At 69.4% G+C, this 40,850-nt stretch carries 43 protein-coding genes; 12 read left to right on the top strand and 31 right to left on the bottom strand.

All coding sequences use genetic code 11. From position 1 onward, the window contains the following. Positions 1-78: 78 nt before the first annotated feature. Positions 79-1,287, top strand: coding sequence for a cation diffusion facilitator family transporter (locus AB0M47_RS25665; protein WP_363418425.1), 1,209 nt, complete (start codon positions 79-81; stop codon positions 1,285-1,287). Between the two features lie 200 nt (positions 1,288-1,487). Here the strand turns inward: AB0M47_RS25665 and polX are convergent, their stop codons facing one another. The 5 genes from polX to AB0M47_RS25640 all read right to left on the bottom strand — a co-directional run bounded on the left by polX (position 1,488) and on the right by AB0M47_RS25640 (position 5,388). Further along, positions 1,488-3,209 carry a DNA polymerase/3'-5' exonuclease PolX gene (polX, locus tag AB0M47_RS25660; protein WP_363418423.1) on the bottom strand — a complete coding sequence of 574 codons (1,722 nt, stop codon included), beginning with the start codon at positions 3,207-3,209 and terminating at the stop codon, positions 1,488-1,490. A gap of 9 nt (positions 3,210-3,218) precedes the next feature. Continuing rightward, on the bottom strand, positions 3,219-3,566 hold the full coding sequence (locus tag AB0M47_RS25655; RefSeq protein ID WP_363418421.1) for an MmcQ/YjbR family DNA-binding protein: 348 nt from the start codon (positions 3,564-3,566) through the stop codon (positions 3,219-3,221). A gap of 3 nt (positions 3,567-3,569) precedes the next feature. Next, positions 3,570-4,463: an NlpC/P60 family protein gene (locus AB0M47_RS25650; protein ID WP_363418432.1), complete on the bottom strand. Its 894-nt coding sequence runs from the start codon at positions 4,461-4,463 to the stop codon at positions 3,570-3,572. A gap of 29 nt (positions 4,464-4,492) precedes the next feature. Next, positions 4,493-5,104: an alpha/beta family hydrolase gene (locus AB0M47_RS25645; protein ID WP_363418430.1), complete on the bottom strand. Its 612-nt coding sequence runs from the start codon at positions 5,102-5,104 to the stop codon at positions 4,493-4,495. An 83-nt stretch (positions 5,105-5,187) separates the two neighbouring features. Continuing rightward, positions 5,188-5,388: a PspC domain-containing protein gene (locus AB0M47_RS25640; protein WP_253757703.1), complete on the bottom strand. Its 201-nt coding sequence runs from the start codon at positions 5,386-5,388 to the stop codon at positions 5,188-5,190. A 138-nt stretch (positions 5,389-5,526) separates the two neighbouring features. On the opposite strand from AB0M47_RS25640, the gene AB0M47_RS25635 reads away from it, so the two are divergent. Next, positions 5,527-6,141: an NAD(P)H-dependent oxidoreductase gene (locus AB0M47_RS25635; protein WP_363418418.1), complete on the top strand. Its 615-nt coding sequence runs from the start codon at positions 5,527-5,529 to the stop codon at positions 6,139-6,141. 3 nt (positions 6,142-6,144) lie between these two features. On the opposite strand, the gene AB0M47_RS25630 is transcribed toward AB0M47_RS25635, so the two are convergent. The 6 genes from AB0M47_RS25630 to AB0M47_RS25605 form a co-directional block, all read right to left on the bottom strand. After that, positions 6,145-7,011, bottom strand: coding sequence for an alpha/beta fold hydrolase (locus AB0M47_RS25630; RefSeq protein WP_363418416.1), 867 nt, complete (start codon positions 7,009-7,011; stop codon positions 6,145-6,147). Beyond that, positions 7,008-8,213: an acyl-CoA dehydrogenase family protein gene (locus AB0M47_RS25625; protein ID WP_363418414.1), complete on the bottom strand. Its 1,206-nt coding sequence runs from the start codon at positions 8,211-8,213 to the stop codon at positions 7,008-7,010. Before AB0M47_RS25625 ends, AB0M47_RS25630 begins: the two co-directional genes overlap by 4 nt. Position 8,214: 1 nt before the next feature. Next, positions 8,215-9,228, bottom strand: coding sequence for a phosphotransferase family protein (locus tag AB0M47_RS25620; protein WP_363418412.1), 1,014 nt, complete (start codon positions 9,226-9,228; stop codon positions 8,215-8,217). Then, complete coding sequence (locus tag AB0M47_RS25615) at positions 9,225-10,205, bottom strand: NADPH:quinone oxidoreductase family protein (RefSeq protein ID WP_363418410.1); 981 nt, start codon at positions 10,203-10,205, stop codon at positions 9,225-9,227. Before AB0M47_RS25615 ends, AB0M47_RS25620 begins: the two co-directional genes overlap by 4 nt. Next, the gene (locus AB0M47_RS25610) at positions 10,202-10,645 is read right to left on the bottom strand and encodes a MaoC family dehydratase (RefSeq protein ID WP_363418408.1); all 444 of its coding nucleotides are present in this window, start codon (positions 10,643-10,645) and stop codon (positions 10,202-10,204) included. Before AB0M47_RS25610 ends, AB0M47_RS25615 begins: the two co-directional genes overlap by 4 nt. A 127-nt stretch (positions 10,646-10,772) precedes the next feature. Next, positions 10,773-11,543: an SDR family oxidoreductase gene (locus tag AB0M47_RS25605; protein ID WP_363418406.1), complete on the bottom strand. Its 771-nt coding sequence runs from the start codon at positions 11,541-11,543 to the stop codon at positions 10,773-10,775. Positions 11,544-11,629: 86 nt separating this feature from the next. On the opposite strand from AB0M47_RS25605, the gene AB0M47_RS25600 reads away from it, so the two are divergent. Beyond that, positions 11,630-13,435 carry an acyl-CoA dehydrogenase gene (locus tag AB0M47_RS25600; RefSeq protein WP_363418404.1) on the top strand — a complete coding sequence of 602 codons (1,806 nt, stop codon included), beginning with the start codon at positions 11,630-11,632 and terminating at the stop codon, positions 13,433-13,435. 40 nt (positions 13,436-13,475) lie between these two features. After that, positions 13,476-14,237, top strand: coding sequence for a hypothetical protein (locus tag AB0M47_RS25595; protein WP_363418402.1), 762 nt, complete (start codon positions 13,476-13,478; stop codon positions 14,235-14,237). Between the two features lie 83 nt (positions 14,238-14,320). Here the strand turns inward: AB0M47_RS25595 and AB0M47_RS25590 are convergent, their stop codons facing one another. The 12 genes from AB0M47_RS25590 to AB0M47_RS25535 all read right to left on the bottom strand — a co-directional run bounded on the left by AB0M47_RS25590 (position 14,321) and on the right by AB0M47_RS25535 (position 25,593). Next, the gene (locus AB0M47_RS25590; protein WP_363418400.1) at positions 14,321-14,806 is read right to left on the bottom strand and encodes a hypothetical protein; all 486 of its coding nucleotides are present in this window, start codon (positions 14,804-14,806) and stop codon (positions 14,321-14,323) included. Then, on the bottom strand, positions 14,803-15,516 hold the full coding sequence (locus AB0M47_RS25585; protein WP_363418398.1) for a hypothetical protein: 714 nt from the start codon (positions 15,514-15,516) through the stop codon (positions 14,803-14,805). Before AB0M47_RS25585 ends, AB0M47_RS25590 begins: the two co-directional genes overlap by 4 nt. Then, a complete protein-coding gene (locus AB0M47_RS25580) occupies positions 15,513-16,793 on the bottom strand; it encodes an MCE family protein (protein ID WP_363418396.1) in 1,281 nt (426 codons plus the stop codon). The genes AB0M47_RS25585 and AB0M47_RS25580 overlap by 4 nt, the downstream gene beginning before the upstream one ends. After that, positions 16,790-18,019, bottom strand: coding sequence for an MCE family protein (locus AB0M47_RS25575; RefSeq protein WP_363418394.1), 1,230 nt, complete (start codon positions 18,017-18,019; stop codon positions 16,790-16,792). Before AB0M47_RS25575 ends, AB0M47_RS25580 begins: the two co-directional genes overlap by 4 nt. Then, positions 18,016-19,107 carry an MCE family protein gene (locus tag AB0M47_RS25570; RefSeq protein ID WP_363418392.1) on the bottom strand — a complete coding sequence of 364 codons (1,092 nt, stop codon included), beginning with the start codon at positions 19,105-19,107 and terminating at the stop codon, positions 18,016-18,018. The genes AB0M47_RS25575 and AB0M47_RS25570 overlap by 4 nt, the downstream gene beginning before the upstream one ends. Beyond that, entirely contained in the window at positions 19,104-20,069 is a 966-nt protein-coding gene (locus tag AB0M47_RS25565) for an MlaD family protein (RefSeq protein ID WP_363418390.1), read from the bottom strand. The genes AB0M47_RS25570 and AB0M47_RS25565 overlap by 4 nt, the downstream gene beginning before the upstream one ends. Continuing rightward, the gene (locus AB0M47_RS25560) at positions 20,066-21,091 is read right to left on the bottom strand and encodes an MlaD family protein (protein WP_363418388.1); all 1,026 of its coding nucleotides are present in this window, start codon (positions 21,089-21,091) and stop codon (positions 20,066-20,068) included. Before AB0M47_RS25560 ends, AB0M47_RS25565 begins: the two co-directional genes overlap by 4 nt. After that, positions 21,088-22,377, bottom strand: coding sequence for an MCE family protein (locus tag AB0M47_RS25555; RefSeq protein WP_363418386.1), 1,290 nt, complete (start codon positions 22,375-22,377; stop codon positions 21,088-21,090). The genes AB0M47_RS25560 and AB0M47_RS25555 overlap by 4 nt, the downstream gene beginning before the upstream one ends. Before the next feature lie 5 nt (positions 22,378-22,382). After that, on the bottom strand, positions 22,383-23,162 hold the full coding sequence (locus AB0M47_RS25550) for an ABC transporter permease (RefSeq protein WP_275979126.1): 780 nt from the start codon (positions 23,160-23,162) through the stop codon (positions 22,383-22,385). A 22-nt stretch (positions 23,163-23,184) separates the two neighbouring features. Then, on the bottom strand, positions 23,185-23,934 hold the full coding sequence (locus AB0M47_RS25545; protein WP_363418384.1) for an ABC transporter permease: 750 nt from the start codon (positions 23,932-23,934) through the stop codon (positions 23,185-23,187). Further along, on the bottom strand, positions 23,931-24,872 hold the full coding sequence (locus AB0M47_RS25540) for an ABC transporter ATP-binding protein (RefSeq protein WP_363418382.1): 942 nt from the start codon (positions 24,870-24,872) through the stop codon (positions 23,931-23,933). Before AB0M47_RS25540 ends, AB0M47_RS25545 begins: the two co-directional genes overlap by 4 nt. Before the next feature lie 187 nt (positions 24,873-25,059). Further along, entirely contained in the window at positions 25,060-25,593 is a 534-nt protein-coding gene (locus AB0M47_RS25535; protein ID WP_253763683.1) for a hypothetical protein, read from the bottom strand. A gap of 133 nt (positions 25,594-25,726) precedes the next feature. Between AB0M47_RS25535 and shbA the strand changes: the two genes are divergently transcribed. Both shbA and AB0M47_RS25525 read left to right on the top strand, forming a co-directional pair. Beyond that, positions 25,727-26,302 (top strand): RNA polymerase sigma factor ShbA, encoded by a 576-nt coding sequence (gene shbA / locus AB0M47_RS25530; protein WP_253757743.1) that lies wholly within the window; start codon positions 25,727-25,729, stop codon positions 26,300-26,302. After that, positions 26,299-27,081, top strand: coding sequence for a hypothetical protein (locus AB0M47_RS25525; protein ID WP_363418380.1), 783 nt, complete (start codon positions 26,299-26,301; stop codon positions 27,079-27,081). The genes shbA and AB0M47_RS25525 overlap by 4 nt, the downstream gene beginning before the upstream one ends. Before the next feature lie 177 nt (positions 27,082-27,258). On the opposite strand, the gene crcB is transcribed toward AB0M47_RS25525, so the two are convergent. The 4 genes from crcB to AB0M47_RS25505 are packed head-to-tail and all read right to left on the bottom strand — an operon-like array spanning position 27,259 to position 29,036. Then, on the bottom strand, positions 27,259-27,603 hold the full coding sequence (gene crcB / locus AB0M47_RS25520) for a fluoride efflux transporter CrcB (RefSeq protein ID WP_363418378.1): 345 nt from the start codon (positions 27,601-27,603) through the stop codon (positions 27,259-27,261). Continuing rightward, entirely contained in the window at positions 27,600-27,914 is a 315-nt protein-coding gene (locus tag AB0M47_RS25515) for a DUF190 domain-containing protein (protein ID WP_363418376.1), read from the bottom strand. Before AB0M47_RS25515 ends, crcB begins: the two co-directional genes overlap by 4 nt. Next, positions 27,911-28,288, bottom strand: coding sequence for a CrcB family protein (locus AB0M47_RS25510; protein ID WP_363418374.1), 378 nt, complete (start codon positions 28,286-28,288; stop codon positions 27,911-27,913). The genes AB0M47_RS25515 and AB0M47_RS25510 overlap by 4 nt, the downstream gene beginning before the upstream one ends. Positions 28,289-28,301: 13 nt before the next feature. After that, positions 28,302-29,036, bottom strand: a complete 735-nt coding sequence (locus AB0M47_RS25505) for a TetR/AcrR family transcriptional regulator (protein WP_363418372.1) — start codon at positions 29,034-29,036, stop codon at positions 28,302-28,304. Between the two features lie 96 nt (positions 29,037-29,132). Between AB0M47_RS25505 and AB0M47_RS25500 the strand changes: the two genes are divergently transcribed. Beyond that, positions 29,133-30,539, top strand: a complete 1,407-nt coding sequence (locus AB0M47_RS25500; protein WP_363418370.1) for an MFS transporter — start codon at positions 29,133-29,135, stop codon at positions 30,537-30,539. Positions 30,540-30,591: 52 nt separating this feature from the next. On the opposite strand, the gene AB0M47_RS25495 is transcribed toward AB0M47_RS25500, so the two are convergent. The 4 genes from AB0M47_RS25495 to AB0M47_RS25480 form a co-directional block, all read right to left on the bottom strand. Then, positions 30,592-31,032, bottom strand: a complete 441-nt coding sequence (locus AB0M47_RS25495) for a hypothetical protein (RefSeq protein WP_363418368.1) — start codon at positions 31,030-31,032, stop codon at positions 30,592-30,594. Positions 31,033-31,209: 177 nt separating this feature from the next. Next, complete coding sequence (locus AB0M47_RS25490; RefSeq protein WP_363418367.1) at positions 31,210-32,028, bottom strand: carbohydrate ABC transporter permease; 819 nt, start codon at positions 32,026-32,028, stop codon at positions 31,210-31,212. Further along, on the bottom strand, positions 32,025-32,882 hold the full coding sequence (locus AB0M47_RS25485; RefSeq protein ID WP_363418365.1) for a sugar ABC transporter permease: 858 nt from the start codon (positions 32,880-32,882) through the stop codon (positions 32,025-32,027). Before AB0M47_RS25485 ends, AB0M47_RS25490 begins: the two co-directional genes overlap by 4 nt. A 23-nt stretch (positions 32,883-32,905) precedes the next feature. Beyond that, a complete protein-coding gene (locus tag AB0M47_RS25480; RefSeq protein ID WP_363418363.1) occupies positions 32,906-34,195 on the bottom strand; it encodes an extracellular solute-binding protein in 1,290 nt (429 codons plus the stop codon). Positions 34,196-34,357: 162 nt separating this feature from the next. Here AB0M47_RS25480 and AB0M47_RS25475 point away from each other — a divergent pair, with 162 nt between their 5' ends. From AB0M47_RS25475 to AB0M47_RS25455, 5 genes are all read left to right on the top strand, one after another. Beyond that, a complete protein-coding gene (locus AB0M47_RS25475; protein WP_363418361.1) occupies positions 34,358-34,738 on the top strand; it encodes a phage holin family protein in 381 nt (126 codons plus the stop codon). Between the two features lie 249 nt (positions 34,739-34,987). After that, complete coding sequence (locus AB0M47_RS25470) at positions 34,988-37,252, top strand: FdhF/YdeP family oxidoreductase (RefSeq protein WP_363418359.1); 2,265 nt, start codon at positions 34,988-34,990, stop codon at positions 37,250-37,252. Between the two features lie 80 nt (positions 37,253-37,332). Further along, entirely contained in the window at positions 37,333-38,115 is a 783-nt protein-coding gene (gene fdhD / locus AB0M47_RS25465; protein WP_363418427.1) for a formate dehydrogenase accessory sulfurtransferase FdhD, read from the top strand. A 1-nt stretch (position 38,116) separates the two neighbouring features. Then, positions 38,117-39,007: a chlorophyllase gene (locus AB0M47_RS25460; RefSeq protein WP_363418357.1), complete on the top strand. Its 891-nt coding sequence runs from the start codon at positions 38,117-38,119 to the stop codon at positions 39,005-39,007. A 151-nt stretch (positions 39,008-39,158) separates the two neighbouring features. Next, positions 39,159-40,739, top strand: a complete 1,581-nt coding sequence (locus AB0M47_RS25455; protein WP_363418355.1) for a CocE/NonD family hydrolase — start codon at positions 39,159-39,161, stop codon at positions 40,737-40,739. The last annotated feature ends 111 nt before the right edge of the window (positions 40,740-40,850 follow it).

The following is a 40,850-nucleotide window of genomic DNA, read 5'->3' as shown; positions in this document are numbered from 1 at the left end:
ATGGAGTTAACTGTGGTGTCGTCGGTGTGTCATGACCGGAAACTCCATGATCAACGGGACGCGCTTACGCTTACGCCCATGAGCGGGTCGCACGAACGGGACGGGCACGACCACTCGCATGAGCCGGACGGGCACGGCGGGCACAGCCATCCGCACGAGGACCAGGGGCACGACCATGCGCCCGGGCACGACGGGCAGGGCCACTCGCGCGAGCAGGGCGAGCGGGACGGGCATGGCGATCACGACCATGCGCATGACCATGAGCACGACCATGGTGGTGGCGGGCTGTGGCACCGGCTCACCCACTTCTTGACGCCGCACTCGCACGACACAGCCGCCAAGGTCGACTCGGCGATGGAGACCTCTCGCGAGGGCCTTCGCGCTCTGTGGATTTCGTTGGGCGTACTGGGGGTGACGGCGGTTCTTCAGGCGATCGTGGTCGTCTTGTCCGGCTCGGTCGCGCTCCTCGGCGACACGCTGCACAACGTGGCCGACGCACTGACCGCCGTGCCGCTCGGGATCGCGTTCGTCCTGGGCCGGCGACGTCCCACTCGCCGCTACACCTACGGCTACGGGCGCGCCGAAGACCTCGCCGGAATCGTGATCGTCGTGTTCATCGCGGCGTCTGCGGTGGTCGCCGGTTATGAAGCCGTACGCCGACTGCTGAACCCGGCCGAGGTCAGCCATCTCTGGGTGGTGGCCGTCGCGGCGCTCATCGGATTCGCCGGCAACGAACTCGTGGCCCGGTACCGGATAAGTGTCGGACGCCGGATCGGCTCGGCTGCTCTCGTCGCCGACGGCCTGCATGCGCGTACCGATGGCTTCACGTCTTTGGCGGTGTTGCTCGGAGCCGGCGGCGTGGCGATCGGCTGGTCATGGGCGGACCCGGTCGTGGGTTTGCTGATCACCGTCGCGATTCTGTTCGTGCTGAAGGACGCGGCGCGTGAGGTGTACCGGCGGCTGATGGACGCGGTGGACCCCGACCTCGTCGACAAGGTCTCCGCCGTGCTCGTCGAGACGCCTGGGGTGACCGGCGTCGGCGACGTCCACCTGCGGTGGATCGGCCACCAGTTGCGCGCCGAATGCGAGATCAGCGTCGACCCGTCGCTCACGATCGCGCGGGCGCACGCCATCTCGGTGGACGCCGAACATCGACTGATCCATGCCGTACCGCGATTGACCAGGGCTTTCGTGCACGCCGACCCGGATGGCGACGAGCACCAGCACGAGGAACTCGCCCATCATCGGGAAAACGGCCACGGCCGCCGCACCGCCTCGACCCACTGACCGCTACCCCTCGCCCTCACCCTCCTCGGCGCGTTGATCATGGGCTTTGCCCCCTCGACACACCGGCGAGACCACAGTTAACTCCATGATCAACGGGGAGAGGGGCGGGGGCGAGCGGGGCCGAGCGCGGAGCGCGACGGCCCGGCGAGGGGCGAGCGAGCGAGGGGCGAGCGAGGGCGAGCGAGCGAAGGCGAGCGAGGTCAGGGGCGTTTAGCGGAGACGAAGGCCCGAAGCCGCGAGAGCGGCCAAGCGTTGATGACGTCGTCCACGGTGAGCCAGCCCCGTTGGGCGGTCCCGATGCCGAACCGGATGTTGCGCATGTGCCGGGTGGAGTGCGCGTCGGTGTCGATGGCGAACTTCACGCCACGCCGTTTGGCGCGCAGGATGAGGTCGTCGGAGAGGTCCATCCGGTCGGGGAAGCTGTTGACTTCCAGCGCCGTACCCGTGGCGGCGGCTGCTTCGAAGACGGCGTCCCAGTCGGCGTCGATGGGCGGGCGTTTGCCGATCATCCGCGCCCGGGGGTGCCCGATGATGTTCACGTACGCGTTTTCGCAGGCCCGGATCAGTCGCTGGGTCTGCTCCGGGCTGGACAGGGTGAAGTGCGAGTGCACGGACGCCACGGTGATGTCGAACCCGGCGAGGAAGTCGCCGTCCCAATCCACTTGGCCGATGGGGTCGATGTTCAGCTCGGTGCCGTGCAGCAGTGTCATCGGGCCGGCGTCCAGCGACCGCAGTTCAGCGCGCTGGGCGAGCATCTTCTCGGTGGTCATCCGCTGCATGACCAGGTTCGGGGCGTGGTCGGTGACGGCGAAGTACTCCAGGCCGCGGTCGATCGCGGCGGCCACCATCTTGTCCAGCGGTGACACGCCGTCGGTGAGGTCGGTGTGCGTATGCAGGTCGCCGCGCAGGTCGGCCTCGGTGATCAGGGCGGGCAGTTCCCGGCGCAGTGCTGCTTCGATCTCGCCCCGGTCTTCGCGCAGGGTCGGCGGGATCCATGGCAGGCCGAGCCGCTCGTAGACCTCCTCCTCGGTCTGGGAGGCGAGGAGGTCGCCGGTCTCGGCGTCGAAGAGGCCGTATTCGGAGAGCTTGAGCTTGGCGTGGACGGCGATTTCGCGTACGCGGATGTTGTGTGCCTTGGAGCCGGTGAAGTATTGCAGCGCCGCACCCCAGGCAGCGGGCGGGACGACACGCAGGTCGACTTGGAGCCCTCGCCGGGTCCGGATGGACGTCTTGGTCGGCCCGCTGCCGATGACTTCGCTGGCGGCGGGCAGCGCCTTGAACGCCGCCATCAACGGCGCCGAGTCCTCGGCGGCGGCCAGGATGTCGACGTCGCCGATGCTGTCCCGGAACCGCCGCAGCGAGCCGGCGATGCTGATCGAGACACAGCCGGGCACCTGGGACAGCGCGCTGACGATCTCCTCGGCGACCGCGGTTGCGGTGTCGATGAGGACCCGGCCTTCGTTGCGGCGCAACAGTTCGATGCCGTGCAGGATGTTGTCGGCGGTCTTCGCCCCGAAACCGGGCAACCCGTCGAGCTTGCCCGCCTCGATCGCGGCGGCCAGCTCCTCGACCGTGGCGACGTCCAATTCCTTCGTCAGGGTCACGGCCTTCTTCGGCCCGAGTCCCGGGATCTCCATCAGCTGCAGCGCGCCCGGCGGAATCCGCGTACGCAGTTCCTCCAGCGCGCCGATGGCCCCGGTCTCCAGGTATTCCACGACCTTCGCCGTCATGGACTTGCCGACGTTGGGAATCTGCCCGATCCCGGCGGCATCCAATGTGGAGATGTCCTCGTGGTACGCGGCGACGGCCCGAGCGGCCTTGTCGTAAGCCCGGATCTTGAAGGAGTCGGCGCCACCGGTGACGGCCAGCAGATCGGCCAGCTCCTCCAGCAGCGCGGCGACGGTGTCATTGGCCCGCGGCATGACCCAAGTCTAGGTGGGAGGTGGGACAAGAGCGCTGATCTTCTTCGGCACGCACATCCGCCAGGCCTCGATGATCAGCTCGGTCATCTCGTCCTCGTCGAGCGCGGCCAGCCGGGCGCGTACCCAGTTGAACCGCATGTCCGAGGGGATCGGCAGGAGAAATTTGTCCGGTTCGGCGGCCACCAGAGCTTCCCGCTCCTCCTTCGGGAAGCCGAAGCCGAGCAGCGTCTCGTCCGGCGTGATCGCGGCGTACACGATCTGGCCGACCCGGAACTTCACGTGGTCGCGGATCAGGTGCTCGCTGGTCCGCGGCAGCTCGCGGGCGACCGCGCGGATCTGGTCGACGGTGACCGGCACGGCTCAGCCCAGCAGCCGCCGCGCGGCGAACAGGTGACCGTGCCGGACCTCTGAGATCGGTCCGTCCAATGTGTCCCAGTCGGTCTGCGAGCAGTGCAGCATCGACGGCCAGCCGTCCTCGACGCCGGCACAGATGCCCACGTGGTAGACGAAACCGGTGTCCGGCTTGCGGAAGAACATCAGGTCGCCGGCGGCGAGGTCGGCCAGCTCGACCGGCTCGCCGACCGCGTACTGGTCGGTCGCGTCGCGCGGGATCAGCTGCCCGAACCGCCGGTACAGCCCATAGGTCAACCCGGAACAGTCCAGACCGTGGGCGGTCACCCCGCCCGCTAGATACATCAGCCCGAGGAACTGCCGCCCCGTGCTCAACAGCTGCTCCGCGCTGGGCAGGTCGCTTTCCGACGGGTACGCGCAAAGGTGCGCCCGGGGCAGGTAACCCGCACCGCCGCCCGGCAGATTCACCCGAGCCCAGTCCTCGTCGCCGCCCTGGACGGGCAGGATCGTCGCGAACGAGACGCCGTCGATCAGCGGTTCGCCGCCGGGCTCCGCGCGTACGCACGTCGTGGGAACGACGACGACGGCCCGTTCGCCCGTCTCCTCGGCCGGGGTGGCAAGCTGACTCAGCGGCAGCCAGCCCGGGTAGCCGCGCGGATCCTTCCGGCACGACTGCGACGGGACGACGACCTGCGCCCAGCCCTCCTTGACGTCGTCCACGAGGACGGTGTCGCCGAGCAGCGCCTGGGTGTCGAGGCGGCCCCAGAGTTCGCGGCGCTCGTCGGGGCCCTGCGCCGCCACCCAGGCGGCGACGTCGGCCGGCGCGGCCAGCGCGGGCGCGTCGAGTTCACGGACGGCGTCGGGTGCGGTCCACAGTCCGGCGGCCGCGACGGCGACCTGCATCGTCTCCACTGTCGTCCTCCCCGTGGCGGTCAGCGAGCCCAGTCGTGTGAGCGTAGCCAGCCGACGACCGCCGCCGCCACGGCCGAAGGGTCCTTCCGCAGATCGTGCCGTTCACCGGGGAGCACCACGAGGTCGACCCCGGCCCGGGCGTCCGGTACGCCGAACGGGTCCCGATCGCCGTTGACCACCAGCGTCGGCACCCCGGTGGCGAGTTCGTCGTCGCGGGTCTTCTCCGGCTTGCCGGGCGGATGCAGCGGGAAGGCGAGGGCGACCACGCCGGCCGCGCCGCTGTCCGAGGCGGTCCGGCAGGCGACCCGGGCACCGCTGGACCGGCCGCCGACGAGCAGCGGAAGCTTTATCCGAGCTGTCCGCCGCAGGTGCGCCACCACGGCCAGCCAAGCCTCGTCGAGCTGCGGCGCCGGGGCGGGCGCCTTGCGTCCCGCGACCCGATAGGGCTGGGTGACGAGGGCGACCGCGACCCCGGCGGCGACCACCGCCTCGGTCACGGCGGCGAGATCGGCCGAACCGACGTCGCCGCCCGCACCGTGCCCCAGCAGGAGCCAGCTGCTGATCTTGCCTGTCGGCTTGACCGTCTCGGCGCGGGCCGGCCCGCGCGGCGTCTCGATCTCCACCGCCCCTATCCCCCCTCAGCTGCAGATCACGGTTATGCCTGCCATTCTGGGTCAGGATCGGCTGCGTATCCGTGATCTGCGGGGAAAGAGCGTCAGCGCTCGTTGGGCATGATGATCCACAGCGCCAGGTAGATCAGCACCTGCGGGCCCGGCAGCAGGCACGACAGGACGAAGATGAGGCGCATCACGTTCGGCGAGATGCCGAACCGGCGGCCCAGCCCGGAGCAGACTCCGGCGATCCAGCGGTTGTCGCGCGGTCGGTAGAGGCGGCGAGGTGAGGTCGTCGTTGTCATGCCTCAACGGTAGGTACGCCGATCTCCTCGGCCCTCCGCCGTCGGACGGATCTTGTGATTCGAATCCCGTAGGGGCGTCCCGGAGCGTACGGCGCGCTATATTTTCTTGCGTATGCATCTAAGACGGGAGTCCTGCCGATGAGTGCGCGCCGCTTCCTCTTCCTCCTCGCCAGCACCCGGGAGAACGGAAACACCGAGGTCATGGCGCGGCACGCGGCGGCGTACCTGCCGGTCGGCGTCGAGCAGCAGTGGCTGCGGCTGATCGACCATCCGCTGCCCGACTTCACCGACGTACGCCATGAGGGCGCCGGGGTCTACTCCGAGCCGGAGGGTCATGCCCGGACGCTGATGGACGCGACGCTCGCCGCGACCGACGTCGTGATCGCCTCGCCGCTCTACTGGTACAGCATCTCCACCCCGGCCAAGCGGTACATGGATCACTGGTCGGGCTGGATGCGCGTACCGGGCGTCGGGTTCAAGGAGCGCATGCGGAGCAAGACGTTCTGGGGCGTGACGGCGGTCAGCCATGAGGACTTCAGCCGGGCCGAACCGCTGATCGGGACCCTGCGGCTGTCGGCCGAGTACTTCGGAGCGCGCTTCGGCGGCGTCCTGCTCGGCTACGGCAACCGCCCCGGCGACGCGCTCGACGACGCTCCCGGCCTGGAGCGGGCGCGCACGTTCTTCGCCGGCGAACCGGCGACCGCCACGACCCGGCTCGCTTCACCGAAGCGTACGCAGGTCATCCACGCGTAGGGCTTAGAGCCGGGCGAGCCAGGGCCGGATCTCGTCGGCGACCTGCTCGGGCACCTCGATCTGCGGGGTGTGCCCGGCGTTCAGCTCGACGTAGTGCCACTGTGGATGGGCGGCCGAGGTCGCCCGCGCCGACTCGATGGGCACCAGCCGATCGTGTACGCCGTGGATGAGCAGCACCGGCTGGGTCAGCTCGGCCATCCGGCGGCGATGCTCGGATCGGCCGACGCCCCGCAGGATCGACCGAGCAGCCTCCAAATAGGACTCCGCCCGGCGTGGCTGCGTCGCGCGGCGCTCCTCCAACGCGATCCCGGCCGTGACGATCTCCGGCGGAATCCGGGACAGGTCGGAGAAGCACAGCGCCAGCACGTGGCCGACCCGATCCTTGACCGGCACCCGGGCCAGCCGACGGCGTAGGGACCATTCGCCGAGACCCGGGATGGCGTGGACGGTGAACTGCCTGCGTACCACGGGATCGACGCGCGCACCCTCGGCCAGCGGCAGCGTCGGGTCGACGAGCGCGAGTGCGCGTACCTTGGCCGGGTCATGGGCCGCGGCGAGGATGCTCACCATGCCGCCCATCGAGTTGCCGACGAGCACCACCGGCTCCCGGACGACCTCGTCGAGGAAACGCAGCAGCAGCTCCGCGTTGGCCCCCACACTCGTACGCCGTCCGTGCGGTTCGGTCAGCCCGAAGCCGGCCAGGTCGAGGGCGTACCCGCGGACCTGGTCGCCGAGCAGCGGGGCGAGCCGGGTCCAGTTGAGGTGGGAGCCGCCGAGGCCGTGCACGTAGACGACGACCGGGCCGGCGGCGGGACCGCCGAAGTCGACGTAGTGCACCGCGCCCGCGAGGTCGACCGTGTGGCTGTTCATCGCGGCGCTCCGTGCTTGCGGAGTTCCCGCTTGGCCAGCGAAGCCTTGTGCACCTCGTCCGGGCCGTCGGCCAGGCGCAGCGTACGCGCGGCCGCCCACATCTGGGCCAGCGGGAAGTCCTGGCTGACGCCTCCGCCGCCGTGCACCTGGATCGCCTTGTCCAGCACCCATTCCGTCATCTGCGGCACCGCGATCTTGATCGCCTGGATCTCCGTGTGCGCGCCCTTGTTGCCGACGGTGTCCATCAGCCACGCGGTCTTGAGAACCAGCAGCCGGGCCTGCTCGATGCGGACGCGAGCCTCGGCGATCCACTCGCCGACCACGCCCTGGGCCGCCAGCGGCTTGCCGAAGGCGACCCGGTCGACGGCGCGGCGGCACATCTCCTCCAGTGCCCGCTCGGCCATGCCGATCAGGCGCATGCAGTGATGGATCCGCCCCGGGCCCAGGCGCGCCTGCGCGATGGCGAATCCGTCGCCCTCACCGGCGATCAAGTTCTCCGCCGGTACGCGTACCCCGTGGAACTGGATCTCGGCGTGACCACCGTGCCAGCCGTCGTCGTAGCCGAAGACCCGCATGCCCCGCTTGATCTCGACCCCGGGCGTGGCCCGGGGGACGAGGATCATGCTCTGCTGGCGGTGCCGCTCGGCAGCCGGGTCGGTCTTGCCCATCACGATGAAGATCTCGCAGTTCGGATTCATCGCGCCGGACGACCACCATTTGTGCCCGGTGATGACGTACTCGTCGCCGTCGCGCTCGATCCGCGTGGCGATGTTGGTCGCGTCGGAGGACGCGACCTCGGGCTCGGTCATGCAGAACGCCGAGCGGATCTCGCCGTCGAGCAGCGGCCGCAGCCAGCGTTCCTGCTGGACCGGCGTGCCGAACATGCTGAGGACTTCCATGTTGCCGGTGTCGGGGGCGTTGCAGTTGCACGCCTCCGGGGCCAGGTGCGGGCTGCGCCCCATGATCTCGGCGAGCGGCGCGTATTGCAGGTTCGTCAGCCCCGCGCCGAACTTGTCGTCCGGCAGGAACAGATTCCACAGACCGCGCCGCCGGGCCTCGGCCTTCAGCTCCGCCATCACGGGCGGAGCCGACCAGCCGTCCTCTTCGGACACCGCTGCCTCGGCCGGATAGACGTACGCCGCCATGAAGTCGAGCAGTTCGGCGCGCAGCCGCTCGGTCGTCTCGTCGTAGCCGAACTCCATGTCAGGCCTCCCTCAGCTGCCGGAGCCCGGCATCCACCAGATGCGGAACCATCGCGCCCACCTGGTCGAACCCGGTGCCGACGGTCTGCCCGGCGAGGTGCCGGTAGTGGATGCCCTCCAGGATCACGGCGATCTTGAAGTACGCGAACGCGAGGTACCAGCCGAGACCCTCGGCGAAGGGGCGGCGCTCGGCGTACCGCCGAGTCAGGTCCGCACTGGTCGGCAGGGCGCCCTCCGGCGCAGCCTCACCGAAGAGGCCGGTCGGCCGCAGCCAGAGATCCCAGTACACAAGGGACAGCCCCAGGTCGGCGAGCGGATCGCCGAGGGTGGCCATCTCCCAGTCCAGCACGGCCACGATCTGGTCCTGGCCGTTGACGATGACGTTGTCGAGCCGGAAGTCACCGTGGACGATCCCCGCCCCGCTCTCGGCCGGAATCCGGGCAGTCAGCAGCTCGAAGAGGTCGTCGACGCCGGGCAGCTCCCGGCTGCGCGAGGCGTCCAGCTGCTGCTTCCAGCGGCGTACCTGGCGCTGGAGGTAGCCGTCGGGGCGGCCGAAGTCGCCGAGTCCGACCCCGGCGGGGTCGACGGTGTGCAGGTCGGCGAGCACGTCCACCAGCGAGAAGGCGAGCGCGTGCGCCCGGTCCCGGCCGAGGGCGGCGGCCTGCGCGGCGGTCCGGTAGATCGTCCCGGGGACGTCCTGCATGACGTAGAACGGAGCCTCGTCCGCCGTCTCCGCCTCGCAGAAGGCGATCGCCGCCGGCACCGGTACGCGGGTCGCCCCGAGCGCGCTGATCACTCGGTACTCCCGGCTCATGTCGTGGGCGGTCCGCAGCACGTGGCCCAGCGGCGGACGGCGGACGACCCAGGTGGTGTCGCCGTCGCCGACCCGATAGGTCAGGTTGGATTTGCCGCCCTGGATCAGCTCACCGCTCAGCGGGCCGTGAACGAGGCCAGGGCGTACGCGATCGAGGCACGCCTGGAGCCGATCGAGGTCCAGCCCTGTCGGCTCGGTCATGGGGTGATCACCACCCGGCCCACGGTGTCGCCCGCGCCCAACCGGGTCAGGCCGTCGACGGCGGCCTCCAACGGCAGGACCTCGCTGACGAGCGGCCGGATCACTCCCGTCGCCGCCAGGTCCAGCAGTGCCTGATGCGCCTCGGTGACCACGGCCGGGTCGAGCTGCCGATACAGTCCCCAGTGGACGCCGACGATCGAGTAGTTCTTGATCAGGGCGTGGTTCAGCGGCGGGGCGGGAACGGTGCCGCCCGCGAAGCCGATCACCAGAATCCGGCCCTCGAACGCGACACAGCGCGCCGAGCCGGCGTACGCGTCGCCGCCGACCGGGTCGTAGACGACGTCCGCGCCCCGGCCGCCGGTCGCCTCCTTCACCACCGCGACGAAGTCCTGCTCGCGGCGGTCGATCACGAGGTCGGCCCCGAGTCTCGTGGCGACCTCGGCCTTCGCGGGTCCGCCGACGACGGCGATGACCCGTGCCCCGGCTGCCTTGCCGAGTTGCACCGCGGCGCTGCCGACCCCACCGGCGGCGGCGTGCACGAGCAGCGTCTCTCCCGTTCGGAGCTGAGCACGCCGGTGCAGCGCCACGAACCCCGTCTGGTACGCGATGTGCAGCGCGGCGGCTTCGGCGTCAGTCAGCGACTCCGGGGCGGGGAAGGCGTCGACGGCGTCGAGGATCGCCACCTCGGCCAGCCCACCGGTGGGCAGCGACGGCGTACCGATGATCCGCTCGCCGACCTGCCGATCCACGCCCTCGCCGACGGCGATCACCTCGCCGCACAGTTCGACGCCCGGGGTGAACGGCAGCGGCGGGCGTACCTGGTAGTGGCCCCGGCACAGCAGCACGTCCGGGAAGTTCAGGGCGCTCGCGCGTACGCGGACGGCCAGCTGTCCCGGGCCGGGCTGCGGCTCCGGCACGTCCACGAGGTCGAGGGCGTCGGCCGGCTCGCCGAGCCGCGTCACCTGCCAGGCCTTCACAGGTACACCCGCGTCACGGTCTCGGCGACGCAGACCGGCTTGTCGCCGCCCTCCCGTTCGACGGTGACGACGCTGACGAGCTGCGCCCCACCGGCCACGTCGGTCACCTCGACGAGCCTGACCTCCGCCCGCACCCGCGAGTTCACCGGCAGCGGAGCGGGGAACCGCACCTTGTTCAGGCCGTAGTTGACCGCCATGCGTACGCCGTCGACCCGGACCAGCGGTCCGACCAGCACGGGCAGCAGCGACAGGGTGAGATAGCCGTGCGCGATGGTGGTGCCGAACGGACCGGCCGCCGCCCGGTCCGGGTCCACGTGGATCCACTGGCTGTCCCCGGTCGCCTCGGCGAACCGGTCGATCCGCTCCTGATCGACGGTCAGCCAGTCGCTGTGGCCCAGGACGGAGCCGGCCGCCTTCCGCAGATCGTCCAGAGTAGCCATGCGTTCCTCCCGATGTGCCGTTTGCAGGGCGCTGGATCAGGGTTCCCGGTCGAATCTTGGCCCAAGATTCGACCTAGATCCCTGATCCAGCGGGATAGCTGATCCAGCGGGGAAAGCAGAAAGTGGGTCAGGCAGTGAGGGTGGGGCGCACGAGGGCGCCGCCGTCGACGACGATCGTCTGCCCGGTCAGCCACGAGGACGCGTCCCCGGCGAGGAAGACCGCCGTCTTCGCGATGTCCTCGGGTTCGCCGATCCGGCCGAGCGGGATGTGCTTGTTGAGCGTCTCCTCGTGGTCTTCCCACAACGCCCGGGCCAGCTGCGTACGCACGATGCCCGGCGCGATCGCGTTGACGCGGACGCGTGGGGCGAGTTCGGCGGAGAACTGGCGGGTGAGGTGGATGACCGCGGCCTTCGTCGCGTTGTAGTACCCGATGCCCAGCTCGGTCACCAGACCGCCGACCGAGGCGATGTTCACGATCGAACCGCCGTGCCGGGCCATCGACCCGTGCCAGACGGCTTGCGTCCACAGCACGATGGAGAGCTGGTTGACCTGCACGGTCTTCTCCGCGCGGGCCACGTCGATGTCGACCATCGGCCCGTAGTACGGGTTCGTCCCGGCGTTGTTGACGAGCACGTCGACCTGACCGAACCGGTCCACCGCCGCCGCCACCGCGGCCTGCGCTTGGTCCGGCTCGCCGACGTGCGCGGCGAACGGCAGGAAGCCGACGGACGGGTGCGCCGCCGACAGTTCGGCCGCCACCGCGTCCAGGGATTCCTGCCGGCGAGACACCAGCACGACATTGCATCCTTCGGCCGCCAGCGCCGCCGCGGTGGCTTGACCGATTCCTCGGGAAGCCCCGGTGACCAGGGCGGTACGCCCATCGAGCCCGATCTGCATGGGGTCACCATAGCGGCCGGAGCCGTCCTTGCATACCGACCGGTCGGTATTGACAGCACGAACCTGGAACCGGTGTGATGTCGGGCATGAGCCACTACCGCAGCAACCTCCGCGACCTGCGATTCATGCTGTTCGAGGTGCTCGACCAGCGATTGGGCCGGGGGCGCTTCGCCGACCTGGACCGCGACACGGTCGAGCAGATGCTGGCGGAGGTGGAGCGACTGGCCACCGGCCCGATCGCCGCCTCGTACGCCGAGGTCGACCGCGATCCCCCGGTCTACGACCCGGCGACCTGCTCGGTGACCATGCCGGCGGCGTTCAAGCAGTCGTTCCAGTCCTACATGGACGCCGAGTGGTGGCGGCTGGACATCCCGGTCGAGGCGGGCGGCGTCGCCGCGCCCCGGTCCCTGTGGTGGGCGCTCGTCGAGCTGATCCAGGGCGCGCAGGCGCCGGTGTTCATGTTCGGCGGTGGCCCGCCGTTCGCCGGTCTGCTCCACCGTATCGGCACCCCGGAGCAGCAGCGGATCGCCGAGATCATGATCGAGCGCCGGTGGGCCGCGACGATGGTCCTCACCGAGCCGGACGCCGGATCGGACGTCGGCGCCGGGCGTACGCGGGCGGTCCCGCAACCGGACGGCTCGTGGCACATCGAGGGCGTCAAGCGCTTCATCACCTCGGGTGAGCACGACCTGAGCGACAACATCGTGCACTTCGTGCTGGCCCGGCCGGTGGGCACGGAAGGCGCGGGCGGCCCCGGGACCAAGGGGCTGTCGATGTTCGTCGTCCCGAAGGTCCACTTCGACGCGGCCACCGGCGAGCTGGGCGAGCGCAACGGCGTCTACGCCACGAACGTCGAGAAGAAGATGGGGATCAAGGTCTCCACCACCTGTGAACTGCGATTCGGTGAGCAGCAGCCGGCCGTCGGCTGGCTGGTCGGCGAGGTGCACGACGGGATCGCGCAGATGTTCAAGGTGATCGAGTCGGCCCGGATGCAGGTCGGGGTCAAGGCGATCGCGACGCTCTCCACCGGCTACCTCAACGCGTTGGCGTACGCCAAGGAGCGGGTGCAGGGCGCCGACCTGACGCGGATGCTCGACAAGACCGCGCCCCGGGTCACCATCGACCATCACCCGGACGTACGCCGCATGCTGATGCTGCAGAAGGCGTACGCCGAAGGGCTCCGGGCGACCTACCTGTACGCGGCGGACTGGCTCGACCGCGACCATCCGCAAGCCACGAACGTCAACGACCTGCTGCTCCCGATCGTCAAGGGCGTCGGCTCCGAGCGCAGTTACGAGATGCTCGCGTTGTCGCTGCAAACCCTCGGCGGCTCCGGCTTCCTCCAGGACTACCCGTTCGAGCAGTACCTGCGCGACACCAAGATCGACACCCTCTACGAAGGCACAACGGGTATCCAGGGTCAGGACTTCTTCTTCCGCAAGATCGTCCGGGACCGCCGGGTCGCCCTCGACCTCCTGCTCGCGGAGATGACCGACGACCTGGCGGCCATCGAGTCCACCGAAGCGCTCAAGGCCGCCGCCGAGGCGCTCCGCGACGCGATCGAGCAGGTACGCGCGATGGTCGACACGATGCTCGGCTGGCAGGCGGCGGCCAAGGACGACGTGGCCGAGGTCTACAAGATCGGGCAGAACACCACCCGGCTGCTGATGACGGTCGGCGACCTGATCGTGGGCTGGCTGCTGGCCAAGCAGGCGGCGGTCGCCGCGACGGCGCTGCCGGACGCGGAGGGGGCCGACGCCGACTTCTACACCGGCAAGATCGCCGTCGCCGGGTTCTTCGCCGCGACGGTGTTCCCCGAGTTCACCGCACGGCGGCGCGTCCTGGAGCAGACCGGCGACGCGCTCATGGAGATCCCCACGACGGCCTTCTGACCAGGTGCTGAAATCGGTGGTTTGCTCTACCGTGTTGGGCGTGAAGCCTCGCCCAGCTTTCGCCCTGTCCTTGGCCGCGCCCTTGCTCGCCGCCACCCTTCTGACCGGCTGTACGGGCAACGACGCCCAGCCGTCCTCGTCCGCCTCGGCGGCGGTCGGCGTGACTCCCAGCCTCGACACCGAAGCCGCCGCCGCGCTGGTGGCCGCCGGAGTGAAGTCCGGTTCGAGCAGCTCCAAGCTGCACGCCGACATCACGTACGCCGGAGCCCAAGGCGTCCAGCTGGACGTCCAGTCCGACCCGGCCACCAAGAAGATGAAGATGACCGTGGTGAACGGGACCTCGACCATCGAGGCTCGCGTCCTCGGCAGCGACTTCTATCTGACCGGCCTGCCGCAGCTCGGCAAGAAGTGGATGAAGGTCGACGGCACCCAGGTCGAAGGCTTCGGCGACATGTTCGCGATGAGCGAGCAGAACCTGGCGATGCTCGCCGGCGTCGTCGAGCTGAACACCGGGCCCAACGGGGTCTTCCAGGGGTGGATCGACCCGCAGAAGGCCATGGACAAGGCCGGCTCGACGCAGATCCGAGACGCGCTCGCCAAGGTGGTCAAGGCCGCCGGTGCGAACGCCCGCATCCCGTTCACCTCGAAGATCGCCGACGGCTACCTCGTCGGGCTGACCACCGAGTACCCGGCCGAGGTGAACAACGCGGTCACGCACATGAAGGTCGTGATGACGCTGAGCGACTTCGGCAAGCCGGTGACGGTCGCCGCGCCGGCCGCCAAGGACCTCGTCCAGCAATAGCCCGTGCCATCACCATGATCAGCGGAAGCTTCGTGGGGCTATGACACCGCGAAACTTCCGCTGATCAAAGAGGTCCTCACCGACTACAGCGCGGAGGCGGCCGAAACCTTCCATGAGTCGTCCACTTTCATCAGGGTGAGCACGACTCGGTTCTGGTCGACCTTCTCCCCCGAGATGTTGACGTTGCGCCGGTACTGGTTGACGAACAGCAGCACCTGCACCCGGTCCGGCGCGACGTCGATCACCCCAGACGCGCTGACCTGCGCCGTCACCACCGCCTGCTCCTTGACGACCGAGTCCTTCAGGGCGGTGGTCGTCTTGGCGTACTCGCTGGCGAAGGTGCCGGTGGCGAAGTTCTTGCCGTTGGCGACGGCGGCGTCGAACGTGCGGTAGTCGTAGGAGAAGATCGCCGCGGCGGCGGCCGGGGCGACCGCGAGCGCCTCCCGGGTCGCGTCCGCCCGCTGCCGGTTCTGCCAGCTGTCCCACCAGGCGTACCCGGCGAGACCAGCCACCACCAGGATGGCCGTCGCCAGCACGATGACCTGCTTGCGCACGATGCGTCCCCTCATCCGACGAACTGGAGCTTGCTCACGAGCCATTTGCCGCTCGCGTCGTCCTTGGCCAGGTCGAGCTGCATCCGGTAGTGCGACACCCGGCCGTCCGGCGCCTTCACGTTGGACACCGTCGCGTCGATCGCCACCAGCACGATCGCCGAGTCGTCGTCGCCGCTGACCAGCCCCGCGCGCAGCACCGTGCCGGCCGACTGAACCTTGTTCGTCAGGACGGCCTCGCGTACGCCGGGCATGCCCCGGCCGAACTCGTCGCCGAACTCGCCGGTGGCCCCGGCCGCGATCCGGGCCAGGTCCGCGTCGACCGTGCCCGCGCTGATCGACACGAAATTCACGGCGAGCTGCCGCGCCGCGGTCACCGCCTCGGTGTGCGCGGTCTCAAGCTGGCGCTGCTTCCACCAGCCGTGCCCGGCATAGGCGGTCGCGGCGAGCGCCACCGCCAGCACCATGATCAGCACTCGGGCCAACGGCCATTGAGGTGATACGCCGGAAGCAGCGCTCTTCTTCGGTCGCCGAGCGGGCGTCTTCTTCTCGGTCGAGCGCTCGGGACCGTCCTCGATCGCGGGGTCGACTGCGGAGTCGACTGCGGAGTCGACTGGGGCAGCGGCCCGTGGCCGCGGCCGGGGCGGGCGTTCCGCCGTCAGTTCGGTGGTTTCCACGTCGCGTTCCTTCCGTGGGACGTCGAGGTCGTCGGGGTCGTCGGTGGTCACGGCGCGATCCCGGACAGGAGGAGCAGCTTCCAGGACTGCTCACCGGCGGTGGCCGCCTGGCCGCCGGTGCCCCCGAAGAGCAACGGCAGACCGTCTGGGCCGATAACGAGCCCGGTGACCGGGTCGTAACCGGCGACGGGCGCGACCGCGGAAACTCCCGCAGCCGGGGACCCCGCCGTCCAGCCGCCCGACCCGAGCGGCGCGGGCGACGGATCGCCGCTGGTCCGCGGCGCGTTCGTGGAGCCGCGTACGCCGGATCCGCCCGCGACCTCGGTCCGGGTGCACCGGCGCTGCCCCGATTTCACGTAGTTGCACGACGGCGGATCGCTGACGTTGAGCACCAGTCCGAGGTGGGCCGTCTTGTCGCCGGGCGCCACCGTGAAGCCGCCCGTGACCACCATCGGGTAGACGACCAAGAGCTGTTCGATGCCGCTCAACCGGCGTACGGCGATCCCGTTGACGGTGATCAGGTTGCCCAGCAGCGGCCCGATCGAGGGATCGAGGTCCCGCAGCAGCCCTTGCAGCTCGGTCGCGGCCGGCGGCCCGGTGGCCAGCAGCGTACGCAGATCCGCGTCGCTGTTCCGGACGGTCTGACTGAGCTGAGCGAGGGCGCTGGCGAACCGCTTGATCTCGGCGGCCGCCTCCGCCTGCGTCTTCAGCACGGTGGCGGAGTCGTCGATGAGCTGGGTGGTCTGCGGCAGATAGCGGACGGCGTCGGCCAGCAGAGCACTGTTCGCGTCGAGCAGCGTACGCAGCGCGGCCTCGTTCCCCTCGAACGCGGTGCCCAGTTCGTCGACGAGGATCGAGAGCTTGGCCGGGTCGACCGAGGTGACGACCGCGTCCAGGTTCGTCAGCAGCGTCTCGACCGGCAGCGGCACGCCCGTCCGGGCGATCGGGATGACGTCGCCGTCGCCGAGGTAGGGCCCGCTATCGGTGTCCGGTCGCAGGTCGACGTACTGCTCGCCGACGGCCGAGCGATGCGCCACGACGGCGTGGAGATCCTTGGGCACTCGGCTGTCGCCGGTCATCCGCATGCGTACGCGGACCACGCCGTCGTGCAGGTCGACGCCCTGCACCCGCCCGACAGGCACGCCCCGATAGGTGACCGAGGCGTTGGCGAAGATGCCGCCGCTGGTCGTGAAGTCCGCGAACACCGTGTACGCCCCGGTGAACCGTTCGCCGAGGCCGACGAACCGGACGGCGACGTAGCCGATGCCCAGCACGCTGACGAGGACGAAGGCGAGAAGCTGGAACCGAGCCAGCCTGGTGATCCTCATGTCGACCGTCCAGCGAGGATCTCCGGCAGGCCACCGGTGACGCCGGCGATCTCCCCCGTCTCGGGGTCGTACTCCCAGGTCACGGCGGGTGCCGAGAGCGGCAGCCCGGGAAGCAGCCCGCTCGGGAGCAACCCACTCGGCAGCAGGCCGGACGGCAGGATCGAGGGCAACGCGGTCGGCAGGATGGGCGGCAAGGACGGCAGGATCGGCGGCAGCGACGGCAGGATCGGCGGAAGCCCCGGGACGGTCGGCGTACCGGGCGTCGTGCCCTTGGCGACCAGGTTGGCCAGGATCGACGCCGCGTCCAGGTCCAGGGTGAGGTGCAGCCGGACGTAGTCGCCCGAGATCGCCTTCTGCACGTTCGGCGGGAACGGGTAGGACAGCATCAGGTCCAGCCCTTTCGGCAACGCGTCGCCCGCGCGTACCAGTTGAGTGAGCGTGGGTTGCAGGGCCTTGAGCGAGGCGAGGGTGTCGGCCTTGCTCTGGTCGATCACCCGCTTGCCCACGGACCCGAGGTCGCGCAGGGCGACCAGCGCGGCCGTGAGCTGCGCGCGCTGCCCAGCCAGCACGGTGAGGCCGGGTTCGAGCGCGTCGACGGCGCGGCCGATCGTGTCGGTCTGCTCCGCGAGCTGCTTCGTGAGCCGGTCGAGCGCGTCCAGCGCGCGGACGATGTCGTCCTTCTGCGCGTCGAGCGCCGCGACGAACTTGTCCAGCTCGTGCAGCGTGCTCTTGGCGTCGGCCTCGCGGCCGCCCAGCGCCTTGCCGACCTCGGCGTTGATCGTCTTGAGCTGGGCCAGGCCGCCGCCGTTGAGCAGCAGGCCGAGCGCGGCCAGCACCTCCTCGACCTCGGCGCCCCGCTTGGTGCGCTCCAGCGGGATCACGTCGCCGTCGCCCAACTTCCCTTGTGGACTGTCGGTCGGCACCGACAGCGCGACGAACTTCTCGCCGAGCAGGCTGGATTGGCGGATCGCCGCGACCGTGTTGTCCGGCAGCTGGACCGTGTCGGCCACCCGCATCCGGACCACCGCGGTCCAGCCGTGCAGCTCGACGCCGGTGACGCTGCCGACCGTGACGTCGTTGACCTTGACCGCCGCCTGCGGCACGAGATCGAGGACGTCGGTGAACTCCGCGGTGACGGCGAACCCGCCCGACGACGGTTCGCCACCGGGCAACTGGCAGCCGGAGACGCACAGCGCCAGCGCGATCGCGACCAACGCCCGCCTCATTTCGCGCCGCCCAGCAGCGACCGGAGCTGGTCGGTCAGCGGAAGCTTGCGCTCGGCCAGCGCCTTGGCCAGCGTCAGGCAGTCCACCGGCACCTGCGCGGCGGGAAGGCTGTCGACCAGGAGAGAACACACGAAACTCGCGGGGTCATACGGCCCCATCGCGTTGTCCCGGGTGTCGGTGGTACCGGACCGAGGGTTGTAGGCAAGGTTGAGATTGGACAGGGCCAGCGGCGCGACATCGAGCACCTCCCGCAACGCCTGTTGCTGCCGCACGAGTACGCCGGTCAGATCGGCGAGAGCGGCGACGTTCGCCTTCAGCTCCGCCCGGTTGGCCCGCACGAACGTGGTGATCTGCGCGAGCGCGGAGGCGAGGTCGCGGATGGCCGCCGCCAGTTCGTCCTTCTCGGCCGCCAGTTCCTCGCCGACCTGCGCCATCCGGGCGGTGAACTCGCGTACGCTCGCGTCGCTCTTCGCCAGGGTGTCGGTGAACTTCTGCAGGTTGACCACGGTGCCGAAGAGGTCTTGCCGACCCGTCGACAAGGTGTCGAGCGCCTGGCTCAGGCCGGACAGCGTCTCGTGCAGGTTCTGCCCGTTGCCGGCGAGGTTGGCCGCGCCGACGTCGACGAGCCGCGACAACGCCCCGTCTTTGTTCGCGCCCTCCGGACCGAGCGCGCGGTTCAGATCGTCCAGCGATCGGTAGATCTCGTCGAGCTCGATCGGCACGACCGTCCGCTCGACCGGCAGTTCCGCGCCGTCGGCCAGGGCCGGGCCGCCCACGTACGCCGGAGCCAGCTGGACGTAGCGGTCGGCGACGACGCTCGGCGGCACGACGAGCGCCTGAGCGTCGGCGGGCACCTTCACCTGCGGGTCGTAAGCGAGTTCGACGCGGACGGTCCGGCCCTCTGGGCGTACCGAGGTGACCTCGCCGACCTTGACGCCGAGGACGCGCACATCCGAACCCTCGTGTACGCCCACCGCCGCGGTGAAGTGCGCGACCACCCGGTTCATCGGCTTGTCCCGCAACATGACCGCGAGGGCCGCGACCGCGACGGGCACGAGCGCCGCGGCGACCACCGTCCGCGCCTTCACTTGGTACCTCCCGGAAGGTAGCCCTGGACCAGTCCGGCGACGTACGAGTCGAACCATCGGCCGTTGCCGACGACGTTGGCGAACGCGTTCACGAACGGGGCCAGGCTGGTCAGCGTGTTCTCCAGCTTGGTGCGGTTGCGTTGCAGCACCCCGACGAAGGCCCGCAGCTTCTGCAACGCCGGTTGCAGCGTCTTCTTGGTGTCGGTGATGAACCCGGAGATCTGATCCGCCAGCTCGGACGTGGCGACCAGTAGCGTGTGGATCGCGTCGCGGCGGGTGTGCACCTCGGCGAGCAGCAGATCGGCGTCCGCGATCAGGCGCTGGAACTCCCCGTCCCGCTCGGCCAGGACAGCGGTCACGCCGCGCGCCCGGGCGAGCAGTTCGCGAAGCTGGTCGTCGCGGGACGCGACGGTCTGCGAGAGCCGCGACAGCCCGGTCAGCGACGCCTTCACACTGGCCGGCGTATCCGCGAAGGTCTCCGAGAGCACGGTGAACGCCTGCGCCAGCTGCTGGGTGTCGATCTCGGTCAGCGTTCCGGCCAGCCCGGTGACCGCCTGCATCACGTCGAACGGCGAGGCCGTCCGGTCCAGCGGGATCTCGCCCTTCAGCTCACCGCCGCCCTGCGGGTCGAGGGCGAGGAACTTCTGGCCCAGCACCGTTTTGATCCGGATGGTGGCGCCGGTCTTCTCCCCAAGAACGACGCCACGCACCCGGAACCCCACCCGGACGAAGGCACCATTCCCATCCTGGGCGAGCTGAATCCCCGTCACCTTGCCGACTTTGACGCCGGCGACGCGTACCTCGTTGCCGGGTGCGAGACCGCTCGCGTCTCGGAAAGCCGCGCTGTAACTGGTTCCACCACCGATGAGCGGCAGATCCTCGAGCTGGAACGCCGCCAGGATCAGTGCGAACAGGACGACGACTCCCACGCCGCCGACCACCGCCGGGTTGCGCGCCTTCATGGTGTGCTCCCGCATTTGGCCGCGGTGCCGCTGAACGTCGCCGGGTTCAGCGTCGTGCTGCCCAGCGTCACCCGGCCGTCGAAGTCGCAGAGATAGAAGTTGAACCAGGACCCGTACGAGGCGGTCCGGGTCAACGCGTCCAATCGCGCCGGTGCCCGGGTCAACGTCGACTCGATCACCGACGAGTTCTCGACCAGGGTTCCGGCCAGCGTGTTCAGCGCGGAGATGTCCGCGGCCAGGCTCGGTCGCGCATCGCGCAACAACGAGCTGGTCGCGTCGGCCAGGCCGCTGATGTTGGTCAACGCACCGCCGATCGCCTTCCGGTCCGCGGCCAGCCCCGACACCAGCAGCTGAAGCTGCTTGATCGTCTCGGACAGCTTCGCGTCCCGCTGGTCCAGCGTGCCGAGAACGGCGTTCAGGTTCGTGATCACCCGGCCGATCGCCGCGTCACGATCCGCGAGGGTGTTGGTCACCGAGGCGGTACGCCGTAAGAGGTCGGACAGCGTACCGCCCTCGCCTTGCAGCACCTGGATGATCTCGAAGGCGAACTTGTTCACGTCCGCCGGGCTCAGCCCCGTGAACAGCGGACGGAACCCGTTGAAGACGACGGTCAGGTCCAGCGCCGGAGTCGTCTGCGCCACCGGGATCAGGCCGTCCGGCTTGAGCCGCTCGCCGCCGCCCGGTCCCTCGCTCAGCGCCAGATACCGCTGGCCGATCAAGTTCCGGTAGCGGACCTTGGCCAGGGCCGTCGTCGCCAGCGGAACGTCCTCGGCGGTGAAGCTCACCTCGGCCGTCGGTGCACCGTCGGCGGCCTGCCGGAGCCGGATGACGGTGACCCTGCCGACCTTGACGCCCGCCACGCGTACGTCGTCGCCGACGAGCAGACCGGTCACGTCGGTGAAGCTCGCCCGGTACTCCGGCCCGCCGCCGAACGCGAACGCGCCCAGCGACCGCGCCAGCAGACCGGTGAGCAGCAGCGTCACGGCGGCGAAGGCGAGCAGCTTGAGCAGCGGCCGGGTCACTGGCTGACCCCCAGGTTCACCGTCTGTCCGTTCAGGAGTGGCCCCCACAGCAGCAGCGAGAGATCGCTGACCTGGTCGGGCTGCGTACTCGTGAGGGCGGCGACGATCGGCCGCAGCAGCGGCTGCCGCGCCGGCGCTCCCGCGCCGTAGTCGTAACCGTCGGCGATGGGCGTACTCGGGGCGGGCACCTTCGGGTCGGGCAGACCATGGCACTGCGGCCCGTTGCGAGCGCCGTAGACCGGCTCGTCCCGGCCCTTCACGTACTTGCCGTTGTCCCGGGTGACCTCCAGCGTGATGTGCATCCGGCTGCCCGCGAAGACCTCCTCCAACTGCGGCTGCAACGCCGTCAGCCCCTGGAAGAAGCACGGATACTCCGGGGCGTACGCCGCCAGCAGCTCCAGCACCGGGCGGCTGACCCGGCCGAGCTGGATGATCCGGTCGTCGTACCGGTCGAGGAAGATCCGGGTGTTGTCGGCGAGGTCGGTGGTGTCCGCCAGGAACTCGGCGAGCTGCTCCTTCTGGTCGGCCACGGTGGTCGCCGTGACGGTGACGTTCCGCAGGATGGTCAGCAGATCGGGCAGGGCCGCGTTGTACCCGTCGACCGCTTGGGCGAGCCGGCGTACGTCGGTGGCGATGGTCGGCATCTGCTTGTTCAGGGTGGCCAGCACCTCGTCGGCGTTCGCCAGGTCTTGCCCGAGCCGCTGCCCGCGCCCGTCGAGCGCGTACGCCAGCGCACCGAGCGTCGCCGCCAGCTTGTCCGGCTTGATCGCCTGCAACACCGGCAGTGCCCGGTCGAGCACCTGCTCCAGTTCGACCGCGCTGGACGTGCGGTCTTGGTCGATGACGGCCCCGGCCCGGAGAGCGGGACCCCCTTCGCGGGCCGGGACCGTCATGCCTGAGGTCGGCGTGGGCCGACCTCCGGCCCCCTCCGACTGGCCGACCGAACGGCCGGCGCCGGCGGGGACCAACTCCACATAGCGCTCACCGAAGAGGGTCTTCGGGAGCAGCCGTGCGGAGACGTCGGCGGGAATCCTGGCGATCTGATCTGGATCGATCGCCAGTCGCAGTTCCGCCGACGAGCCGTTGGCGGTGATCTCGCGTACCTCGCCGACCTGGACGCCGAGCAGCTTGACCTCGGCGCCGGTCGCGAGCTGCATCCCGGTGTGGTCGGTACGCAGGGTCACCCAGTCCACCGGGGTGAACGCCTTGCGATAGGCCAGCACCGACAGCGTGAGCGAGCCGACGAGCAGGACGACGAAGCCCAGACCGAGCAGGCGCAGCCGCATGACGGTCACCCCGCGATCCGGACGGTCGTCGTCGCGCCCCACACCGCGAGCGAGAAGAAGAAGTCCACGACGTTGACGGCCACGATCGCCGTACGCACAGCGCGCCCCACGGCGACGCCGACGCCCGCCGGCCCGCCGCTCGCGGTGTACCCGTAATAGCAGTGGATCAGCACGACGATCACGCTGAAGACGAGCACCTTGCCGAACGACCAGAGCACGTCCTCGGGTGGCAGGAACAGCCCGAAGTAGTAGTCGTAGGTGCCCGGCGACTGTCCGAAGTAGCCGGTCGCGATGGTCCGCGTCGCGAAGTAGCTGGCCAGCAGGCCCAGCACGTACAGGGGGATGACGGCGATGAAGCCCGCGATCATCCGCGTCGTGACGAGGAACGGCACCGACGGCACCGCCATGACCTCGAGCGCGTCGACCTCCTCGGAGATCCGCATCGCGCCGAGCTGGGCGGTGAAGCCACAGCCGACGGTGGCCGACAGGGCGAGCGCCGCGACCAGCGGAGAGATCTCCCGCGTGTTGAAGTACGCCGAGATGAACCCGGTGAACGCGCTGCTGCCGATCTGGTCGAGCGCCTGATATCCCTGCAGGCCGACCTCGGTGCCGGTGAAGAAGGTCAGGAAGGCGATGACGCCGACTGTGCCGCCGACGACGGCCAGCCCACCGGTGCCGAAGCTGACCTCGGCGAGCAGCCGCAGCACCTCCCGCCGATAGCGCCGCAGCGTACGCGGAGTCCACGCAGCCGCCCGCAGGTAGAAGGCGAGTTGACCGCCCAGCATGTCCAGCCAGCCGAACACCGGGTCACGCCCCCTTCTGCGGGACGACCTGGAAGTAGATCGCCGTCATGACGAAGTTCAGGGCGAACAGGAGCATGAAGGTGATCACGACGGATTTGTTCACCGCGTCGCCGACCCCCTTCGGGCCGCCCTTGGCCTGCATCCCCAGATAGCTCGCGACCAGCGCCGACACGGCCCCGAAGACGAGCGCCTTGAGTTCGCCGGAGACGAGGTCGGGCAGCTGGCCCAGGGCTTGGAAGCTCGCGAGGTACGCCCCCGGCGTACCTCCTTGGAGGACGACGTTGAAGAAGTAGCCGCCGGCCACCCCGACCACGCTGACCACCCCGTTGAGCAGGACCGCGACGAGCGCGCCGGCCAGCACCCGCGGGACGACCAGCCGCTGCACGGGGTCGATCCCGAGGACCCGCATGGCGTCCAGCTCCTCGCGGATCTTCCGCGCGCCCAGGTCGGCGCAGATCGCCGAGCCGCCCGCCCCGGCGATCACCAGCGCGGTCACGATCGGCCCGGCCTCCCGGACGACGGCCAGCACCGACGCCGCTCCGGTGAACGACTGCGCGCCCAGTTGGCGTACCAGTGAGCCCAACTGGAGCGCGATCACCGCACCGAACGGAATGGCCACGAGCGCCGCGGGGGCGATCGACACGGAGCTGAGGAACCACGCCTGCTGGACGAACTCGCGGATCTGGAGCGGGCGGCGGAAGCAGCCCCGCAGCGCCTGCCCGCAGAAGATCAGGAACTCCCCGATCGTTCTCATCGAGCCTCCACAAAGGAGCCGAGTGGCGGCACCACGCTGTGTGCGTGACACCATTCGCCGGGTGGGCGTTCGGCTCGCCGGGGTCCGCCGTCGGAGGGGCGCAACTGCAACGGAATGGGCGGCAGCGGAGGCAGCTGCGCCCCGGCGGCGGCCTCAGCGGCCAGCTCGTCGGCGTCCTTCTCCTCGGCCATGCCGATCGGGCCGACGCGCTGGGCGTTGAGGAACTGGCGGACCACGGGCTCGTGACTCGACAACAACATCTCGCGCGGGCCGAACATCGCCAGATGCCCGTGGTAGATCAGGCCGATGTTGTCCGGCACGGTCCGCGCGGTGTTGATGTCATGGGTGACTATCAGGAACGTCGCGTCGATCTGCTGATTCAGATCGATGATCAGTTGATTCAGGTACGCCGTCCGCACCGGGTCGAGGCCTGAATCGGGCTCGTCGAAGAGCACGATCTGGGGGTCGAGGACCAAGGCGCGGGCGAGGCCGGCCCGTTTGCGCATCCCACCCGAGATCTCGCCGGGCAGTTTCTTCTCGGCCCCGGTCAGGCCCATCAGGTCGAGTTTCTCGGTGACGATGTCCCGGATGCGGGCCTCGCTGAGCTTCGTGTGCTCGCGCAGCGGGAACGCGACGTTGTCGTAGATGTTCATCGACCCGAACAGCGCGCCGTCCTGGAACAGCACGCCGAACAGCTTGCGCACCTCGTAGAGGTCGCGCTCGGGCAGCTGCGGCAGATCCTGGTCGCCGATCCAGATCGAGCCGCGATCCGGGCGCAGCAGGCCCACCAAGGTCTTCAGGAAGACCGACTTGCCGGTGCCGGACGGTCCCAGCAGGACGGAGATCTCGCCGGCGGGCAGCGTCAACGTGACGTCCGACCACACCGGCGTACGCCCGAAGGACTTCGTCAGCCCCTCGACCCGGACCTCAACGCCCACCCGTTCCTCCCCGGCTGCCACCCAGTTGGTGAAGGGTTATCGCCGGGGAGGGCCGCGGTGTTACAGCCCCCTGCTCACCGCGTTGATCATGGAGTTAACTGTGGTCTCGACGGCGTGGCGAGGCTGCAAACTCCATGATCAACGCCGCCGGGGAGCGGGGGGCGGGGGGCGGGTTGCGGGGGGGCAGTTAGCGGGCTTGGAGGGCGTCGAGTGCGACGGCCATCGCGATGACGGCGCGACGGTCCAGCTCCGGGTCGTTGATGGTGATGAGGTACTTGTCGCGCAGCGAGAACTTGCGGTTCACCGAGAACGCGACCTGCCCGTTGCGGACGAAGTCGAAGTGGTACGGCAGCCAGCTCGCGACGAACCGGCGGAGCAGCGCGATCGGGAGGCTGCGCTCCGTGCCGGTGATCGTGCCGAGCCCCGGCTGCTCGAAGTGGTACGTCGACTGCAGGAGCGACTTGGCGAAGTCCTTGCGGAAGGTGCCGATCGGCGTACCGGCGCTGTCCGTGATGTCATAGGTCGCCCCGAGGTCGATGACCTGGCGCGCCTTGAATCCGGCGACCACCGCCTGCTTCGTGCTGTCGGTGTAGAGCGTGACCTGCTCCTTCAGCGCCATCCGCTTCTGCTGGGCGAAGGCGATGAGGGTGCCCGGGTTGCCACTTGCATCCGAATCGTGGATTTCGTACTGGTTCACCATGAGGGTGATGCGCTGCTTCATGTGCAGGGTCTGTTGCCGCTGCAGAGTTGCGGTGTCCACGGGGGCCTCTCACGTCATGAGGGATGAGTGGCGGTCAGCGTACGGCAGTCCGCACCACTTTTACCTCCTTGGAACGTTGGTTATCCTGCGGACCGTGGGGTGGTCGGAATCGGAGCTGGTCGAACGGGCCGTACGCGGCGAGCCCGCGGCGACCGAAGCCCTGCTCACCGACGTGCGGCCGGGGGTGGTCCGCTACTGCCGCGCCCGGCTCGGCCAGATCGGCGGGGCGTACACCACCGCCGACGACATCTCCCAGGAGGTCTGCGTGGCGATTCTGCGGGCGCTGCCGCGCTATCGCCAGCAGGGCGCGCCGTTCTCCGCCTTCGTCTACGGCATCGCCGCGCGGAAGGTCGCCGACGCCCAGCGCAGCGCGATCCGGCGGCTGACCGTCTCGGTCGACTCGGTGCCGGAGCGGCCCGACAGCACCCCCGGGCCCGAACAGCAGGCCGTCTCGGCTGACCAGGCCCGGCGGCTGGCGCTGCTGCTGAACCAGCTCAACGACACCCAGCGGGAGATCATCGTGCTCCGGGTCGCGGTCGGACTCAGCGCGGACGAGGTCGGCTCGGTGCTGTCCATGTCCGCGGTCGCCGTCCGGGTCGCCCAGTCCCGCGCCCTGGCCAAACTGCGTACGCTGGCCGGCGACGTCTTCAACGAGGTGCCGGCGGCATGAAGATCCGGAACCAGGGGCACTTCCCCGACGCCGACCCGGGTGGTACGCCGATCGACGCCGACCAGCTCGCCCGCGACGACGCCCTGCTGGACCTGCTGGGTGCGGGATCGCCCGCGCCGGCCGACGACTCGCTCGCGGTCATGCTCTCCTCCTGGCAGTCGTCCGTCGCCGCCGATGAGCCGGAGCCGGTAGCGGTAACCGCCCACCGTCCGGCCACCCCGTCAGCGTCCGGCTCGGTGCGGACCGGGTCGGCTCGGCGGCCGTTCTCGGCTCGCCTGGTCGCCGTGATCGCCGGAGCGGTCGTCGTCCTCGGCGGCGGGCTCACCGCCGGCGCCGCCAACGCGGGACCAGGCAGTCCACTGTGGCCCATCACGAAGATCGTGTACGCCGACCGTGCCGCGGTTCAGCAGGTCACCGCATACCTCGACCAGGCCGCGACGGCGTACGCCGACGGCCGGTTCGCCGACGCGCGCAGCCTGACCGACAAGGCCGCGGCACTGCTGCCGAAGGTGACCGACGCCGCCGACCGGCAACGCCTGGCGGCCAGGATCGAGCAACTGCGAGCAGCGCTCGCCGCCGTCGCCATCCCGGATCCGGGCGCCTCGCCGACCGCACCTTCGGGGGTCGCGCACAGCGCCACCCCCCGGCCCTCCGGCGTGGGCCCGTCGACGACCCCGGCTCCTTCGTCGCCGTCCCCGTCGCCGTCGCCCAGCCAGGGCGGGCTGCTCCCGCTCCCGCCGCTGCCCTCGCTCCTCCCCTCCCTCCCCATCCTCGGCTGACCCGCTCCCGCCCGTTTCGTTCCGACTGGATCAGGGTTCCGTGTCGAATCATGCGCCAAGATTCGACTTGGAACCCTGATCCAGCGCGAAAGGGCGCGAGCGCGAAAGGGCGCGAGCGCGAAAGGACGCGAGCGCGAAAGGGCGCGAGCGAGGGGGCGAGCGAGAGAAGGGGAAGGGTCAGGAGAAGAGGGCTAGGCCGGCCCAGCCGGCGAGGAGCCCGGCGATGATGCTCAGGATCACGTTGAGCAGGGCGTACAGGGAGGATCCGGTGCGCGCCAGCCGAACGGTCTCGTACCCGAAGGTGGAGTACGTGGTGAGCGCGCCACAGAACCCCGTGCCCAGCAACGCGAAGTACTGCGTCGACAGGGCGGCGAACGATCCGAGCAGGAACGAGCCGATCACGTTGACGGCGAACGTGCCCCAGGGGAAGACGGAGTCGTGCCGGGCCTGGACGAAACGGTCGAGGAGGTAGCGCGAGGGAGCGCCGAAGGCCGCGCCGAGCGCCACGAGGAGAACGGTCATGCCGGGCGTACGACCTCGACCGGGTCGAGCATGGCCAGCCCGATCGGCAGGTCATCCAGAGTGGACACGAAGGCCCGGACGGCGTCCTCGGTGTCCACGATGACGACCGAGCACGGCAGGTTCTCGGCCAGGGAGAGCAACCGCGACGTGTGGATACGCGAGGACGCCCCGAATCCCTCCAGCCCCCGGAACACGCTCGCGCCGGCCAGCCCGGCCTGATGGGCCCGGTGCACGATCTCGGTGTAGAGCGGCCGATGGTGCCACTGGTCGTCCTCGCCGACCAGGACGGTCAACCGCAGCAGCGTCGTCATGCCCTCAGCCTCCCACGGGCGACCCGGTCCGCGGCCACCCCGCCGAGATACGCGGCCAGCAGGGCGGTTATCACGGTCGCCCCGAGATAACCGACGGCGGTCGGGAGCTGCTCTGCGCGTACAAGTCGATTTATCTCGAGGATGTAGGTGGAGAAGGTGGTGAAGCCACCGAGGATGCCCGTGCCCAGGAACGGTCGCACGAGACCCGCGGTGAGCGGGGCGATGAAGCCGAGCAGCAGGCAGCCGACCACGTTGATGGCGAACGTCGTCCAGGGAAAGGCGTGCGGCGCGATCGGGAACGCGACGCCGAGCCCGAACCGCGCCAGCGCGCCGAGCATCCCGCCCAGCGCGATCACTCCCACTGTCTTGATCATCGGACGGTCTTGATCATCGGGCGGCGACCGCGAGCAGGCCGGAGAGCATGACATCGAGTTTGAACTCGAAGCGTTCGTGGCCGCTGCCGGCGACCATGTTGTCGGCTAGCGAGCGCACAGTCGGGAAGCGGTCCGCGGGCAGCGACAACAGGTAGTCGCGGTACTGCCCGATCCGCTCGGCCATCGACTGCTCGGTGATCCCGGCCTGGCGGAAGAAGGTCTGCTCCAGGGCGATCGCGGGGATGAAGTCGCCCAGCAGGTCACCGGCCCACGCGACCACCTGGTCCGGCAGCCCCGCCAGGCGCAGCAGGGTGAGCAGGTACTCCATCATCCGCAGCGCGTTCGGCCCGCTCGGCAGGCCCGACATCGCGATCTGCGCCACGCCCGGGTGCGCGGCCATCACGCGCACCGAGTTTCGGACGAATTCCTTCACCTGCTCCAGCGGCTGGGTGGGATCGGGCTCAGCGAGTGGAATGTCGGCTATCACCCGGTCCAACAGCAGGTGGTGAAGTTCCTCCTTGTTCTCCACATGGACATAAAGTGACGCGGCTCCCGTGTGCAACTCCTGCCCGACGCGACGCATGGTCACCGCGTCCAGGCCTTCCTTATCGAGTACGCGCAACGCAGCGTCCACGATCGCATCGCGGCTGAGCTGCCGACGAACCGGTTTCGCGGCCTTCGCCGCCCGTTTCCACGGGGGCGCCGGGATGTCGTCGGCCTCTGCTCGGGTCACGCCGCCTGATGTCATGCCGAACACTGTACTTGACACGAACGCCGTTCGTCACGTAGAACTCTGTTCATGACTACCGAACAACGTTCCGTGGAAACGAACACCGTTCCTTCCGTGGCCTCCGGCGCCGCGCCGCCTTATCGCTGGCGCTGGCTGGTGCTCTGGCTGGTGCTCGGCGCGGAAGTCGTCGACCTGCTCGACGCCACCGTCGTCAACATCGCCGCCCCGAGCATCCACCGGGCGCTCGGCGGATCGGACAGCATGATCCAGTGGATCGGCGCGGGCTACACCCTCGCGTTCGCGGTCATGCTGGTCACCGGTGGCCGGCTCGGCGACATCTTCGGCCGCAAGCGGATGTTCCTGATCGGCGCGGTCGGCTTCGGGCTCGCCTCCGCCCTCTGCGCCACGGCTCAGGACCCGGCGATGCTCATCACGGCTCGCGTACTGCAGGGCGGCCTCGGCGCGATGATGATCCCGCAGGGCTTCGGCATCCTGAAGGCGGTCTTCCCGCCCGCGGAGATCGGCAAGGCGTTCGGCGCGTTCGGCCCGGTCATGGGCCTGTCCGCGGTCGGCGGCCCGATCTTGGCCGGCGCGCTCATCGACGCCGACTGGTTCGGCACCGGCTGGCGGATGATCTTCCTGATCAACGTCCCGATCGTGCTCTTCGCCGTGCTCGGCTCACTGCGGTTCATGCCCTCGGTCAGCCCTGTCTCCCCCCGTCCACGGCTGGACCTGGGCGGCATGGTGCTGCTCTCCCTCGCCTCGGCGCTGCTGATCTACCCGCTCATCCAGGGTCGCGAGCAGGGCTGGCCGGCCTGGATCTTCGGCCTCCTCGCCGGATCAGTCGTGTTCTTCGGCCTCTTCGTGGCGTACGAGCGGCGGCGGGCCGACTCCCCACTCATCGAGGCCGGACTCTTCGCCCGCCGGGCGTTCACCGGTGGACTCGCCGTGTTCCTGGGCTTCTTCGGCGCACTGACCGGCTTCATGCTGGCGTACGGCTTGTTCACCCAGCTCGGCCTGGGCTTCGGCCCGCTGAAGGCCGGCCTGTCCAGCGCGCCCATGGCACTCGGCATCGCGGGCGGCGCCATCGCCGGCCACGGGCTCGTCGAAAAACTGGGCCGCCGACTCATCCACATCGGACTCGGCATCATGCTGGCCGCGTTCGGCGCGTTCACCCTGACCGTCTGGGCCGGTGGCGACACCGTCTCGATCTGGGCACTGCTCCCGTCGACCTTCGTCGCCGGCCTCGGCATGGGACTCGGTCTCGGTCCCATCTTCGGCACCGTGCTCAACGGCGTCGACGACCACCAGGTCGGGTCGGCTTCGGGCGTACTGAACGCCGTCCAGCAGTTCGCGGGCGCGGTCGGCATCGCCGTCCTCGGCACCGTGTTCTTCAACCGGGTGCACGACGGATTCGCCGGCGCCATGACGACGACCACCACGATCTCCCTCGGGCTGCTCGTGGTCGCCTTCGGCCTGGTGTTCCTGCTCCCCCGGACCGCCCGGCCCGAAGAGGAGTGAGATTTTTGGAGACCGGCCGGACGTGTACCCCCAGCGACCGGCCGGTCTCGTTCTAGCCCCCGTTCGGCACGGTTATGTTGCGCTGCAACACATCGACGAGAGCAGCCGTCTTCGGCCACTTGTCCTCGAAGCACCCGAAATACGTCGACGTACGCCCACCGGCGACGACGGTCACGACCGGCGCGTCAGCGCACATCATGTCCTTCGTCGGCTGCACCATCTCCTCGGCGAACTCGTCACTCGTGACCAAGTCGTACGCCGCGGACAGCTGATCCGCCGGAAGCGTGCCGCTGAACCGCCGCCCAGCCGTGTTCGTGAAACTCCACGAGCCGTCCGGCTTCACCTCTAACCGGTCGTCGACATGCGGCGCCCCGCCCACCCGGGACACCTGGATGGTGGCGTCCCGGCTCACCGGCTCAGCACTCGAACACCCCGTGAGCAGCAGCATCGCCGCCAACGCCCCCGCTGCGGCGACCCCCAGGACTCGTCTCATGCGCACTCCGACGCTCCCACCCCCGCCCCGGTTCCCTCCCACCCCCCACCCTTTTCGCGTTGATCATGGAGTTAACCGTTGTCTCGACGGCGTGGCGAGGGGGTAAACCCCATGATCAACGCGGCGCCACGCGGCGGGGGCGGGGGGGTGGGGGGTGGGGTGGGGGCGCAGTGGAGGTTATTTGAGGGAGCCGGTGGTGAGGCCGGCGATCAGGTGGCGTTGGAGGACGACGGCCAGCAACACCGGCGGCAGCGCGGCGAGTACGCCCCCTGCGGCGATCAGCCCGAAGTCGACCGCGTTGCGGCCGGTGAACTCGGCGATCGCGACCGGAATGGTCTTGGCGTCCGATGTGGACGTGAAGATGAGGGCGTACAGGAATTCGTCCCAGCACAGCAGGAAGACGAACAGCGTCGTGGCCACGACACCGGGGCGCGCGAGCGGCAGGATCACGCGGACGAGCGCGCCGAGACGCGTACAGCCGTCGACCCGGGCCGCCTCTTCCAGTTCGACCGGCAGGGAACCGAAGAACGTGCTCATGGTCCACAACGCGAACGGGGTCGCGAGCGAGCAGTAGACGATGATCAGGCCCAGCTTCGTGTCGAGCAGCCCGAACCGGGCCATCAGCAGGTACAGCGGGATGATCAGCACGATCGGCGGCAACATGTAGGTCACGAGGAACGACAGCAAGGTGGTACGCCGCAACGGAAACGTCAGCCGCGCCAAGGCGTACCCGCCGAGGATGCCGACGGAGACGGAGATGACGACGGTGCCCGCGCCGACGATGAGGCTATTGACCATCGCGGACCGGAACTGAGCCGCGACACCCTCGTGGCCGGTGAAGATCTCCCGGTAGCGGGACAGCGTGACGTGCTCGGGCCACCAGTGCAGCGGGCGTTCCAGCAGATCGGTCTGGCCCGCGATCGAGGAGACGATCAGCCAGAGAAACGGTGCCAGGATCAGCGCGGACGCGGTCAGCGCGCCCAGGGTACGCCTCATGACGCCCTCATCTCCTGTTGCCGCAGCAGTCGCAGATAGCTCAGGGCGAGCATCAGGACGGCGATCACCGTGAGATAGGCGAGCGCGGCGCCAGAGCTGAACCGCTGCGCCGAGAAGGCCTGCAGGTAGGTCAGGAAGGTGATGGTCTGGGTGCCGCTGGCCGGGCCGCCGCCCGTCATGACGTAGACGATGTCGAAGACCTTGAACGCCTCGATCACCCGCAGCACGAGTACGGCGGCCAGCGTCGGGCGGAGCAACGGCAGGGTGATCCGCCAGAAGACCCGGAAGGAACCGGCGCCGTCGATGCGCGCCGCTTCACCGAGTTCGGCCGGGATCGCGGACAACCCGGCGAGCAGGAAGAAGGCCACCAGCGAGGTGTTCTTCCAGACGTCGGCGACCACGACCATGTTGAGCGCGAGGAACGGATCGGAGCCGAGCCACGACCGGTAGTCGCCCATGAGGTGCAGTTGGGTGAGCAGCGCGTTGAGCGCGCCGTACTCCGCGTTGAGGATCCAGCGCCACATCGCGCCGTTGACGATGGTCGGCAGGGCCCAGGGCAGGATCACGATCGCCCGGAACAGCCAGCGGAACCGCATCGGCGCGGCGAGGAGGTGGGCCAGGCCGAGGCCCAGCACCACCTCCAGGGTGGTCGACGCGACGGTGAAGTACAGCGTGTGCTGCGCCGCCGCCCAGAACCGCGGGTTGCCCAGGATGTCGGTGTAGTTCCGCAGCCCGACGAACGGGTACGCTCCCGGGAACGGGCTGTCGACGTCGAGGAACGAGATGACCAGCGCCCGGCCGGCGGGCCAGAGCACCACCCCGAAGACGACCAGCGCCGCCGGCAGCAGCAACACCGCCGCGAGGGGAGCCTGCCGCCTCACAGCAGCGACTTGGCTTGTGCCGCCGCGTCGGACAGGGCCTTCTCCGGCGCCTTCTTCCCGAGCAGAGCCTGCTGGAGTTCGGCTTGGAGGATCTGACTGATCTCGTTGTAGCGGGGCACCTCCGGTCGGGAGATGAGGCTGGCCAGTTCCTTCTTCGCGGCGGCCACCATCTTCGGGGACACCGAGACCACGGCCGGATCGTCGTAGGACTTGCCCCAACAGGGCAGGCTGCTCTTGGCGTACTTGTTCTGGACTTCCGCGCTGGTCAGATAGCTGATGTAGGTCCAGGCCGCCTTCTGGTTCTTGCTGCCACCGCTCACGCAGAGCGCCATCGAGCCGTTGACGCCCGGGCTGCCGCCGCCACCTGACGGGGTCGGCAGCACCTCGACCTTCCCGGCGACCTTCGACTGAGCCGGATCGTTCGCGGCGTTGAACATGTACGTCCAGTTCAACGCCATCGCGGCCGAGCCCTCGGAGAAGATCTTGCGGACGTCCTCCTCCAGAGACTCCATCGAGTTCGGGTTGGTGAGCCCGTCGTCGATGGTCTTCTTCATCCACTTGAGCGCTTCGAGGCCGCCGCCGCTGTCGAACGCGATCGACTTGAAGTCGTCGGCGAGGAACTTGCCGCCGAACGCCCCGAGGAGCTGGGTGTAGTCACAGATCAGCGCCTCGGCCTGCTTCCAGCTCCAGATGAGCGGATGCTTGACCAGGTTGGCCGCCTTGATCTTGGCCGCTGCCGCCAGTACGCCGTCCCAGGTGGACAGGGTGGCGACGTCGACGCCGGCCTTCCCGAGGATCTCGGTGTTGTAGAAGAGGTACTTGGAGTCCAGGATCCACGGCACGCCGTAGTACTTGCCCTGGTACTCCGCGGTCTTCAGGGCGCCGCCGAGCATGTCGGTCTTCCACGCCGCCGGGAACTGGCTCGTCACGTCGGTGACGATCTTCTTGCTGCCGAACTCGGCCGGCCAGATGACGTCGATGAGCACGACGTCGTAGGTCCCCGCCGGGGCGGCCGCCACGATCTTGTCGTGCAGGGCCTCGTACGCCACGAAGGTGGGCTCGACCGTGATCTTCGGATACTTCGCCTGGAAGTCGGCGGTCATCGCGCGGATGTCCGCCTCGGAGTACCCGGCTTGCTGCATGAACAGGGCGGTGATCTTGCCTTCGCCGGTGCCCTCGCCGCCGGTGTCGGCGGAGTTCGATCCGCCGACGTCACAGGCGGCCGTGAGGGGCAGGAGCGCGGCGGCGGCGAGGAGCGTACGCCGTGGGTAGTGCACTTCGGGCATGGTTCCCCCTCGTCTAGCGGTTAGTTAGACAAGTTGCTTAACAGATGAAGTACCAGTCGCGCGTACGCTCGTCAATACCTCAGGGAACTGAAGGGAACCGATGAAGCCGAGTTGTAACGGAATCTCCTCCGTGGACCGTTCCTATCCGGCAACATCGGACATATGGGATTCCTGATCCGGTTGCTCGTCACCGCCGGCGCCCTCTGGGTCGCCGCGGCGATCGTCGACGGCATCGACGTCACTGCCACCACCACCTGGGGCAAGATCGGCACCTACCTGCTGGTGGCGCTGATCTTCGGCCTGGTCAACGCGATCATCAAACCGATCGTGAAGCTGGTCGGCTGCGTGTTCTACATCCTGACGCTCGGCCTCATCTCGTTCGTCGTCAACGCCCTGCTCTTCCTGCTGGTCGGCTGGCTCGCCGGGGTCATGAACATCCCGTTCGAGGTCAACGGCTTCTGGGCCGGCTTCTGGGGCGCGATCATCGTCGGCGTCGTGAGCTGGGTCGTGAACCTCGCCTTCGGCTCGAACAAGAACGACTGACGACTCGCCCTTCTCTCGCGCTTTCTTTCGCGCTCTCTCTCGCGCTGGATCAGGGTTCCAGGTCGAATCACGCCCCAAGATTCGACACGGAACCCTGATCCAGCGCATAACGCGTGAACAGCGGAAGCGCGTGAACAGCGGGAGCGCGTGAACAGCGGGAGCGCGTGGGAGCGCGGGAGCGGGAGCGGGGCGGGAGCGCGGATCAGCGGGGCGGGGGTGGAGGGGAAGAGCGAGGGTTAGGCTGCGAGCATGGCGAAGAAGCCCCCGATCTCGGACCCGGACGAGCGGCATCCCCGGGTCGGCGCGCCGCTGTCGTCGGCCGCCGGGGTCGGCGGCGTCACGCATGGGCTGACCGCCGGGCTGGCGGAGATGGGCGTACGCCGGACGGCGTTGACGCTGCTCAAGGTGAACCAGACGGACGGCTTCGACTGCCCGGGGTGTGCCTGGCCCGAGCCGAGGAAGCGGGCGCACGCCGAGTTCTGCGAGAACGGGGCGAAGGCGGTCGCCGAGGAGGCCACGCTCCGCCGGGTCACGCCGGAGTTCTTCGCCGAGCACTCGATCGCCGACCTGGCCGGCCGGACCGACTATTGGCTCGGCCAGCAGGGCCGACTCACGACTCCCATGATCCGCCGCCCCGGCGGCACCCACTATGAGCCGATCTCGTGGGCGGACGCGTTCGCCCTGACCGCGAGCAAGCTCCGCGAGCGGGCGCCGAACGAGGCGCTGTTCTACACCTCGGGCCGGACGTCGAACGAGGCCGCTTTCCTCTACCAGCTCTTCGCGCGGGCGTACGGGACGAACAATCTGCCCGACTGCTCGAACATGTGCCACGAGTCGTCCGGCACCGCGCTCACCAACACCATCGGCATCGGCAAGGGCTCGGTCACCCTCGACGACATCCACGCGGCCAAGCTCCTGGTCATCGTGGGCCAGAACCCGGGCACCAACCATCCGCGCATGCTCACGGCGCTGGAGAAGGCCAAGAGGTCCGGAGCCAAGATCATCGCGGTCAACCCGCTGCCCGAGGCGGGCCTGCTCCGCTTCAAGAATCCCCAACGTGTACGCGGACTGCTCGGTTCGGGTACGCCGTTGGCCGACCGGTTCCTGCAGATCCGGCTCGGCGGCGATCTCGCGTTGTTCCAGGCGATCGGCTCGCTCCTGCTGAAGGAGGCGGCGATCGACCAGCCCTTCGTCGACGCGTACACGGCGGGGTTCGAGGCGTACGAGCAGGCTCGACGGCATGTCGACTGGCGGGCGACGGAACAGGCCACCGGCCTGACCCGGGCCGAGATCGAGGCGGCCGCCCGGGACTTCGCCGAGTCCGACGCGACGATCGTCTGCTGGGCGATGGGGCTGACGCAGGGGCGTGACGCGGTCGCCACGATCCGCGAGATCGTCAACGTGCAGTTGGTGCGGGGCATGATCGGGCGGCCGGGCGCCGGCCTCTGCCCGGTCCGCGGCCACTCGAACGTGCAAGGCGACCGGACGATGGGGATCTGGCACGAGCCCCCGTCCTGGGTGCCGGCGCTGGGCGACGCGCTGGGTCTGACCATGCCGGTCGAGCGCGGGTTCGACACCGTCGAGGCGATCCGGGCGATGCGCGACGGCGCGGCCAAGGTGTTCTTCGCGCTCGGCGGCAACTTCGCCGCGGCGAGCCCGGACACCGCCGTCACGGAGGCCGCGTTGGCCTCGTGCGAGCTGACCGTGCACGTGTCGACCAAGCTCAACCGGTCGCACACCGTACCCGGGACGATGTCGCTGATCCTGCCGTGCCTCGGGCGTACCGAGCGGGACGAGCAGGCCGGCGGCGATCAGTTCGTCACCGTCGAGGACTCCATGTCCTGCGTGCACTCGTCTCAGGGCCGGCTCGAACCGGCCGGGCCCGAGTTGCGGTCGGAGGTCGCGATCATCTGCGATCTGGCGGCCGAGGTCTTGGGAGATGCCCTGCCCTGGCCGGAGTGGAAGACCGACTACCGGCAGATCCGGACGCTCATCGAACGGCACGTCCCCGGCTTCGACGACTTCGAGACCCGGGTCGCCGAGCCGGGCGGGTTCACCCTGCCGCATCCGCCGCGCGACGAGCGCCGGTTCGCCACCGCGTCCGGCAAGGCGCAGTTCACCGTGTCCGAGCTGGCCTCGATCGACGTCCCTGAGGGGCGACTGCTGCTGCAGAGCGTACGCAGCCATGATCAGTACAACACCACGATCTACGGGCTCGACGACCGTTATCGCGGGATCAAGCAGGGTCGCCGGGTCGTCTTCGTGCACCCCGAAGACCTCGCCGCGCTGGGGATCGCCGATGCCTCCTATGTGGACATCATCTCCGAATGGCCGGACGGGGAGCGGCTGGCTCCGCAGTTCCGCGTGGTGGCGTACCCGACGGCTCGGGGCTGCGCCGCGACCTACTTCCCGGAGGCGAACGTCCTCGTGCCGCTCGACGCGACGGCCAAGGAGTCCAACACGCCGACCTCCAAGCAGATCGTCGTCCGCCTCCGACCCTGTGATCAGCCGTGAAACGCCGTCCGATCACGCACATCACGGTCGGCGGTACGCGCCGGGGAGACTCTTGGGCCGAGCCGCCAGAAGTTCAGTCGGTGACCCGGCTCGACAGCTTGGCCGGGGAGGAGCCGCTGGAGATCCGGGTCGGCCCGGCCGGGCAGCCGCGCAAACCGCTCGCCGTGACGATGCGTACGCCGGGTGACGAGCTGGATCTCGCGCTCGGTTTCCTGTTCACCGAGGGCGTCATCCGCACCGCCGAAGACGTCGTGACCGCCCAGCTCTGCGCGGGCGCCGAGACGCCGAACACCTACAACGTCGTCGACGTCGTCCTCGCCCCGGACGTCCCGCTCCCGGACGTCGGCGCCGAACGGAACTTCTACACCACCTCTTCCTGCGGCGTATGCGGAAAGGCGAGCATCGACGCCATTCGCACCCGGTCGGCGTACGACCTGACCGGGGACGCCGTCACGGTCAGTCCAGCCACGCTGGCCGCTTTGCCGGAACGGCTCGCGCTAGCTCAACGCGGCTTCACGCGTACCGGTGGATCTCATGCCGCGGCCTTGTTCACTGCGGACGGCGAGTTGATCGCGGCGCGCGAGGACGTGGGCCGGCACAACGCGGTCGACAAGCTGATCGGGCGCGAGCTGCGCGAGGGCCGGGTGCCGGTGGCCGGGCGGGTGCTGCTGTTGTCCGGGCGGGCCGGCTTCGAGCTGGTGCAGAAGGCCTGGATGGCGGGGGTGAGCGTGGTGGCGGCGGTGGGCGCGCCGAGCACGCTCGCCGCGGATCTGGCGGCGGAGGCCGGGATGACGCTCGTCGGGTTCCTCCGGCCGCCGTCGATGAACGTCTATACCGGCGGACATCGGATCACGGCGGGCTGACGTGCGCCGCGTTCTTGCCCTTCCCCTTCTCATCCTGCTGCTGGCCGGATGCTCGGCGGTGACGCCGGTCGAGGCGCCGGTGGCACCGTCGCCGGTGGTGCCGACGACCATCGCACCGTCGCCGGCCGCCGCCGGGCACGCGCCCGCGAAGTCGTTCGGCGTCGCGACCCGCACCCTCCGGTTCCAACGCGGCGACCGGAAACTGCCGACGACGGTGTACTACCCGAAGTCGTCCGGGCACTTCCCGGTGGTGGTGTTCGGGCACGGCCTGACCGGCAGCCCCACCGGGTACGCCGAACTGCTGCGACGCTGGGCGGCAGCCGGATTCGTGATCGCCGCACCGGCGTTCCCGCATACGTCGGCGGGGGCGGCCAAGGTCGACGTGATGGATGTGCTGAACCAGCCCGCCGACGTCTCAGCCGTCCTGGACGGGCTGACCGCACTGCCCGGCTCGGATCCGCTGCGGAAGATCCTCGACCTGAAGGCGGTGGCGGCGGCCGGGCACTCGGCGGGCGGGATCACCACGGTCGGCGTGTTCAGCGCCCAGCCCCGTGACCCCCGGTTCACCGCCGGGATCGTGCTCGCCGGGAACTCCCTCGGCGTCGGCCAGACCTTCACCGGTACGCCCGCCCCGATGCTGTTCGTGCACGCCGACAAGGATCCGGTCGTTCCGGCGTACACGGATCGGGCGGTGTTCGACGCGCTCTCGTGGCCCCGGGCGTTCCTCCGGCTCACCGGGGAAGGGCACAGTTCGCCGTACGTGTCGCGACGAGATCCACAGTTCAGCGTGGTCAGCTCGACCACTGTGGACTTCCTGCGGTGGGCGCTTTATCGGGACTCCTCCGCTCGCGCTCGGCTGCTTCGCGTACGCGGTCTCGACGCTCACCTCTGACTTTTTGGGTGCGCCTTTTTGGCGCTGGATCAGGGTTCCGGGTCGAATCTTGGGTCAAGATTCGACCGAGAACCCTGATTCAGCGCGCCCGCGGAGAGATTGTTACTCGTCGGTATTGTGATCCGAGCCACTCCTAAGTTACCGTCCGGTAATGCGGACGCAATCCCCCCTTCGCGCAGCCGTTGTAGCCCTCACGCTCCTCGTCACCACCGGAGTCACCGCCGTCGCCGCCCCCGCGTACGCCGGCACCACCTCGATGGCCTTTGTGGACATCAGCGCCTCGGACGGCGTCGTCCTGAAGGCGAACGTCATCGAGTCCACGACTGCCGGCAAGCACCCCGCCGTCGTCTTCCCGTCCAGCTGGGGCCTGAACGACCTGGAGTACCTCGCCCAGGCCAAGGCCATGGCGTCGGCCGGGTACACCGTCCTGTCCTATACGCCCCGAGGCTGGTGGAGCTCGGGCGGTCAGATCGACACCGCCGGCCCGAAGGACATCCGGGACGTGTCCACGGTCATCGACTGGTTGCTGGCGCACACCAGCGCCGACCCCGCGCACATCGGCATGGGCGGGGTCTCCTACGGCGCAGGCATCAGCTTGATCGCGGCGGGCAACGACGCCCGAATCCGCGCGGTGGCCGCCCTGTCCGGCTGGTCCGACCTGGCCGCCAGCCTCTACGGCGACCAGACCCGGCGGCAGCAGGCCCCGGCGCTGCTCCAGGGCACGGCCCTGCTGCTCGGCCGGACCAGCCCCGAATTCGACACGGTCATCGGCGACTTCTGGAACTATCGGAACGTGCCCGGCGTCCTGGCGTTCGCCGGGGTCCGGTCGGCGAAGACCTACCTCGCCGGGATCAACGCGAACCAGCCCGCGATCCTGATGGCGAACGCGTTCGGCGACAGCGTCTTCCCGCCGAACCAGCTCGTCGACTTCTACGGTTCGCTCAGTACGCCCAAGCGCCTGGAGTTCTCCCCCGGCGACCACGCCATCCCGGAGCTGACCGGGATCGCCGGTCTGGACAACGCGGTCTGGACCTCGGCCCGGCGCTGGTTCGACCACTACCTCGCGGGCGCCGCGAACGGCGTCGACACCGAGGCGCCGATCGTCCTGCGGCCCAACGGCGGCGGTGCGGCCGAGTCGTACGCGAGTTGGTCGGCGGTGTCGACGAGCACGACCCGCTATGGGCTCGGCGAGGTGCACTGGTGGGACGGCACCGGCGACCTCGGCGGCACACCGTCGACCGGCTGGTCGCGATTCACCTGGACCGACCTCGGCACGACCGCCGACGGCGGCGTGGTGCTGATCAGCAACGGGCTCACCGCGCTGACCGGGCAACCGCCGACCGCCTGGCTCCCCGGCGTCGACCGTACGCACGCCGGAGTCTGGATCTCGTCCAGCCTCGGCTCCACTCTGAAGATCCGGGGCATCCCCACGGTCCACCTCCGGGTCACTCCGTCGGCGACGAACGGGACCTTGATCGCGTACGTGTATGACGTCGACGGTCTCGGGACCGGATCGCTGCTCACCCACGCCCCGATCAGCTGGCGAGGTGCGAGCGCGGGCTCGCCGCTGACGCTGGACCTCCGGCTGCCGGCCACCGCCTGGAACGTTCCGGCGGGGCACAAGCTCGCCCTGGTCGTCGACGGTCACGACCCGCTCTACCTGGATGACAACGGGGCCCTCGCCAACGTCACCTTCAGCGGCTCCGCCTGGCTCGACCTCCCCCGCCGCTAACTGCCCTCCCCCCGGCCCTTCCCCCCTCGCCCTCCCCCCGGATTGCCCCGTTGATCATGGAGTTTCCAGTGCCGACACACCGTCGAGACCACGGTTAACTCCATGATCAAC

The sequence above is a fragment of the Hamadaea sp. NPDC051192 genome (assembly GCF_040682475.1).
Lineage (GTDB): Bacteria > Actinomycetota > Actinomycetes > Mycobacteriales > Micromonosporaceae > Hamadaea > Hamadaea flava.
Note: the sequence above shows the minus strand (reverse complement) of the source record. Positions and strands in the feature narration are given on the sequence as shown.

Excerpts from the sequence above, each read along its gene's own strand:
- AB0M47_RS25665 (WP_363418425.1), top strand. The coding sequence starts at position 79 with ATGAGCGGGTCGCACGAACGGGACGGGCACGACCACTCGCATGAGCCG.
- polX (WP_363418423.1), bottom strand. The coding sequence starts at position 3,209 with ATGCCGCGGGCCAATGACACCGTCGCCGCGCTGCTGGAGGAGCTGGCC.
- AB0M47_RS25650 (WP_363418432.1), bottom strand. The coding sequence starts at position 4,463 with ATGCAGGTCGCCGTCGCGGCCGCCGGACTGTGGACCGCACCCGACGCC.
- AB0M47_RS25640 (WP_253757703.1), bottom strand. The coding sequence starts at position 5,388 with ATGACAACGACGACCTCACCTCGCCGCCTCTACCGACCGCGCGACAAC.
- AB0M47_RS25635 (WP_363418418.1), top strand. The coding sequence starts at position 5,527 with ATGAGTGCGCGCCGCTTCCTCTTCCTCCTCGCCAGCACCCGGGAGAAC.
- AB0M47_RS25630 (WP_363418416.1), bottom strand. The coding sequence starts at position 7,011 with ATGAACAGCCACACGGTCGACCTCGCGGGCGCGGTGCACTACGTCGAC.
- AB0M47_RS25625 (WP_363418414.1), bottom strand. The coding sequence starts at position 8,213 with ATGGAGTTCGGCTACGACGAGACGACCGAGCGGCTGCGCGCCGAACTG.
- AB0M47_RS25620 (WP_363418412.1), bottom strand. The coding sequence starts at position 9,228 with ATGACCGAGCCGACAGGGCTGGACCTCGATCGGCTCCAGGCGTGCCTC.
- AB0M47_RS25610 (WP_363418408.1), bottom strand. The coding sequence starts at position 10,645 with ATGGCTACTCTGGACGATCTGCGGAAGGCGGCCGGCTCCGTCCTGGGC.
- AB0M47_RS25605 (WP_363418406.1), bottom strand. The coding sequence starts at position 11,543 with ATGCAGATCGGGCTCGATGGGCGTACCGCCCTGGTCACCGGGGCTTCC.
- AB0M47_RS25600 (WP_363418404.1), top strand. The coding sequence starts at position 11,630 with ATGAGCCACTACCGCAGCAACCTCCGCGACCTGCGATTCATGCTGTTC.
- AB0M47_RS25590 (WP_363418400.1), bottom strand. The coding sequence starts at position 14,806 with ATGAGGGGACGCATCGTGCGCAAGCAGGTCATCGTGCTGGCGACGGCC.
- AB0M47_RS25580 (WP_363418396.1), bottom strand. The coding sequence starts at position 16,793 with ATGAGGATCACCAGGCTGGCTCGGTTCCAGCTTCTCGCCTTCGTCCTC.
- AB0M47_RS25575 (WP_363418394.1), bottom strand. The coding sequence starts at position 18,019 with ATGAGGCGGGCGTTGGTCGCGATCGCGCTGGCGCTGTGCGTCTCCGGC.
- AB0M47_RS25565 (WP_363418390.1), bottom strand. The coding sequence starts at position 20,069 with ATGAAGGCGCGCAACCCGGCGGTGGTCGGCGGCGTGGGAGTCGTCGTC.
- AB0M47_RS25555 (WP_363418386.1), bottom strand. The coding sequence starts at position 22,377 with ATGCGGCTGCGCCTGCTCGGTCTGGGCTTCGTCGTCCTGCTCGTCGGC.
- AB0M47_RS25550 (WP_275979126.1), bottom strand. The coding sequence starts at position 23,162 with ATGCTGGGCGGTCAACTCGCCTTCTACCTGCGGGCGGCTGCGTGGACT.
- AB0M47_RS25545 (WP_363418384.1), bottom strand. The coding sequence starts at position 23,934 with ATGAGAACGATCGGGGAGTTCCTGATCTTCTGCGGGCAGGCGCTGCGG.
- AB0M47_RS25535 (WP_253763683.1), bottom strand. The coding sequence starts at position 25,593 with ATGAAGCAGCGCATCACCCTCATGGTGAACCAGTACGAAATCCACGAT.
- AB0M47_RS25525 (WP_363418380.1), top strand. The coding sequence starts at position 26,299 with ATGAAGATCCGGAACCAGGGGCACTTCCCCGACGCCGACCCGGGTGGT.
- crcB (WP_363418378.1), bottom strand. The coding sequence starts at position 27,603 with ATGACCGTTCTCCTCGTGGCGCTCGGCGCGGCCTTCGGCGCTCCCTCG.
- AB0M47_RS25515 (WP_363418376.1), bottom strand. The coding sequence starts at position 27,914 with ATGACGACGCTGCTGCGGTTGACCGTCCTGGTCGGCGAGGACGACCAG.
- AB0M47_RS25510 (WP_363418374.1), bottom strand. The coding sequence starts at position 28,288 with ATGATCAAGACAGTGGGAGTGATCGCGCTGGGCGGGATGCTCGGCGCG.
- AB0M47_RS25505 (WP_363418372.1), bottom strand. The coding sequence starts at position 29,036 with ATGACATCAGGCGGCGTGACCCGAGCAGAGGCCGACGACATCCCGGCG.
- AB0M47_RS25495 (WP_363418368.1), bottom strand. The coding sequence starts at position 31,032 with ATGAGACGAGTCCTGGGGGTCGCCGCAGCGGGGGCGTTGGCGGCGATG.
- AB0M47_RS25490 (WP_363418367.1), bottom strand. The coding sequence starts at position 32,028 with ATGAGGCGTACCCTGGGCGCGCTGACCGCGTCCGCGCTGATCCTGGCA.
- AB0M47_RS25480 (WP_363418363.1), bottom strand. The coding sequence starts at position 34,195 with ATGCCCGAAGTGCACTACCCACGGCGTACGCTCCTCGCCGCCGCCGCG.
- AB0M47_RS25475 (WP_363418361.1), top strand. The coding sequence starts at position 34,358 with ATGGGATTCCTGATCCGGTTGCTCGTCACCGCCGGCGCCCTCTGGGTC.
- AB0M47_RS25470 (WP_363418359.1), top strand. The coding sequence starts at position 34,988 with ATGGCGAAGAAGCCCCCGATCTCGGACCCGGACGAGCGGCATCCCCGG.
- AB0M47_RS25455 (WP_363418355.1), top strand. The coding sequence starts at position 39,159 with ATGCGGACGCAATCCCCCCTTCGCGCAGCCGTTGTAGCCCTCACGCTC.